The 40,506-nt window shown below is 60.4% G+C and carries 43 protein-coding genes; 14 read left to right on the top strand and 29 right to left on the bottom strand.

Going from position 1 to position 40,506, the window contains the following annotated elements; genetic code table 11:
* The 4 genes from BBJ66_RS35145 to BBJ66_RS13205 form a co-directional block, all read left to right on the top strand.
* On the top strand, positions 1 to 206 hold a 206-nt coding region (locus BBJ66_RS35145; protein WP_210184956.1), incomplete at its 5' end, for a hypothetical protein.
* Between the two features lie 93 nt (positions 207 to 299).
* The gene (locus BBJ66_RS13215; protein WP_049734532.1) at positions 300 to 941 is read left to right on the top strand and encodes a peroxiredoxin-like family protein; all 642 of its coding nucleotides are present in this window, start codon (positions 300 to 302) and stop codon (positions 939 to 941) included.
* Between the two features lie 105 nt (positions 942 to 1,046).
* Complete coding sequence (locus BBJ66_RS13210) at positions 1,047 to 3,338, top strand: PBP1A family penicillin-binding protein (protein ID WP_071087573.1); 2,292 nt, start codon at positions 1,047 to 1,049, stop codon at positions 3,336 to 3,338.
* A 193-nt stretch (positions 3,339 to 3,531) separates the two neighbouring features.
* Positions 3,532 to 4,485, top strand: a complete 954-nt coding sequence (locus tag BBJ66_RS13205; protein WP_071087582.1) for an NmrA/HSCARG family protein — start codon at positions 3,532 to 3,534, stop codon at positions 4,483 to 4,485.
* A gap of 4 nt (positions 4,486 to 4,489) precedes the next feature.
* On the opposite strand, the gene BBJ66_RS13200 is transcribed toward BBJ66_RS13205, so the two are convergent.
* Together BBJ66_RS13200 and BBJ66_RS13195 are read right to left on the bottom strand one after the other, a co-directional pair.
* Positions 4,490 to 5,410 carry a LysR family transcriptional regulator gene (locus tag BBJ66_RS13200; RefSeq protein ID WP_049734535.1) on the bottom strand — a complete coding sequence of 307 codons (921 nt, stop codon included), beginning with the start codon at positions 5,408 to 5,410 and terminating at the stop codon, positions 4,490 to 4,492.
* A gap of 112 nt (positions 5,411 to 5,522) precedes the next feature.
* Complete coding sequence (locus BBJ66_RS13195; RefSeq protein ID WP_071087571.1) at positions 5,523 to 6,560, bottom strand: LacI family DNA-binding transcriptional regulator; 1,038 nt, start codon at positions 6,558 to 6,560, stop codon at positions 5,523 to 5,525.
* 558 nt (positions 6,561 to 7,118) lie between these two features.
* Between BBJ66_RS13195 and BBJ66_RS13190 the strand changes: the two genes are divergently transcribed.
* From BBJ66_RS13190 to BBJ66_RS13185, 3 genes are all read left to right on the top strand, one after another.
* Positions 7,119 to 8,624: a DegQ family serine endoprotease gene (locus BBJ66_RS13190; RefSeq protein ID WP_071087568.1), complete on the top strand. Its 1,506-nt coding sequence runs from the start codon at positions 7,119 to 7,121 to the stop codon at positions 8,622 to 8,624.
* A 43-nt stretch (positions 8,625 to 8,667) separates the two neighbouring features.
* Positions 8,668 to 8,961, top strand: a complete 294-nt coding sequence (locus BBJ66_RS34590) for a hypothetical protein (RefSeq protein ID WP_128146177.1) — start codon at positions 8,668 to 8,670, stop codon at positions 8,959 to 8,961.
* 98 nt (positions 8,962 to 9,059) lie between these two features.
* Entirely contained in the window at positions 9,060 to 9,260 is a 201-nt protein-coding gene (locus BBJ66_RS13185; RefSeq protein ID WP_071087566.1) for a hypothetical protein, read from the top strand.
* 493 nt (positions 9,261 to 9,753) lie between these two features.
* Here BBJ66_RS13185 and BBJ66_RS13180 read toward each other — a convergent pair whose 3' ends face one another.
* The 10 genes from BBJ66_RS13180 to BBJ66_RS13135 form a co-directional block, all read right to left on the bottom strand.
* Positions 9,754 to 9,939, bottom strand: coding sequence for a hypothetical protein (locus tag BBJ66_RS13180; RefSeq protein WP_049734539.1), 186 nt, complete (start codon positions 9,937 to 9,939; stop codon positions 9,754 to 9,756).
* Between the two features lie 347 nt (positions 9,940 to 10,286).
* The gene (locus BBJ66_RS13175) at positions 10,287 to 10,979 is read right to left on the bottom strand and encodes a phosphoribosyltransferase (protein WP_128146176.1); all 693 of its coding nucleotides are present in this window, start codon (positions 10,977 to 10,979) and stop codon (positions 10,287 to 10,289) included.
* A 238-nt stretch (positions 10,980 to 11,217) separates the two neighbouring features.
* Positions 11,218 to 11,787, bottom strand: coding sequence for a hypothetical protein (locus tag BBJ66_RS13170; protein WP_128146175.1), 570 nt, complete (start codon positions 11,785 to 11,787; stop codon positions 11,218 to 11,220).
* Positions 11,754 to 12,194, bottom strand: coding sequence for a hypothetical protein (locus BBJ66_RS13165; RefSeq protein ID WP_128146174.1), 441 nt, complete (start codon positions 12,192 to 12,194; stop codon positions 11,754 to 11,756). The genes BBJ66_RS13170 and BBJ66_RS13165 overlap by 34 nt, the downstream gene beginning before the upstream one ends.
* A gap of 121 nt (positions 12,195 to 12,315) precedes the next feature.
* A complete protein-coding gene (locus tag BBJ66_RS13160; protein ID WP_071087557.1) occupies positions 12,316 to 12,744 on the bottom strand; it encodes a DUF1515 domain-containing protein in 429 nt (142 codons plus the stop codon).
* Positions 12,741 to 14,366 carry a hypothetical protein gene (locus BBJ66_RS13155; RefSeq protein WP_071087554.1) on the bottom strand — a complete coding sequence of 542 codons (1,626 nt, stop codon included), beginning with the start codon at positions 14,364 to 14,366 and terminating at the stop codon, positions 12,741 to 12,743. Before BBJ66_RS13155 ends, BBJ66_RS13160 begins: the two co-directional genes overlap by 4 nt.
* Positions 14,363 to 14,575 (bottom strand): hypothetical protein, encoded by a 213-nt coding sequence (locus tag BBJ66_RS13150; protein ID WP_071087552.1) that lies wholly within the window; start codon positions 14,573 to 14,575, stop codon positions 14,363 to 14,365. Before BBJ66_RS13150 ends, BBJ66_RS13155 begins: the two co-directional genes overlap by 4 nt.
* 19 nt (positions 14,576 to 14,594) lie before the next feature.
* The gene (locus BBJ66_RS13145) at positions 14,595 to 14,957 is read right to left on the bottom strand and encodes a hypothetical protein (RefSeq protein WP_071087551.1); all 363 of its coding nucleotides are present in this window, start codon (positions 14,955 to 14,957) and stop codon (positions 14,595 to 14,597) included.
* Positions 14,957 to 15,421 carry a lysozyme gene (locus BBJ66_RS13140; RefSeq protein WP_071087549.1) on the bottom strand — a complete coding sequence of 155 codons (465 nt, stop codon included), beginning with the start codon at positions 15,419 to 15,421 and terminating at the stop codon, positions 14,957 to 14,959. The genes BBJ66_RS13145 and BBJ66_RS13140 overlap by 1 nt, the downstream gene beginning before the upstream one ends.
* Positions 15,396 to 15,650 carry a DUF7940 domain-containing protein gene (locus BBJ66_RS13135; RefSeq protein ID WP_049734545.1) on the bottom strand — a complete coding sequence of 85 codons (255 nt, stop codon included), beginning with the start codon at positions 15,648 to 15,650 and terminating at the stop codon, positions 15,396 to 15,398. The genes BBJ66_RS13140 and BBJ66_RS13135 overlap by 26 nt, the downstream gene beginning before the upstream one ends.
* Before the next feature lie 122 nt (positions 15,651 to 15,772).
* On the opposite strand from BBJ66_RS13135, the gene BBJ66_RS13130 reads away from it, so the two are divergent.
* Complete coding sequence (locus BBJ66_RS13130; RefSeq protein WP_244511667.1) at positions 15,773 to 16,465, top strand: class I SAM-dependent methyltransferase; 693 nt, start codon at positions 15,773 to 15,775, stop codon at positions 16,463 to 16,465.
* A gap of 375 nt (positions 16,466 to 16,840) precedes the next feature.
* Here BBJ66_RS13130 and BBJ66_RS35280 read toward each other — a convergent pair whose 3' ends face one another.
* Positions 16,841 to 18,172: a hypothetical protein gene (locus tag BBJ66_RS35280; protein ID WP_244511666.1), complete on the bottom strand. Its 1,332-nt coding sequence runs from the start codon at positions 18,170 to 18,172 to the stop codon at positions 16,841 to 16,843.
* A 607-nt stretch (positions 18,173 to 18,779) separates the two neighbouring features.
* Between BBJ66_RS35280 and BBJ66_RS13115 the strand changes: the two genes are divergently transcribed.
* The 5 genes from BBJ66_RS13115 to BBJ66_RS13095 all read left to right on the top strand — a co-directional run bounded on the left by BBJ66_RS13115 (position 18,780) and on the right by BBJ66_RS13095 (position 23,519).
* Positions 18,780 to 19,766: a lysylphosphatidylglycerol synthase transmembrane domain-containing protein gene (locus BBJ66_RS13115; RefSeq protein WP_244511665.1), complete on the top strand. Its 987-nt coding sequence runs from the start codon at positions 18,780 to 18,782 to the stop codon at positions 19,764 to 19,766.
* A 4-nt stretch (positions 19,767 to 19,770) separates the two neighbouring features.
* Positions 19,771 to 21,102 (top strand): glycosyltransferase family 2 protein, encoded by a 1,332-nt coding sequence (locus BBJ66_RS13110; RefSeq protein WP_071087541.1) that lies wholly within the window; start codon positions 19,771 to 19,773, stop codon positions 21,100 to 21,102.
* Between the two features lie 2 nt (positions 21,103 to 21,104).
* Positions 21,105 to 21,887: a class I SAM-dependent methyltransferase gene (locus BBJ66_RS13105; RefSeq protein ID WP_049734552.1), complete on the top strand. Its 783-nt coding sequence runs from the start codon at positions 21,105 to 21,107 to the stop codon at positions 21,885 to 21,887.
* Between the two features lie 110 nt (positions 21,888 to 21,997).
* Positions 21,998 to 22,639 carry an FkbM family methyltransferase gene (locus BBJ66_RS13100; protein ID WP_244471323.1) on the top strand — a complete coding sequence of 214 codons (642 nt, stop codon included), beginning with the start codon at positions 21,998 to 22,000 and terminating at the stop codon, positions 22,637 to 22,639.
* 16 nt (positions 22,640 to 22,655) lie between these two features.
* Complete coding sequence (locus BBJ66_RS13095; protein ID WP_071087540.1) at positions 22,656 to 23,519, top strand: FkbM family methyltransferase; 864 nt, start codon at positions 22,656 to 22,658, stop codon at positions 23,517 to 23,519.
* A gap of 397 nt (positions 23,520 to 23,916) precedes the next feature.
* Here the strand turns inward: BBJ66_RS13095 and BBJ66_RS13090 are convergent, their stop codons facing one another.
* From BBJ66_RS13090 to BBJ66_RS13020, 15 genes are all read right to left on the bottom strand, one after another.
* Complete coding sequence (locus BBJ66_RS13090; RefSeq protein WP_049734556.1) at positions 23,917 to 24,552, bottom strand: hypothetical protein; 636 nt, start codon at positions 24,550 to 24,552, stop codon at positions 23,917 to 23,919.
* Between the two features lie 322 nt (positions 24,553 to 24,874).
* The gene (locus tag BBJ66_RS13085) at positions 24,875 to 25,204 is read right to left on the bottom strand and encodes a hypothetical protein (RefSeq protein ID WP_049734557.1); all 330 of its coding nucleotides are present in this window, start codon (positions 25,202 to 25,204) and stop codon (positions 24,875 to 24,877) included.
* Entirely contained in the window at positions 25,201 to 26,205 is a 1,005-nt protein-coding gene (locus BBJ66_RS13080) for a tail fiber domain-containing protein (RefSeq protein WP_049734558.1), read from the bottom strand. The genes BBJ66_RS13085 and BBJ66_RS13080 overlap by 4 nt, the downstream gene beginning before the upstream one ends.
* Positions 26,171 to 26,587, bottom strand: a complete 417-nt coding sequence (locus tag BBJ66_RS13075; RefSeq protein WP_049734559.1) for a GNAT family N-acetyltransferase — start codon at positions 26,585 to 26,587, stop codon at positions 26,171 to 26,173. The genes BBJ66_RS13080 and BBJ66_RS13075 overlap by 35 nt, the downstream gene beginning before the upstream one ends.
* Positions 26,584 to 28,407, bottom strand: a complete 1,824-nt coding sequence (locus BBJ66_RS13070) for a hypothetical protein (RefSeq protein WP_071087537.1) — start codon at positions 28,405 to 28,407, stop codon at positions 26,584 to 26,586. The genes BBJ66_RS13075 and BBJ66_RS13070 overlap by 4 nt, the downstream gene beginning before the upstream one ends.
* Positions 28,404 to 29,111 (bottom strand): phage adaptor protein, encoded by a 708-nt coding sequence (locus BBJ66_RS13065; protein WP_071087535.1) that lies wholly within the window; start codon positions 29,109 to 29,111, stop codon positions 28,404 to 28,406. The genes BBJ66_RS13070 and BBJ66_RS13065 overlap by 4 nt, the downstream gene beginning before the upstream one ends.
* A gap of 29 nt (positions 29,112 to 29,140) precedes the next feature.
* Positions 29,141 to 29,707 carry a hypothetical protein gene (locus BBJ66_RS13060; protein ID WP_071087533.1) on the bottom strand — a complete coding sequence of 189 codons (567 nt, stop codon included), beginning with the start codon at positions 29,705 to 29,707 and terminating at the stop codon, positions 29,141 to 29,143.
* A 238-nt stretch (positions 29,708 to 29,945) separates the two neighbouring features.
* A complete protein-coding gene (locus BBJ66_RS13055; RefSeq protein WP_071087531.1) occupies positions 29,946 to 30,731 on the bottom strand; it encodes a hypothetical protein in 786 nt (261 codons plus the stop codon).
* Between the two features lie 24 nt (positions 30,732 to 30,755).
* Positions 30,756 to 31,730, bottom strand: a complete 975-nt coding sequence (locus tag BBJ66_RS13050) for a phage major capsid protein (protein WP_003587937.1) — start codon at positions 31,728 to 31,730, stop codon at positions 30,756 to 30,758.
* Between the two features lie 49 nt (positions 31,731 to 31,779).
* A complete protein-coding gene (locus BBJ66_RS13045) occupies positions 31,780 to 32,856 on the bottom strand; it encodes a hypothetical protein (RefSeq protein WP_071087529.1) in 1,077 nt (358 codons plus the stop codon).
* A 93-nt stretch (positions 32,857 to 32,949) separates the two neighbouring features.
* Positions 32,950 to 33,261 (bottom strand): hypothetical protein, encoded by a 312-nt coding sequence (locus BBJ66_RS13040; RefSeq protein WP_071087526.1) that lies wholly within the window; start codon positions 33,259 to 33,261, stop codon positions 32,950 to 32,952.
* A gap of 14 nt (positions 33,262 to 33,275) precedes the next feature.
* Positions 33,276 to 35,417, bottom strand: coding sequence for a hypothetical protein (locus tag BBJ66_RS13035; protein ID WP_071087524.1), 2,142 nt, complete (start codon positions 35,415 to 35,417; stop codon positions 33,276 to 33,278).
* Positions 35,417 to 36,988 (bottom strand): terminase, encoded by a 1,572-nt coding sequence (locus BBJ66_RS13030; RefSeq protein WP_071087521.1) that lies wholly within the window; start codon positions 36,986 to 36,988, stop codon positions 35,417 to 35,419. The genes BBJ66_RS13035 and BBJ66_RS13030 overlap by 1 nt, the downstream gene beginning before the upstream one ends.
* Entirely contained in the window at positions 36,954 to 37,424 is a 471-nt protein-coding gene (locus BBJ66_RS13025) for a terminase small subunit protein (protein ID WP_071087519.1), read from the bottom strand. The genes BBJ66_RS13030 and BBJ66_RS13025 overlap by 35 nt, the downstream gene beginning before the upstream one ends.
* Positions 37,425 to 37,442: 18 nt before the next feature.
* Positions 37,443 to 37,679, bottom strand: a complete 237-nt coding sequence (locus BBJ66_RS13020) for a spike base protein, RCAP_Rcc01079 family (protein ID WP_071087517.1) — start codon at positions 37,677 to 37,679, stop codon at positions 37,443 to 37,445.
* Positions 37,680 to 38,727: 1,048 nt separating this feature from the next.
* Here BBJ66_RS13020 and BBJ66_RS13015 point away from each other — a divergent pair.
* Entirely contained in the window at positions 38,728 to 39,573 is an 846-nt protein-coding gene (locus tag BBJ66_RS13015) for a dienelactone hydrolase family protein (protein WP_071087515.1), read from the top strand.
* Between the two features lie 242 nt (positions 39,574 to 39,815).
* Here BBJ66_RS13015 and BBJ66_RS13010 read toward each other — a convergent pair whose 3' ends face one another.
* Positions 39,816 to 40,253, bottom strand: a complete 438-nt coding sequence (locus BBJ66_RS13010) for a hypothetical protein (protein WP_083335557.1) — start codon at positions 40,251 to 40,253, stop codon at positions 39,816 to 39,818.
* Positions 40,254 to 40,506 lie beyond the last annotated feature (253 nt).

The raw sequence follows: 40,506 nt of genomic DNA, 5'->3' as shown, positions 1-40,506 counted from the left end.
CACGACCCATCGAACAAGCCTCCATCGCTCATTCAATCAAATCTGATTTGCGACAAAAGCGGAATCCCGATTCAACCAAGTCGCAAACCGCTCTAAAGAATCAGAGTTTGCGGAAAACAGGCTTTCTCGGTTCACGATTCGCTGTTTGCCGCTTGCCCGCGGGCCAATATGAGCCCATTTTAGATCGGATCCTGGCGGTGCGGTAAGGACAAGAGGTCAGGCCTGCAACGCTCACTCTCGACCTCGAAGCACTGACGTGGCGCCTTTTCTCGACTGATCCCCGAGCGAGGAGGTTGTCCATGTCCACGCGCTATGTCGACCATCCGCTGCAACCGGGCGACCGGGTGCCGAACGTTGAGTTTGATGCGATCTCGCACGAGGGGAAGATCGCACTTGATGATTTTCGCGGCCGCAGCCCATTGTTGATCGGTTTGTTTCGAGGCCTGCATTGCCCGTTCTGCCGGCGCCATGTGGCGGCCATGGCATATCTCAACCCGATGCTGCGTGAGAAAGGCGTCCAATCGCTGGCTGTTGTGAACACCCCGGTCGAGCGCGCGCGGCTCTATTTCCGTTACCATCCGATACCCGATCTTCTTGCTGCTTCCGACCCGGTACGGGCTTCGCACCAAGCCTTCGGCCTGCGCGAGATCGGGATCGACGCGGTCATGGCGATACGGATCGATCTTCCGGGCGAGTTGCCCGAGCCCTTGAGCGTGATGGCAATGGACGAATTTCTCAACGACAAGGAAGGATATCAAATTACGGAAGCCGATCAGCAGATGATGACTGCCGACCATGGGCAGCTTGTCGGTCAGTTCCTGATAGACCGGGAGGGCATCGTGCGTTGGAGCTTCACCGAAGTTCTGGAGGCTGGGCTCCAGACATTCAAGGCACCCAATTCCCAGGAATTGATGTCGGTCGCTTCGGAAGTCGCCCTTTAAGCTGTCATTGTCACAGGAGCAGTCCGTCGGGGCCTTTTGCGGTAGAACACCCGGCATCCCCCGGTTATAAAGCTCGTGCTGCGTAGGCCTTTTTAACGGTAACCGATGCCCAATTCCTCCGAATCCTCAGGTGAAAACGTTAGCAGCTCGAGCCGCAAGCAGACCCTGGATTCGCCAGCGCCAGCAGCCGCCTCGGATTCGCCAGGCACCACTCAAGGCGAAGACCCGCAGCCGCCCCATGGATCCTTCGACCAGACCAGACGGGCCGCCAGAACTCTATTTCGTGCGATACGCCAGGATGTGCAGGCAAGTTCTGCCTTGGCAAAGGTCAAGACGACCGGATTGTCTTGGAGGACGAAGCTCAGGAGGGCGATGCGGCTTGGGATCACGTCCGCTCCCTACAAAGGGATGACGACTGCTTTGGTCAAAGCCGGGCGCGGTATTCGCGATCGGCGTTCAAAGCCGAGTGAAAGTCGCCGGAGCGCATCGCTCGTTGCCGGCTGGCGGAAATTCGCTCTCGGGTCGATCCTTCTTGTCTGCCTCCTCGTCGGAAGCGTGCTGGTGTGGGCACTCAAAGACGTGCCCTGGAGCGAAATCCGGGATGGAACGTTAAAGCCGGTCGTGGTGCTCGAAACCGCCGATGGCGCGCCGTTGGTAAGACAGGGACCTTATCAAGGGCCCTATGCCCGATACGACCTGTTTCCGCCGCATCTGATCGATGCCGTGCTCTCGATTGAGGATCGCCGGTTCATGGATCATTTCGGCGTCGACCCCAGGGGCATCGCGAGAGCGTTTCTGCGGAACCTGGAGGCTGGCTCGGTGGTGGAGGGTGGCAGCACGATCACCCAGCAACTGATCAAGCTGCAATATCTCGACAGCGACCGAACAATAAAACGAAAGATTCAGGAGGTCGTCATCGCCTTCTGGCTGGAGTGGAAGCTCGGCAAGGCGGAAATCCTGACGCGCTATCTCAACAGCGTCTATCTTGGCGCGGGCGCTACCGGCATGCCTGCCGCCGCGCGCATCTATTTCAACAAGGATGTCGGCGCCCTCAACCTGCCGGAGTCGGCGATGCTGGCGGGATTGCTGCGGGCGCCGAGCCAATGGAATCCCATCGACAATTTCGAAGGCGCGCGGCAGCGCACCCTGGTCGTTCTCGACGCGATGGCGGCCAATGGCAAGATCACCGCGCCAGAGGCGGCGGAGGCCAAGACGAGCTTTGCCAGGCTGCATCCGACGACGCCCACGCCGCGCTCCGGAAGCTGGTTTGCCGACTGGATTTCGCCGCAGGCGAGCGAAATCGCCGGCTCGTCGCCGGGCTCGACGACAGTGCGCACCACACTGGTGCCGCAGTTGCAGCAGAGTGCCGAACGGATCGTGAAAAAAGCCCTGGACGGTGAGGGAAAGACGGTCGGCGCATCGCAAGCCGCCTTGGTTGCAATGACGCCCGACGGCGCGGTCGTCGCGATGGTTGGCGGGCGCGACTACAAGGCCAGCCAGTTCAACCGCGCCGCCACCGCGATGCGCCAGCCGGGTTCCACCTTCAAGCTGTTCGTCTATTACGCAGCCTTGAAGGCTGGGCTCACTCTGTCCGACCAGGTTCTGGACGCGCCAATTGACATTGACGGCTGGTCGCCTGAAAATTCCGGCGGCGACTATCGCGGTTGGGTAACACTTGCCGAGGCCTTCGCGCGATCGCTCAATGCCGCATCCGTGACGCTTGCCCAGGAGGTCGGTCTCGACAATGTGATCGCCGCAGCACGCGAACTCGGCATCGATGCGCCCCTGGCCAATACGCCGTCCTTGGCGCTTGGCACATCCGAAGTCAATCTGCTTAACCTCACCAGCGCCTATGCGTCCGTCAAGCTCGGCAAGGCCCCTGTCAAACCCTGGGGCATCATCGACTTTCAAGCGGCAGGGCAGCCCAAGACGTTTCGCGTCGGCTCACAATCCAAGCCGAATGTCGATCTTTCGCCCTACCAGTCCGATCTCCTCGGCCTCCTGCAATTGGTGGTCGAGCGCGGTACCGGACGCGGAGCAGATCCCGGTGTGTTTGCGGCCGGTAAAACCGGCACGAGCCAGAACAATCGTGATGCCTGGTTCGTCGGCTTCACGGAAGCCCTCGTCGTCGGTGTCTGGGTTGGCAATGATGACGACGCGCCGATGAAGGGGGTGACCGGCGGCGCCCTGCCGGCGCATATCTGGCGGGACTTCATGCGCGAGGCGACGAGCGAACCGACGCTGAACGGAGTGCGATCGTCGGAAGCAGTCGTCGACGGCCAAGGCGCACCGCAGTCCTGCAACATCAGCGCCTGCTCGCGCAGCTACCGCTCCTTCCGGCCGTCCGATTGTACCTATCAGCCATATTCCGGCGGCCGACGGCTTTGCGAAAAGTGATGTAGTCCGGCGGGCGTGGGGCGGCCTGCCGCCACTTATCCATAAAATGGCATTATCTTATGCATTTCGGCCATCTACAGCGATAAACCCTGTTTCGATAGAGTGCCCACCGTCGAGGCAGGGCGATCGGCCCTTCCTTGCCAAGACGCCCGCCGTTCCGGTCGGCGCGAGCGACAGGGAAAGGATGAAAGCCATGTCTACAGACAACAAGCCGTTGATCGCGGTTACCGGTGCAACGAGCAAACAGGGGCGCAGCGTCGTTGCGACACTCCTTGAAAGCCAGCGCTTCCGCGTCCGCGCTTTCACGCGCAGAAAGGATTCGCCGGAAGCGTTACGTCTCGAGAAACTCGGCGCTGAAATCGTCCCCCTACCTCTCGAACTCGGCCGCCAGAGGGAGCTCGTTGCTGCATTCAAGGGCGCGGATGGCGCGTTTCTGATGACGCCGCCGATCGCCCCGCCGGAGACAAGCGAGGCTCCTCTCGGGCGGCAGCTGGCGGACGCGGCGGTGGAGGCCGGCGTCGGGCACATTGTCTTCAGCACGCTCGAGAATGTCGACAAGATCACCGGTGGAACGAAATATGCGCCGCATTTCACCGATAAAGCGCGCGTTGCAGATCACATTCGCGACCTGCCGATCTCGCATTCCTTCATCATGCCGGCATTCTTCTACACCAATCTTCTCGAATATTATGCGCCGCGCATGGAAGGCGACACTCTGCTCTTGCCGATTTATCTGCCGGAAGATTTCGCCGCACCTTTTGTCGATCCGCTGACGGCGACCGGGCCGGTTGTCCTCGAGATCTTCTCAAACCCCGAGCGCTACAACGGCAAAACGCTGCCGATCGTCGGCGATATCATTTCTCCGCGCGAGATGGTCGAAACCTTTCAGCGCGTGACCGGCCGCAAGGCCGAGTATCGGAATGCTTTCACCAGGGGCGGCTTGCTCGCCTATTTTCCGGAGTTTGCCGCCAACGATTTTCTCGTTCGAGAGCTTCTCGGCATGGTCGAATATGCTGTCGAGTACGGCTATTTCGGCAAGGAGCACGATCTCGAATGGAGCCGTCGCCTGGCCCCCGAGACGCTCAATTGGGAGCAGTTTCTGCGAACGACAGGGTGGCGCGGCGACAAGCGCTCTTTCGGAGGTTGAAGGCTTACGATGGCCGGATTCCGGGCAGCTTGGCGATCTCCGCGGCAAGAAAGTCGACGAGGAGGCGAACGCGGGCAATGGCTGCACGCTCCGGCACGATCAGCAAGCTCAGCGGAACCGGCGAAGGCCGATAGTCGCCGAGCACCACCTCGAGCCGGCCATCGTCCAGAAGATCGTGAACCAACCAAAGATGTGTCGGACCAATGCCGCGTCCGGCGGCAAGGGCTGCGCGCGCCGCAAGCCCGTGATCGACGCGCAGCCGGCCGCTGACGGGGACCGTCAGGCTGGTGCCATCGGGCGCGGAAAGAAGGAGCTGATTGCTGCCTGCGACGTTGGACATCACGATGGTTTCGTAGCGTGACAGATCGGCCGGACGCTCCGGCCGTCCCCGAGCGGACAGATAGGCCGGAGCGCCGACCAGCAGCCGCTGGCTCTCTCCGACCGCATGAAGTTTCATTGAGCTGTCGGCGAGCGGTCCAAGACGCAGCGCCACGTCGACGCCCTCGCGAACCAGGTCGATACGCTCGTCGGTCAGGTTGAGGTCGACGCGGATATCAGGATGCCTGTCCTGGAAGTCGAAGATCATTCGCGTGACATGCATGACGCCAAGCGCTGCCGTACAGGAGAGGCGAACCGCGCCAGCCGGCGCCTGACGTGCATCTCTGGCTTCCTCAGCAGCCTGTTCGACCAGGCGCAGTATCTGAAGGCAGTTGGTATAATAGCGACTGCCTTCTTCCGTCAGGGCGACCCGACGCGTGGTGCGGCTGAGGAGGGCCACGCCGACAGCCTCCTCGAGTTCGTTGAGGTGCCGCGTCACGGTGGATTGGCCGATGCCCAGCTCCCTTGCGACCATCGACAGGTTGCCGCGCTCGGCGACGCGAACAAAGGTGTGCATCCTGTCAAAAAACAGCGCCGCCTTATCCATATTTCAGCACAGTAAACGTCATTTCGCCCATATACGGAATAATCCGGACTGTGGCTAGCGCCAGCTTCAGCGGCGCTCGGCTTCGCTTCTATTGTCCCGGTATCCTAGCCGATTACCGCGTCGAACCCCGCGGAATAATGGTAAAGCCGACGTCGCTCTTGTCTTCGCTAGGGGGCTCGTCGCGGACGGCGCGCAGCAGCATGTCGGCGGCGCGGTAACCGATATCGTAGCGCGGAATGTGCACCGTCGTCAGCGACGGCTCGATGAAGGGCGAGAATTCCAGATCGTTGAAGCCGCAGATGCCGAGATCCTCCGGCACGCGGATGCCGCGGGCCTTGCATTCGATGAGGACGCCGAGCGCCATTTCGTCGCTCTGGGCAAAGACGGCATCGACATCGGGCACGCGCTGCAACAGGCGGGAGAACAGCTCCCTGCCGAGGCCGGTGCGGCTTGGCGCATCACCGCCGATGATGAGATCGGGTTCGAAGCGCCCGGCTTCCCGCATCACATCCTCATAGCCTTCTATGCGGCGGCGCGAGCGGACATCGGCGCCGCGGCCCATGAAAGCGATCCTGTTATAGCCGCGCGACAGCAGGAAGCGGGTGGGCCCGGCACCGGCCGTATAATGATCGAGGCCGACGACCAGCGCTTGCGGCTCCTGGCTGAGATCGGCGATATGGGCGATCGGACAGGCAGCGCTGTCGATCAACGGCAGAAGATCACGATAGGATTCAGCGCCGGCGATGATGACGCCGGCCGGCTTCTGCGTCAGGAGAGATCTCAGCAGGCCGGCCTCCCCCTCGGCGTGGCGCAGCGTATTGGAATATTGCACGGTGAACTCGGTGTCGCGGAAGCGATCCTCGATGCCGATCATCAGGTCGGTGAAGCCGTACTGGTGCAAGGCCGGCGTGATGACGCCGACGACGCCGTTGTGGCGGCCGGCGAGCGCGCGGGCGGCAAGATTGGGGATATAGCCCATTTGCTCGACCGTGCGCAGGATCACCTCGCGCAGATCTTCCGAAACGATTTGCGGATTGCGAAGCGCGCGCGAGATGGTGATCGGGCTGACGCCCACCTTCTTCGCAACATCGCTCAACCTCACATGCGGGCCGCCCTTGCCGTTGCGCCCCCGCTCCACTGCCTTGCTCATTGCCCCTCATATGCCACCGCGAGACTCGCCCACCCACGATTCGCGATCTGCACTTTCTGAAGAATAAATAATTTAGAGTCTACTAACATTTTATATTCGCAACAGATTTCGAAATGGAATTTCCGGAAACAGCGGCGTGATCGTCCGTCGGCAAAATTACGGGCGCATGCGGCGGGCGGATCACCGCCTGCGGGAATAAGTCCATTTATTTTCGGAGGAAATCGCCTCGGGGAAGGCGCGGCAAAATGCAAAGGCCGGCCGATTCTTCCGGCACGCGGCAGATGGCTGAAAAGCCTGCGGCACCAAGATTAAATTCCGGTCATATCTTACAAATCGGCAATATAAACATGATCAATATTTAATTTGTAAATCCATCGGCCGCGATCATATGAATCCCGAGCGCGAATTCTTCCATTCGCCCGGTCGCCCCAACGACTGCGCTGCGATGAGAGGCATTGGCGCCAAACGCCATCCGACGCCAGGTCCCACGACATGAACCACGACGCCATGGAACCCCGACGCCATCTGAAGCCAACGCTCTCGCAAGGGACCATCCCCATGTCACACATCCTCCGCAAACATCGCACGGCTGCCCTTTTCGGCGCCGCCATCATCGCCGGCGCGGCATGCCTGCCCTTCGCCATCAACACGTCGAACGCCATTGCAGCGCCTGCCGATGCCGGCGGCATTCTTGCCGCGAGCGGCTCCTTCGCCTCCATCGTCGATGCCGACAAGCCTGCCGTCGTCACCATCACCACCACTGTGAAGGCGACCGATGTCAGCGCCGGCCAGCAGGATTCGCCGATGGACGAGCAGTTCCGCCAGTTCTTCGAGGATCAGGGCATCCCGCTGCCGCGCCAGGCCCCGAAAAACCGGCCTTCGCAGCAGGCGATGGCGCTCGGCTCCGGCTTCATCATCAGCCCGGACGGCGTTGTTGTCACCAACAACCATGTCATCGACAATGCCGTCGACATCAAGGTGACGCTTGATGACGGCACGGAACTGCCGGCCAAACTGATCGGCACCGACCCGAAATCCGATGTCGCCGTCGTGAAGATAGAGGCGGGAAAGCCGCTGCAGACCATTGCCTGGGGCGATTCCGACCGGCTGAAGCTCGGCGACCAGATCCTGGCGATCGGCAATCCCTTCGGCATCGGCACCACGGTGACGGCAGGCATCGTCTCGGCCCGCGGCCGCGACCTGCACAGCGGGCCCTATGACGATTTCATCCAGATCGACGCGCCGATCAACCACGGCAACTCAGGCGGGCCGCTGGTCGACCGCAGCGGCAATGTCGTCGGCATCAACACCGCGATCTATTCGCCGAACGGCGGCAGCGTCGGCGTCGGCTTCGCCATTCCGTCCGACGAGGCCAAGGCGATCGTCGCCAAGCTGCAGAAGGACGGCTCGATCGACCACGGCTATCTCGGCGTGCAGATCCAGCCGGTGACGAAAGACGTCGCCGATGCCGTCGGCCTCGACAAAACCGGCGGCGCGCTGGTGGCCGCCGTCACCGCCGATACGCCGGCTGCCCATGCCGGGGTGAAGCCGGGCGATATCATCACCTCGGTCGGCGGCGAGACCGTCAAGACGCCGAAGGACCTGTCGCGGCTGGTGGCAGACCTTTCGCCGGGCGCCAAAAAATCCTTGGGCCTCTGGCGCGACGGCAAGACGCTCGATCTCAACGTCACCGTCGGCACCAATGAGGACGGACAGAAGCAGGCCGCCGCCGAAAGCCCCGATCCCCAGGGCCAGCCCTCCGGCCAGCCGAGCCTCGGCATCGGCCTTGCCGAGCTGACGCCCGACCTGCGCCAGCAGCTCGACCTGCCGCGCGCCGCCAGCGGCGCGGTGGTCGCCAGCGTCAACCCCGACAAGTCGGCCGCGGCCGCCGGCATCCAGTCGGGCGATGTCATCGTCTCGGTCAACGACAGACCGGTCCACAACACCCGCGATGCAAAAGCGGCGATCGCCGAGGCCGGCAAGGCCGGCCGCAAATCGGTGCTGCTGCTGATCGAACGCGACGGCAACAAGACCTTCGTCGCCGTGCCCTTTGCCGCGGCCTGAAGCCGTCGTGCATGTCGAAACTTGCGTTTACAAGGAGAAGCCCGTGAAAGCGGGCTTTTCCCTTTCGGTGTGCGGTCCCGATACAGATGCCGGCGCTTTGCACGTCAGCGCTGCCGCAGCGCGCGGCGAATATCGGCATTTCCCGGTAAAATTGAAAAAATGCCGCCTTTTTCGTCCCGGAAAGCGACACGCAAACAAAGGGTTGCGCCATAGCCTGACATACCGGTTGAGGATCGATCAACCCTCGGTGGACGAATTAACCCTACTGGCTTACCTTAATATCAGCCTCACCTTGATTACGCCGAGCCCTGTGCCATCGTATTTTCACGATCACTAATTTGGTTCCGGGAAAGCTCGCCGGAACCGTGGCCCGCCTCCTCGAAGAGACCGGCTTCCATGCAGAAGGGCCGAGCTCGATCAGATGGAGGGTATGCCATGAACAACGTCTTGCAGTTTCGTCCCAAATGCCCGCATGTCGAAAGCTTGGCAGACTGCCGGGAAGCGCTCGAACCTCTCGTCATGAAAATCCTCGGCGAGGCCATCGGCAAAGGCTATCCGCCAGCGGAAGCCGCCATGGTGGTCGCCGATATCGCCGACGACTACATCCTCATGCTGTCGCGCCAGCTGACGCATTGATCGGATTTGGAGCCTCGCGTCTGGGGCTGCGCGAGCCGGCACGGGCCAAAGGATCGTTTGCTCCATCCTGGATGGGTCAGTGGACCGCGCAGCGACTGCAGGGGTAGCAGTTGGTACAGGAGACGAGACCTGCTACGCGGTCCGTTTCGCCCCAACGTCGCTATTTGCCGGAAGTTCCGCCAATATCGGCGCCGCAGATCAGCCCTTGCGCTCGCAATGTCGGCCGGCTGGACAAGCGAAAATTGCTTCGGTCCGCTTCAATCGTTAGACTGGTATGCTTCGACGACGGCGAAAATCAAGAGCGCATCACCAGCCCAACAAAAAACCCCGGCGAAGCGGGGCTTTCAGCTGGTTTTCGTGGAGTAACCGTCACAATCGGCCCCACCTGACGAACAGGATTAGCCTCCGAGATCCGAAAACAGGATCATCTCCCCTCGCCTTTCCCGCTTCGCTCAATCTTTGAATCAAGGTGGTAACGGAGCGTGAAACAAGTCTAGCGCCACCGCGGCTGCCGCGGCGGCGCATTGGCCTGAATTTCATGCAGCGGCGCCCGGCACCCGAGCAGTTTTTTCAGCTTCCTCTCCTCGGCCGGGCTGATCCCAAACTTGCGGCAATGTTCCGCGACATCATGCTCCCGGGGACCCGGAATGCGAACTTGGCGATTGTTCATGCTCTTCATGACTGTTTCCTCCTGAGAGGAAAACCAGCCCGGCGCGGATTTGTTCGTTAGCAGAGTCTAAAATTTAGATATCGTTGTTAACCCTTGATGACATCAATATATCAGCGACAGTTCGCTAGAATTGCTCCGAAAAGCTTGGGTAGTGGGATTCCTCATAACGACAATTTGGGCTGTCCCCGCAGGTTTGGGTAAATGCGGCCCCTTATTGCCGAATGGCACCTGGACACATCCAGCTTTGCGTCGGCGTCAATTCGCTCCTCCTGAAATGGAAAAAGCCGCCTCTCTGGTTAAAGAGAGGCGGCTTTTAGCAACTCTAGGGATTCGCCAATTACGAGAATTTCTTCGGTCTATCGCGAAGCTTGTTTCTTGCCTCGCGATGCATTGCCCGCGTTACGGCCTCGCAGGATTTTCTCTCCGAACTGGACATAACCCGAACAACCGAGGACTCGGGCTGCTTCGGGACGCGTGAATCCCCGGTAATGAAAGCCGAGACGCTCGACGCAAAAATCTGCAAGATCGCCGCCATACTGTTTCTCCAGCTTTGTTTGTGTATCAGCGTCAAGTCGGATTTGAACATCACTTCCCTCCCTTGAGGCAATTGTGCTCATTCCAATAACACGCCCACCTTTACCGAGGATGAACGACCGAAGGTCGGCCAATGTTCCACCAAGTGTGATTACATCGTCCACTATGACATATGGGGTCTTCTTGTCAATTTCCCCATAGAACGTACTGCGGTGCGCTATTCTGACCCAGTGGTCCAGCTTGTCTTTTGAGAAGTCTTTCATTTGGAAGACGGATTCATCCACCTCCCAATCAAGTTCGTGACCGAGCCAGTTCGCATAGCCGATCGCCAATGCATTATTGGACTCATCGATTTGAGCTGCCGGCGCGATGATTTTCGGCTTGATTCCGGATTTTTGCTCTAAAGCTCGAAGTTTCTTGACGGTGTCTTCAACTACCAAATCATCAAGGAGTTGTAACGCCGCATCCATATCGCGCTGACCTTTTGCAGCACTGTACAGCGCGTGGCTGCTCAAGCAGACGCTCTCAGGGTCCGTCGACTTCCATTTGCAGTTTACAAACACATCAGGGAAGTCTCCTTCCCATGGGACTCTTTCCATAGACCGAATCGCCGCATTCTAACTTAACCGATATATCACCCAGCAATTGAAATACTCAAGCAGAGGTCGACGGGTAGAAGTAGAAAAGAGTGGATTGCGATAGCTCATCCCCGGTTAAGGAGAGCGGCTTGGCGTTGGGGTCAGAAGATGGAAGTTAAGAAGCGAGTGCGTTAACGCTCTGCATAAACTCTCGCCAGTGCCGCTTTCTGTCAGCGTGGCGCTCTTTCAGACCTGTCAGATGATATATCCACTTCCGGTCGAACCAAAGTCCGCCGATAAGAGTCTGAGCGCTGTCGGGGTTTGCAGGCTGCGTGACGGTCTGTCCGTCTGCCGTTTTGAATTGAATGGCAATAGGACCCATCGGGTTATTCAAAGCAGCCAGTAATTGCTGGACGAACGATGATTTCGCACTCATGACCTCGACGATGAAAGGCGAAATCTCTTTGGGTGTTGCCGATGCGTCATACGCCTTGAACAGTAGCTGGTTGAGAGCAGATGGTCCACCTTCATCAATAGCGCTCGTTATAAGGACGAGATGCCAATCCCCCGAAGGATGATCGCTGAGCTGTTCCGTTACGTCGCCACCGTTGTTGACTTTGACCGTTCGCAACCCATTAACGCGCGACCAAAGCAACCCTTCAGGGTTAAGCCGAAGGCGCCTTAAACTGTCCAAATATTCCTGCCCCGCTTTCAGCAAGGCAGGTGAAAGGTCTTCGCTATCCATTCAACCACTCCATCGCTTGAAAACGCATCCTGATAAATCTGCTCCGCATATTTTTCAGGGATCGGGTCCAGATTATAGCCATGACGTCTCTTCCAGTCCAACACAGTCTTGAGGCGATACCTGACGGGATGCTTCCCCAAACCGTCAAACGTAACCCCAAGAACCCTCAATAGCTCCGCCGTTTCATGGACCCAAAGGTCAGGACGTTCCGACTTAGAAGGCCACCGATTTAGCCCAAGCTTTCGCATTATCGCAGCCTTGAGATAACATTCGATTGCGAAGCCGACCGCATTCCAGGTCGACGTGAAGCGCTTGTCCTTCCTGAGTGCGCGCGCATCGCCGCGGAAGCGTTCTGCCACCACGAGCCATTCTTCCACTGATTGTGGTGAATCTTCTTCCCAGTCCACGCTGCCCCCAATAGTGCACAAAAAACAGCACACCATCGGCGAGTCAATAGATGATGAGGCGGTTGATACTCACGATAGTTGAGTTCCGGGGTATCGAGCGCCGCAGAAGCAATGCAATCGATCAACTGATCTTCAACCAATGCCTCAACGCCGCCACCGCACCATCGCTGGCATAGGCGATCATTCCGCCGATCGTCAGCCCGGCAAAGGCAATCAATCCCGATATGCCGTAACCGATCGATTTCATCCGTTTCCATTCTTCCAGCGCCGGCCCCACCGCCTCCTGATTCTTCTCGACGGTCTCCTTGAGGCTCCTGATCTCCTCGCGGATCCGGGCGTCGACACCGCCGCTGATCGCCACCCTGGTGTCGAGATGTGCGATCTGCCTTGCCTGTTCGTCGAGCCGGGTGTGGATCACGGCGCGGCTGTCGTGAGCATTGGCCTTTTCGTCGCTGACCTCGTTGCGCAGCAGCGCCACGTTTTCCTCGATGCCTGTCAGCCTTCCCTCGACGCGCCCGAGAGCGCGGAGAATATCGTCGTTGGATGTCATGGATAGAACTTCGCCTTGTGCGATTGAGGCAGGCGGCTGACGAAACGCAGGACACCGTAGAGAGCCGGGTGAACAAAATCGGCGGCCGTATAGGCGTGGCCGAGCAGGGCGGCGTTATCCTGCACGTTGGTCGCCAGCACTTCGGCGACGCGGTAGTTCGCCGTGCCGTCTCCCAAATCCGTTCGGTCTACGAGCGTCCGGCTGGTCCAGAGCCCAGGCTGATATTCAAACATGACGCGCGCGCCGAGCTTCGTCGTGCTTGGCAGGCGCATCGTGTCCCATGTCGTCACGCCGTCTTGGTTGCCGGGATGGCCGATGACGTTGCCGAGCGGCGTCAATTCGGCCGCCGCCCCCTTCGTCGGATCACTGTCCGACATGAAGGCCGGCACGATATCGATCGTCTTGGCGAACCGCGACGACGCGATGAGCGACGCGTTCATGCTGGCAAGCGTGCCCGTGCTCGGGTTCCATAGCGCGCTCGTCGCGGAATATCCGGCGACCGTGCGGCCGGCGTCAGACGAGCCTGCCAGCGTCGGCAGAATGGTCATGCCCACCATATGCGCGCCGGGATACCGGGCGATGATCCGATCATCGAGCCCGAACTTGCGCGACTGCCAGAGCGAAAGTGTCGTGTTGTTGTCGTTGCGGCCGCCCTGGTCGAGGCAGAAAGTCCAGATATCCTTGCCGCCGTTGAACGTCGTCTTGATGGCGTCGATCATCACCCATCGCTTGGTCGCGTTGGTGGCAAGCTCGAATTCGTTATGCTCACCAGGCACGCCCATGACGAGCGGGACAGTGTTCCCCCATACCTGGTCGCGCTGGTCGAGCCATCGCCGTATCATGCCCATATTGCCGCGCTCGTCGGCCGACGCGGCGATCTCCTGCCGCTCGATCAGGCTGTCACCGACGACGAGTGGAACCGGCCGGCCGTCCCATCCTTTCGCCAGGACAAGCGCCGGCCCGTAGGCCTGGATCTGCGAATTGGTCGCGTTGCCGATCGTGTTGTAAAGGCTGTCAGGATCGAGCGCCGCCGTCGACGGTCCGTTGGCGGCCGCCAGCGCCTGTACAGACGCCAAGTCGGCCGCGCCCCAATACTTTTCGCCGCGATGGCGCTGGATGCGATAGGAGCCGCAGCGCTGCGCACCCTCTGCGCCGTGATAGACCGTTCGGACGCCAAAGATCGACCATGCCGGCAGAGCAACCGGCAGTATGACCTGCCCGTAAACAATGCCGGTTGCGGCGGTGACCGTCGCCGGCACCAGACCGCCAAACAAGATCGGGTATTCCGTGCCGTTTGGCATCACGAAGAACGCCTCGTCGATCACGGTGTCGGCGTTCGGCGACTGCGTTTCTTGCGGCGCATTGCCGCCTTCGGTCAGCGCGAAGCCGACGAACGGGATAAGAAAGTCGTTCGTCGGATAGTCGGGCGCGCCGAAGAACAGCTTGGAGCATTGGTAATTCAGCCCGGCCGGGAACGTCCATGGCGTGGCGGTCGCGCCGGTCGGCCAGCGCGTGCGCGTCGCCGCCGGCATATAGCGATCAGGATCCGGCACCCAAGGCGGTGGCGCCAGAACAGCTCCACCCCTCGGATTTGTCAGGGCAAGCGAGATGCCGTTCATCATCGGCGGGCTCCATATCTGGTGATGAGGTCGTCGTAGAAGCGGATGGTGCGCCCCTGGCGGGCATTGGCGCGGTCGAGCGCCTGGCGCTCGCGGGCGAGGACGGCGATGACGGACTCGCCTTCCACGACAGGCGCATGCGCTTCCTGCCGGCGGAGATCATCGGGCAAGGGCGGCAGCGCCATGCCGGCCGCCGCCTGCCCCTTCGTCACTGCCGCCCTGTTCAGCCGCTCAGTGGCGGAGCAGCCACTGACGATCAGCAGCAGTGACAGCGCAAGCGCGGTTCTTCTCGGAAAGCTGAAGCTCATAGGATTGGATCTCGGTTTCCAGTGTGTCTCTGGCCGCCTGCTCTGAGGCTTCGGCGGCTGCCAGGCGCTTGCGGTGCTCTTCGATGGCTTGCGACGCCGCATTGCGCTGGCGCTCCATCTCGGCGGCTCGCGCATCGGCTGCGCTTTTTTCGGCCAATATGACATAGCCGGCCCGCGCCTGCCGGGCGGCCGAGGGATAGCCGATCGAAACGGCATAGAGGTGATAGAGCACCAGGCCGGCGGCGATGCCGGCGCCCATCTTGAGCGTGTCGAGCAGGGAGAACATCAGATGCCCTCGAGGCAGAAGGCGCGCTCTTTCTGCCGGCGCCGGGTGAGGCCCGGAAAGGTGATGCCGGCGGCGCGGTTCCACTTCAACAGCGCCTCGCAGCCCTCGGCCGTCCTGCCTTGGTTGATGAGCCTGACCGCGCTCGAGCCGCAGGCCGCCGTAATGCCGACATTATAGGCGAACGAGGTCAACGCCACGAAACGCGCATCCGGCAGCGGCACGCGCACGCAGCTTTCGACGCCGCTCGCATAGGTCTTCAGCTCCAGCGCCAGAAGCGCCTTGCACTGCTCCACCGTCTTGTGATCGCCAGGCTTCACGCCATTGGTGCTGCCGTAGCAGATCGTCCATGGCTGCCCCTTTGTCGCCGGATCGGGATAGGCATTCTGGCGCAATCCCTCGAACGAGCCGACGAGCGCCACAGCCATGGCCGCGGCGGCACTACCCTTCTGCAGGCGGTTTGCCATTCAATTCTCCTGAGACTTTCTGTTGAACAAAGATGCGGGCAACGATCGCCGCGACGGCCAAAAGGCCGGTGATCGCCGACATGGCGAGCTGGATGTAGAGATTGCGCGACACCCAGGTGGCGGCGACGAACGTGTAGATCGGCTCAAGGATGATGAAGAACAGCGCAAGCACCATCAGCCGCACCGACCAGGCGTGCTTGATGATTGCGCGCCAGTTGCTGACGAGCATGGAGGTCTCCAGTGATGTGAGAGAGTTTCAGGCCCGCTTTCGCTGGGGGCAGGAATGGTGTATTCGCCTTAACCGCGAACTAGGGGATTTACCGCATGAGCAGCAGTGCTGAAATCATTGACATGTACGAAGGCTATTACGCGGACGGCTCCGTCTCCGAGAAGCGAGCCATTGCCGCGCGTCAGTCAGTTGGCCACATCCGCAAGATTACAGATGGGCAGTCATTCGGTTCGGTCATCGACATCGGCGCCGGGGATGGTGCCGTGCTTTCCGAATTGAGCAATTCCCATTTCGCAAAGACGCTTGCCGCCGTAGAGATTTCCGGCTCCGGCCTTCAGGCCATCAAGGCAAGGCGCATCGAGGGGTTGACCTCTGCCGAGCAGTTCGACGGCTACAAGATCCCGCACTCAGATAAAGCATTCGACCTTTCCCTCGCGATCCACGTTCTGGAGCATGTCGAGCATGAGCGCATGTTCCTCTATGAGGCCAAGCGCGTCAGCCAAAAGCTCTATATCGAAGTGCCGCTGGAATTGACGCGGAACCTCGACAAGTCGATCCGCGAATCCGGCCCCTATGGGCATATCAACTTCTACACCCCTGGATCTTTCGAAAACCTGCTAAAAACCTGCGGCTTCAAGGTCGAAAGCCTTATGGTGTTCCCGCATGACATCGAATACGAGCAGCACCTTGCCGGAAAGGCGAAGGGCTGGCTGAAGTATCAGATCCGTCAGAATTTCCTGAAATTAGCTCCGAAGACCGCTGCGCGGAACATGGTATATATGGCCGGGGCTCTCTGCTCATCTGAGAATGCGTAGCCGAGAGATATATCCGGCCGCGTAATTCAGCATGCCCACCGTGTGAGGGTGAATTCCGTCGATGTCGCAGTCTGTTGCCGTGTTGTAGAATTCGTTGACCGGCACGACACCGACCGGGAACCCATCGGCTTTCCATTCGTCCACGACACTCGTTATGATATCGTTCGCTTGGTCTGCGAGTGCCTGTGTCGCCACCCCTCCATACTGGCCCCAATTCGATAGATATGGGATATGGCCAACAAGGACCGGGGCGAACCCGGCAATGATCGGAACGGTGAAACAATCCACCGTCACCTGAACCACTAGAAGCGTTCGCGCCGGCGGCGATGCTATTGCCAAATGCCTGTACGCCTGAGCCATATTTTATGTTTACCATTATCGAGAGACCCTTCCCCACGTGGAGCAACGTCTCGCATCAAGGTCGCCTTGCCAGAGTCCAGTTCCTATAGCCACCGCACCAAGCAGAGTTACGTAATGATATCCCTCCGACAGGCCAGTTTTCGATGCGCTTATCGAATAGGGAGCAGTGTCATTAGCTGAGGCGAAAATGTTCACGTTGCCATTCGGCTCCGGAGTAGTGCCATCGAACCCCAAGGTGCTGTTATTTCTACCTACCGAGGTGTTGTTGGTGCAGGGGCCGCTAGAGCTTACGGCAACAGTTTCACCCGACCAGATTAGGAATTCGCAGCGGATTTCCGAGTTAAGTTCAACAAATGCAGTGCTGGCGGTAGATCTGTTTGCAGTGAAATTGCTAAACAGCGACACGCCGGAATCATTATACCAAGAGCGCACAAACCGCTGTTTCGCCGTATCAGCCCAAGCAGGCCCGGTGATAGGCCGAGCAATGCCGACGAGCGTTCTTGTGGCATCACCCGTCTTGATCTGGACTCCGGTCACGACATCCGTCGCATACGCCGTCCCCGAGGCTTCGAGCGTCATCGTGCCCGAGTTCATATAAGCGTAGATGTAGTAGGGCGTCGGGGGTGAAGGCGTCAGTCCGGTTGCCGCGAGGGTGACCCCGGCGGACGGGATGAGTTCGCCAGCCCCGTTGATGGTCAGTCGGCGACCGTTGAAACGCGACAGCAGCAAGTTGCCACCGGACAGCGTCAGACGGCATTCGCCGAATATTTCCGTCGAGGTAACGAAGGCAAAGAACGCCGTCCCGCTGCAGATGATCTGAGCCTGCGAGCCGTCTGGAACACGAAGAGTGGCCGCGCCATTGATCGTCTCGGCACCGTTCGGATCAATCGTCACGTCTCCGCCATCTGCGATGATGACATAATGCCAGTTCGCCCCGAGTGTGGCGGCGGCAGTCAGCGTCAGCGTTGCGACTGCCGTGAAGCGATGGACGGCGTTATCGTCGACCGCAACGGCGGTATAATTGCCCGACTTGGCCGCATAGACCAGATCCTGATCGAACGCGACATCGACGCCGTTCTGGGCAAAGCCGAGCAGGCCGCCGCCTTTCAGATAGACGCCGGTCTGCGGGTTCGAGGCGAAGCCGACGCCCGGCGCGGACACCGTTCCGCCGGCCGCCTTGAGCGGCGCGATCATCGGCGCCGAGCCGTCGCGGGGCAGCGAATTGGTGATCTCGTTGCCGAGATCGGTGGTCAGCGCGTTCCACGGCGCCGGGTCGATGACCTGGCCGACGGAGGGTGTCGTGCCGGCGGGTTTGGAATAGACGCCGGTTGATGGGTTTCTGGGCATTTACCTGCTCCGAAAGAAGGGGTTGATTGTTGCCGCAATGCACTCGGATAAAGTGAGTTGCATTCTTTTTCTTCTCCACTGGATGGAGAATACCTGTGAGAGTCGCGCCTTATGATTGCTGACCGCAGCGCTCCCATTCTGGGCCGTCAAAGGGATCGCCGTTCCTTTTATCGGCGGCCTGCTGGCATGCTGCCTACTGATGGTTGCTGCCTCACCTGAGCGGCGTTCTGCGAAAGAAGAGCTTCAGCAAGCGCGGCCATCCATCCGTGGGTCAGTTAGACACGTGGGCTGAACCAGTAGGTTCGCGAGGTAGGCGCGAACCCCGGGGGCAGATAGATACAAAGCATAAAGCGGCGGGATTTTTGCTCTTGCTTACGACAGTGATTGATTTAGAAAACCGCTTCGCAAAGGCGTGGCTGGCCCAATTGGCCCTGAATTAAAAGGCAGCAGCCCACGGACTGAAAGCAGCTCCGTCGCCACTGCAACTCCTGTGAAAGGAAGAGGTCACGGGGTTGCCCCTGATTGTTGTGATATGTTAGGGGCAGCGATCCGAGTAGACACTTGCGGTTTAAAGTCGGCGCGGCTTCGAAAGAGAACATCAGAAAACGTGACAACTGGCCTCTTCAATCATCAACGCCTGCAGATGCTTATAGCCTCCGCAATAAGCCTTGTCCTCCTGATATTCCTGCTAAGGGCGGTGGATTGGGAAGAAGCCATCCGCATTTTTCGCAGCGGAATATCCGTCACATCGCTCCTGTGGTTTATGCTTGTCACCTTCGGCATCGCTGCAGCTTATGCGGTGCGATGGCGCCTGTTGCTGGATGGCAAGATCGGTTACAGAACGTCCCTCATGGCCTCCCTACTCGGCCTGGGCGCCAACATGTTCCTTCCCGCGAGAGGCGGAGACCTCTTGCGTGTACATTACAGCCGAGTTGTCGCGACTGTCCCCTACGGAGACGCTCTTGGCAGGCTTCTGGTCGAAAAGATGGTTGACCTGGTGACGATCATTTCGGTCGGCATATTTTCTTTGGTTTTACTGAGTCATACATTAAATTCCGAATACCGAAATGTTCTTTTGGTCATCATGCTTGGTGCATTGGTTGGGATATTTCTATCGGCAGTTCTGATAAGGAATTTCGGCGATCGGCTTGTCCCGATATTGCGACCTGTCTTCGGTCTCCTGCGACGTCAGGATTTCTTTGACCGTCACGTTATTTCTTTTATCCGAAATTCCGCACGGAGCTTAACTCTGTCCGTGACTATCGTTCCGGCCTTTCTCACACTAGCTTTGTGGCTTTCGGCATACGCCCTTGCGTATATCTTCGTCGCCCGGTTTGTCGGCATCGCGCTGAGTTATCAAGAATCGTTGTTCATGTTGTTTGCCGGCGGGTTGGGCCTGATGATCCCGGCTGCGCCATCGGGAGTCGGCACCTTCCATGCATCCGTCGTTTCGGCATTCGTATTACTAGGGCGTTCGCCGTCGGAGGGGTTGCTCCTGGCAACGGCCGTTCATTTTCTCTTTTTTGTCGTCTACGTCGTGCCTGCAGCCCTCATCCTGGGACATTGGCGCTTGAACCGCTTGGCGCCGAGGTAACTCTATGAAGAATTATTTCTATTCTCTCTTGAGAAAATACATTGGGCTGTTTGTCTTAGGCCAGAATTCCGTGGTCGAGATCGATCCGACGACGCCGCTTCTGGTTGGCAAATTTCCTCAGGGCAAGGTGGCGTTTCGCTCGAGAACGCAAGCTGCAGAACCTGTGAATGAGTTTGACGAGCACAAGATCGTCAAGATCGAAGACGTCGCTGACACCAAACCTGATTACCTGGTCATTAGCGGCCTCATCCATTACGAACGAGACATACAGAGCATGTTCGCTCAGGCACGTGCATTGTGTTCGCAAGAGACACGGCTTGTCCTTACCTATTACAGCAGTATGTGGCGGCCGCTTGCAACTCTCGCATCCAAGCTCGGCCTGCGCCGGCGGGTTCCTGAATCGAATTGGCTTGCCCATGAAGACATCGAGAATCTTTTGACGCTCGAAGACTTTGAATTGATACGACTGGACCAGAAGATCCTGATCCCGGTTTACATCCCGCTTATCAGTGGCTTTGTTAACCGCTGCCTTGCTCCTCTTCCGCTTCTTCGAACTCTCTGCCTTCTCAACATCGCGATTGCGAGACCGATCGGCGATGCCGCGTCCAAGGCGGAGCCGTCGGTGTCAATTGTAGTTCCAGCGAGAAACGAGGCAGGAAATATCGAGGATATTGTCAAACGGTTGCCGGTCATGGGGCCGGATGATGAACTCATTTTTGTCGAAGGCAATTCAACCGACGCGACGTGGAAGGCGATCCAGGAAGCGCAACAGCGTTATGGCGGCGAACGCACCATCCTGATTGCCCAGCAGGACGGCAAGGGTAAAGGCGATGCCGTCAGGAAGGGTTTTTCGCTGGCCTCAAAGGACGTCTTGATGATTCTTGACGCGGACATGACGGTCCCGCCCGAGGATTTGCCGAAATTCTACAATGCCATCAAGGACGGGAAAGGCGAGTTCATCAACGGCACGCGCTTGGTCTATCCCATGGAAAAGGAGGCTATGCGTTTCTTCAACCTCCTGGGCAACAAGTTTTTCGCATTGGCTTTCTCCTTCGTTCTTGGCCAGAGATACAAAGACACCCTATGCGGAACCAAGGTGATCAGCCGCTCCAATTATCTGAAGCTTCAGGCAAACAGATCCTACTTCGGTGATTTCGATCCCTTTGGTGATTTCGACCTGATCTTCGGTGCGGCGCGGATGGGCCTTAAGATCGTCGAGGTTCCGATCAGCTATCGTGAAAGACTCTACGGTGAAACGAACATCTCGCGTTGGCGCCACGGTGCCATTCTGTTGGCCATGCTGGTTTTTGCGGCAAGACGAATAAAGTTTCTCTGACGATGGAATCCGAAAGCGCTCTCTATGAGGCCGATCTTGCTCAGACGCTGGCAAATCGCACGCGGCTAAGCGCAAATCCGAACCTGATGCACTGGTATGGTGAGCTCTACCAGGAGATGTTTCGGCAGGAACCGGATATTGCCACGAATACCGTTCTGGAAATCGGGAGCGGAACATCGCCTCTCAAGGGCTTCCTACCGAATGTCATCACCTCCGATGTGCTGAAGTTAGACTATCTGGACTTTGTCTTCGATTGCCACGAGATCGCGAGCTTGCCTGACATCGCCGACCACAGCGTCGATGTGATTACCATGACCAATGTTCTGCATCACCTGAAGGATCCCCTTGCTTTCCTCCGCGGAGCAACGCGAAAGCTCACAAAGGGCGGCAGGGTGTATGTGACGGAACCCTATTTGTCCTGGCTATCCTACCCGATGTATAAACTTCTCCATCATGAGCCGGTGGATTTCAGTATCCACCGCCCGGTTCTGGATACCGTTCAGGGTCCTCTTTCGACCTCAAATCAGGCTATGCCACATATGATCTTCTTTCAGCGGCCGGACTGGCTCGCTGAGCTTGCAGATTGCTATAGCCTCGAGAAGACGAGGATCAGCTATTTCACCTCGCTCTCCTATATGGTGACAGGCGGGATATCGAGAAAGTATCCTGTGCCTGGTTGGGCTTATAAGCCTTACTTCAAGCTCGACAGAGCAATAGGCACCGCGCTGCCCAAGGTGTTCGCCTCATTCTTCACGGCCCGCCTCACATCAAAAGAAGAGGTGTAGGGATGGTTTTGCTACGTCTCGCCGATTGGCTCTATCGACACTGTTATCCCCTTTATTACCCTCTCTATTCCGTATGGAAGGCAGTTTCAGAACGACGTGAGCGCGCACTGATGCGCGAGATGCTTTCGCCGGGCATGATCGTCGCAGATATCGGTGCAAATATCGGAATATATACCCGTATGTTCTCCGCTCTGACGGGAGCGACCGGCCATGTGCATGCCTTCGAGCCGGCGCCGGCGAATTTCGAAAAGCTTGAAGCGACGGTAAGCGGCTTGTCGAATGTATCGCTGCGGCACGCCGCGGTCGGAGCGGCCAGCGGCACCACCAGGCTGTATGTTTCGGCCGAGCTGAATGTCGATCACCGAACATTCGATAGCGGCGACGGGCGAGTGAGCATCGACGTCCCATTGGTGAAGCTCGACGATTACTTTTCGCCAGGGCAACGGGTCGATTTTATCAAAATTGATGTTCAGGGATACGAGTTGAGCGTTCTGCAGGGTGCCGAGCGGGTGCTGCGAGAGAACCGCGACATTCGGGTTTTCATGGAGTTCTGGCCTTACGGCCTGTCGAAAGCGTCAGTGAATCCGTCCGAGCTCACCCAATTCCTAAAGATGCTGAATTTCGAGTTCCACAACATTGCGGATCCACCTGGTACTGCTTTCAATGACGAGAGCCTCGATCCAGAAAACGCGGGCCAATATTGCAATCTGATCGTTGCAAGAAGAGCGCCTGCCCATCCCAATATCACTTAAAGGCGACGTGCGGACAATGTTATCCACCAGCAACAAAATCCTGATCGCTCGCTCTCTATCTAAAGCTGTCTTGTTCGTCCGGGGTTGCGTTGGCTTACCCGCCACCGTGATCGCGAAACGGCGGGGAGTAAATTGGTCGCTGGACCTGAGAGACGGCGTTGATTTCGCGATCTACCTGTTGGGCGGGTTCGAGGTCAGAACGCTCGATAGGTATAGAGAGCTGATAGGGGATGGAGACATCGTCCTCGATATCGGTGCCAATGTCGGTTCTCATACGTTGCCCCTGGCGCAATTGGTGGGCGGAGCCGGCAGGGTAATCTCCTTCGAGCCGACGGCTCATGCATTCGCGAAACAGAAAGCCAATATTGCGCTCAACCCGACGCTCGCCCAGCGGATCGACGCTTACCAGATGATGCTTATGGCAAGTGCGTCCGAAGCGATGCCCGAGGCGGTCTATTCAAGCTGGCCGCTCGAAGTTGCCGAAGATTTGCATAGTGAACACCACGGTCGTCTCATGTCGACAAAGGGCGCGCGGCTCGGCACAGTGGACGAAACACTGCGGGATCTTGGGGTCGGCAAGGTCGATTTCATAAAACTTGACGTCGACGGCAATGAGCTGGCAGTTCTACTTGGGGCGACGGTGACTCTCAAAGAGTTCCAGCCGCGGATAATGCTTGAATTGGCCCCCTATGTTTATGCTGACAATCCCGGAGACTTCGACAAGTTGTTGGAGCTTCTCTGGGAGGGCGGTTACGAAATTGGCGAAATGGCATCTGGCAGGAAGCTGCCCGAAGACGCCGACAAAGTACGCGCGATGATTCCGGAAGGTGGCGGTATGAATGTGCTGGTTAGAAGCAAGAGCTCAAAGGAAGCGAGATAACTCAGTTCGAGCGGGCTGCGCTTGGGGCGGATATTATTTCCCGCGGCATTTGAACCTTTACAATTTTGAGCGATTGGCCGAACTCCTGCGCAGAGTGGGGTTGGCTGTCGAAGCTCAACGCAATCTTCCCGCTCCTTTGATCTGGATTTACTCCCTTCAAGGGCGCTGTGCAGGCGCGTTTCGGCTGGAAGAGCTCCTTGACGAAGATATTCGGCGTCAAAAATATACCTTTGGTTGCTGCCTTTGCTTTTCTTGATATCGCCGCCATCGCGATGAAGTTTACAACGTCAAACCAACAGGCAATATCGAAGAAGGTATAGCCGCCGTGGTGTCTGCGCCGGGGCCGAACGAGCTTTCTCGCGTTGCGGCCCCGGAAGCCTGAATTGGCGGGGATAGGTCACCAGCCACCACCACCGCCATTTCGACCGCGTACTCTAAGAAGCGCGCGTGTAAGAGCAGCCTTCGCGCCGGCTCTCCGACCACCTTCGCTGCCGGCTTCGGCCGGCATCATACGACGCCCCGTTAAAGCATCCATAGCGAGTCCTTTCACAGCCTCTTCGCCAGCGCCACGAATGGCCTGCTCAACTCGGTTCCCAAAACCACCTTCCCCGTTCCCGAAACCTTCAAAGGCACCGCGCGCGATGTCGGCTTTCCTCCCTGACGGCAACTTAAAAGCTAGGTCAGAGGCCAAACCTCCGGCGCGCTGCAGCGTTTCGGAGACATAGGGATGCTGTTCGTCGAAGGCTCTGTCCATCCCGCGCTGAATAGCGAGTGCGTTATCATACCGCTCTCCAAGCGTTTCGCCCGGCAGCGGCGGAAACAAAAAATCAGGCAGCAGTGGGTCAACAACGGGCGCCAGGAATGCAGCTGTCCCAGCGTCCATTTCGTCGAGATAGGGACCGGCGACAGTGCCGCGGCTGAAGGCGCGTAAGGCATTGTTGACCGAGAGGTCGCCGGACTGCCCCGCATAAGGGTCATTTCTAAGCTCGGCAACTTTTCTCGGTGGTACAACCGGTGTTCTGTTATCTGGCATTATAATCTCCTGTGGATGGTGATTGGGTTCGACAAGGCGTCTGAGCAGCAGCTTGGAGGTCTGTCTCAGTCTTAGGATGCAGGAGCGAACCTGAGCCGCACGCCGGCTTTCAGCCTTGCAAAGATTGAATCGCCACGGCGTGCGCCTCGGGGGACGTTCGCAATGGCAATGGCCTTCAGAAGGGCCGAACTCGCAGGCTGTTCATCGGAATTTGGTTTGAAGGAATGGCCACTGTCCGTTCGGCAGAAAAGGCCGACAACAGCAGGTGGAGCCTAAATCGCGGGCGCTAGCGACCCTTGACAGCAAAAGGGCTCCGGCATCGTCATGGAATACTGCGCTGTCCACCGAACAGCGACGACAGGAAGCCAGGGGGCTTCGCCGGCGGAGTGGCGGGCACGCCGGGCGGAATGGCAGGCGCGGCCGTCGGCGCCGCGGGAGCCTTGGCCGCAGTAGACTGCCGCTCCTGATCCTGCTGCCTGATCGCCAGCCCACCCATCAGCGCCTGCGCCAGCCGCGCCGCGCCCTGCCACGGCGACTGCACCGGGCTCGCATCCATGCCCTGCTCCAGCATGGCGTAGGCCAGTTGCTTGCGCTTGTCGTCGATGTCGCTCTGGGTCCTGCCGGTATTGCCGGCGAAGATGGTTGGGATCATGCCACTGCCCTTCCGTAGAAGACGCGGTCGAAGCCGTCTTCGTGTTCGAACACCGCGTCCGGATGGATTTTTCGCACATCGTCGGACATCAGGCCGAGCTGCATCGGGCCGCCGTCCTTGTAGCGGTAGGCGTAAACAGGCAGGCCGTTATCCAGCGTGCCGACGCGTTTGATGTCCTCCTTCAGCCGCCGGTCGGATTTCGCCCAGCCGCCAAGGAGTGTTCCGCCGAGCCCGAAAAGGCCGCCCATCGCGGCGTTGGATTGGGCGACCTGGCGGTCGTAGAGGCCCATTTTCTGGTTGAAATTGTCGTTGATCAGCCCCGCCTGGTCGACGTTCGGCAGCTGCGTCGTCGGCGTGTTGACGTAGCTCGGCTGATGCACCTGCGATCCCGACATCAGCGCCGAGATCTCGTTCAGCGGCTGGTTGCGCTCGGTCAGGATGGCGTTCTGCGCGTTCGAATACATATCGCCGAGATACTGGTCAGAGGCGGCCTGCTTGCGGGTGGAAAAATCGCGCATGGCGTTGTCGTAAGCCGCCGAGCCCATCGAGATGCCCTTGTCGGCCAGGCTCTGGTCGAGGCTTGCCTGATCGCGGTCCCATTGGTTGTTGAAGCCGGACTGCCAGTGATTATTGACGTATTTGTCGACATTGCCGGCGCTCAAATCGACATTGGTGCCGAGGATGCCGGAGATCTTGCCGGTCTGGTCGTTGGCGAGCCTGGCGAGGCCGAGCTGGGTCTGCTGCGTCTGGTCGTAGATCGCCTGGTTTTCCGGCGAATAGGTCTGATAGGCCGAATAGGTCGGCAGTTGATAGGTCTTGCCGGTCTGGTCTTTCATCGTCTGGTAGCCGCTGACCTTGTATTCCAGCGAGCCATCCGGCGTGTACTGGTTGGTGTGGCTCAAGCCGGCATTGGCGATGGCGGTGTCGACGTTGGTGGCCGTCTGGGCCGCCGCGGTCTGGGTCGGGTCAGGCGCCTTGGGGGCCTTCGGCGTGGAGACCATAGAGAAAATCCTCCTTCATGATTGCGTAAAGCAGCGCGTCGCAGTCGCCGAAATAGGCCTGCTGGCGGCCTTCCAGCCGGGCGCCGAGCCTTGCGAGCATCGTCTGGGCGTCGAAATTGTCGGCCCGGGTCCTGGCGGTTGCGCGCCGGCAGCCGAGCTGATGCACGACATATTGAAAAACCGATCGCATCAGCGTCCGCGTCAGCCGGTCGGCGGCAAGCGAGACCTCGACGTCATGCGCGGTCCAGACGTTGAAGACGAAGCCGGCAATGATCCGGCCGCGGTCGACATGGGCAAGCGTGGTGTAAGGCGGGTGGAAGCTGACGCCGATCCGGCCGCCGACCCAGGCGGCGATTTCCGCGCGCGGTTCGGAGACGATCAAATCGGCGTGCCCTTTTCGTAAAGCACCGAGCCGCCGACGACGGCGGCTTCCGAGACGGAGCCGGAGGAGCCGGAGATCAGCGCGCGGATCGTCGGCGCCAAGGCCGAACCGGCGCCGCCGGCGGAGGCGAATTTGCGCACCAGCGAAACGCCGGGAAATTTCGACACGCCCCAGACCGCCGTTCCCCATTTAGCCGCCGCGTTGTTTTCGACGGAGGACAAAAGGGCCGTCGGAATCTTGGTCTGGTAATCCACCGAGATCCCGCCATACATCAGCGAGGAAACGCCGATCTGCGCCGTCACCCCGATCAGCTTCGAGAGCTTGGTCGAGAGCCCGTCGCCGTAACGGCTCCACGCGCCGACCATCAGCGCGTCGATCGCCACGCCATTGTCGTTGGCGCCGACCTCGGCCTCATAGACCGTGCCGGTGCCGGCGCCGAAGAACAGCCGGTCCTGCCAGGTCGCCCAGCAGGAGGCGGGCATGCCGACGAAGCGGCACCAGGCGCCGGTCTCGGTGTTCATCACATATTGATAGGGACCGACGGAGGACGGCAGGTTGACGATCGCCATCTGCCTGGCCGGGAAGCTCGAAAGCTGCCACTCCTGCGAGGTCGTGCCGGTTGCCGCCACCGTCTCGCGCCAGGTCGGGCCGATCCTTGAAGTAATCGCCCCGAGGCTGGTGGCGCCGCGGTCGAGCTGCACCGCCTTGGTGATCGGCACGATGCCGTCGGTCGTCATGATCGCCAGATCGGCGCCGACCGAGAGCAGGCATCGGTCGCTGCCGAGCGGCCGGCCGAGCTTGAAGGTGCCGATCAGGCCCCAGTTCGAAACACTCGAGGGATCGGAGCCCTGGAAGACGATCACCTCGCCTTCCGAGGAGATCAGCACCAGGCACTGCTGCAGGCCCGTCGAAACCGGAATCGTCCAGACGTTGATCGCAACCAGCGTGCCGCCATATTTCATGTTGCCGCCGACCGGCAGCACCGTGGCCGCACCGCTGACGGCGTCGGTGGCGAGATACCAGACATTGGTCGAATTCTTCTCGATGAACCACAGGCGCGAACGATAGGCCGTCACCGCGATCAGCAGCGACGAGTCCGATATGCCTGATATCATCGTCGAGGCGACGTAAGGGGTGGCGGCCGCGCCCTTTTCCAGCTGCGCATTGGTGACCGTTCCCGTCACGGTGACGACGAGCGTGCCGGCCGCCGGCGTGAAGGCAAGCGACACCCGGTTGTTGACGCCGGTGCCGTTCAGCGTACCGGAGAAGGCGCCGGAGAGCGTGACCGAGCCGGTGCCGAAAAAGCTCAGCGTATAGGCCGTATTGCGGACGGCGACGTTCTGGGTGGCGAGCACTGCCGTGCCGACCAGAAAATTATTGGTCCAGGAGGTGCCGTTGAAGAGCAGCGGCGTGTCCAGGCCATTGACGAGACGCAGGAATTCCTGGCCGGCCGGGTTGGTGTATTGCTGCACCGACCAATGGGCGCTTGCCATGCCGGAGACGACGGGCGCACCGGCAGCACCGCCCACCGTCACGTCGAAGATCTTGTCGCCGGCGGCGGCAAACAGCCTGTTGCTGACGCCCGAATAGGGAATGACCGTCTGCACGTCGCCGCCGAGGCCGGTTGAGAAGGCGAGAAAACCATAGCGGGCGCGGACGCGGTTGGCCTCGGGAAAGAAGTTGTCGAGCTGAAACGCCGCATCTGCGGGCATATCGGCCATCTCGACATCGGTTCGCCAGCCGCCGATCGGCGCGATCCAATCTTTGCTCGGCGAAACGCGGCCGGTGCGCCCATTCGGAGGGACAGGTCTGCGGGTCATGGATTTGCCCCCGTGATCGTGCCGGGCCAATAATTCTCGGGCGCCTGACCCCGCGCCGGCAGCGACAGGTCGACGGGGCTTGCGGCGCGGTCGGCGCCGATCGCCGCTTCCTTGGAGCGCTCGAAGCTAGCGATCTCCTCGCCGTAATCGAGGCCCTTGGCCCGCTTCCAGCGCCAGATCAGCGAGAGTTCGAGGAGATCTTCGGGAAGACGGGCGGTATCGCTGTCATCAGCCCAATTGCCCGCCGTGGCCGCGCCGCCATTCACCGTCACCCAGAAGCCGGAGATATAGGCATATTCGACCGTCTCGCCTGGGGCATTCGGGTAGATGTCGAGCTTGCCGCCGGCCATGCGCCAGATCTGCGGCACCGGGTTTGAATTGAGGATCGTGTGGCGCTGCCAGGTCTGCGGCTCGACAGGGCCGTTGAGCTGCCAGAGGCGCGCGGCATTCCAGATCGTGGCGTTGGCGGCGAAGCGGTTCCAGTCGGCAGGCGGCTCTGCCGGTTCCGGATTTGCACCGGTCGCCACGAACTGCCGCCGCACCATCAGCGCCGACCAGTCATGCTGGCGCATCAGGTCGCGGCCGGCGCGGGTGGAGAGGATGCGCAGCTGCATGATCTGCGGATCCGCCGAGGACATGACGGCCGCCGGCGGATCGAGGTCGATTTCCGCGCAGACGTTCTGAATGATGGTCAGGAGCGACATGCGGGGGGTCTCCGGTTCAAAGCAGTTGTTCAGGCGGCCGGGCGGCTGCGGGCCTTGCTGCCCTGGCCGTCGTTTTCCAATGCCTCGAAACGCGAGGCCATCTCCTTCATCTGCTCCTGCAGACGGGTCACCTCGTCCTTCAACCGTTCGTTTTCGGCGGCAAAGGCGGAAGCGGCGCTGGAGTTCTCGGCGGTGGCGAGATAGGCTCGGGCAGCGGCAGTCAGCTCGTTGGCGCCCATGCCGATCTTCTGCTTGGCGGTGTCGGAAAGGGCGGCGAGCTGCTCGACGGTATAGATATTGACCGCCTCCATCTCCTTGATCTGGCTGGGCTTGAGATAGGGCCATTGGGCCAGCGGCGTGCCGGTCAGCTGCTCGCGGGCCTCGGCTCCCTCCTTGAACCGCTTATAGGCGTCGGCAAAGCGCTGTTTGTCGTTGTCGGTCACCTCGCGGTAGACCTCGGTGTGTTTGTCGCCGGCGATGAAGATGCGGACGAATTCCTTATCGGCAAAAATCGGCCGGCCTTCCTTCTCGGTCAGAAAGGTCTGTTCGACCGGTTCGAGGCTGAAGGAGGCATAGATTCCGGTGTTGTCGGGCATGTGCTGGTCTCGCTGGTGATGGCGGGGAGATGCGGGCGCCGAAGCGCCGGCTGTGATGTCGTGCCGGTGGCTGCCCCTCACCCTAACCCTCTCCCCGTAAAAACGGGGAGAGGGGACGTGCCCTGCGAGAGGTCTGTGGGGACGGAAAGCTCGCGGCTTGCTCCCTTCTCCCCGCGCGCGGGGAGAAGGTGCCGGCAGGCGGATGAGGGGCACACCGAACATAGAAAGGTCGACGGCTTTAGTTCACCTTCGACAAAAACGGCCGCATCAGCGTCGCCTCGAGCACGCCCGTCGCGGTGACGGTGATACCCGTGCCGTTGGCCGTCGCATTGGCCGAGAGCGTGATGCTCTGCACGACGCCATTCGGGCTGTAGGTGATGCCCGCAATCGTCGTGCCACCAGCAATGCCGGTGCCGGAAACCGCCGCACCGATGAACGGACCGGAACCGGCACTCAGACCGGCGATACCCGCCAGCAGGTTGGAGCCGTTGACGGTGTTGGCCGTAAACGTCTGGTTGGCGGCGGCAAAGTTGACGTTGGCAATCGCCTTGGTGGTGGCGGTGGCCGAAGCCGGGGCGCTCGCCTGGCCTGCGGTAGCGGTGGTTTCGGCAACGACGAGGGCCGCCGTTGCGCTTGCCACCTGCGACGGCGCCTGGCCGTTGCGCTGCAGCCAAATGTAATAGGTGCCGGCTGCGAGCGTAATGGCGCCGACCGGACCGCCGGTCAGCGTCGGCGGCTGGGCGGCACCGGAAAAGACGCCGCAGCGCTGGCCGACGACGGCCGCCGCCGTGGTCAGCAGCGAAGCGACATAGTCCCGGGTCCACTGAAACCACTGGCCGGGCTGAAGGGTCGTCTGCGCGGCCAGCACCAGCTGGCAATAGACCCATTCAGATTCGCGATCGCCGCCGGCAATCGCGCCGAGGGCGAAGTTCGGCCCGGGAATACCGGAGCCGGAAACGATCGGGCCTTCGACGACGAACGGGTTCGCGCCAAGACGATCGGACTGGATTGTTGCGACCGACATTTGCTTTATTCCTTTCGTGGACGATCAGGCGAACAGCACGCCCTGCAGGAAGGCGTTGTTCATGGTGAGGTTGCCGGCAAAGCCCATCAGCTGGACGAAGGCATCCTGGTTGGTGTTCATGCGCTCGTCGCCGATCGGTGCCATGTCGCGGTCGCGGTGCGGGCGGTAGAACAGGTATTTGGTGTTCAGGAAGAACATCTGATTGAGCGGCGCACCGCCGCCGAAGCCGCCGTCGAAGATCACGTCGGCGCCCATATATTGCAGCGACTGGAAGCCGGCCATGCCCTTGTCGGCCGAAGTGATGCGCTGGATCGCCTGCAGCGATTCCCAGTAGAGGCGGAAGAAGTTGTTGTCGGCGACGACGAGATCGGGGGCGTCGGAGCCGCGCACGCAGGACATATAGAGCCGGTTCATATAGCTCTGGATGTTGGCATTGGTGGCGGCCGCACCGCCATCGGCCGAGGCCGAGAATTTCTGGTTGCGCCAGAAACCCCAGGTGGCCCGCGAGATGCCGCCGACGGTGCCTGAGGTCGGCGAGGTCGAGATCAACAGCTGCAGGCCGCCGATCTGCCGCCCGCCATCGGCCGTGCCGTCGGAATAGCAGTCGAGCGCGATGTTGTTCTTCAGCGTCGTTTCGGCGTTCTCGATACGCTGCTCGAGCAGATCGAGGATCGCATCCTCGCCGGAATTCTGCAGCTGTTCGAGGCCGGACATGGAGACGGCGACCGCGGCCTGTTTCAGGTCGTATTCGGCGGCGGTGATGACGTCGGAGGGTTGGACGTTCAGGATATCGTATCCGGAATACCGCTTAAAGGTAGAATTTTCCTGATACTGCAACTCTTGGACGATAGTGCGGCCGCCGGAGATCGGCTTCTTGCGGCCGCGGCTGTTGAGACGGGTGAGAAGACCGTTGTTCTTCGTCACGTCGTCGGCGACCGTGCCGCTGCGGTTGCGCAGCGTCGTGGTGACGATTTCAGAGAGATTGGGCGAGATGGGCATCGATCGTTCCTTTAATCAGACTTGGCCTTTGATCAGAATTGGCCTTTGATCAGACTTGGCCGCGCGAAAAACGCATGGCGTCGCGCAGCGAGTCGCGGATGGAGGTGGGCTGGCCCCTTGCCGCATCGCGGGTCGGGCCCGGGGCGGAAGAACCAGAGATGGATCGCGAGGCGCGGCGGGCTTGATCTGCCGCTGCGGCCCTCTGGGCTTGGAGTGGTGGGACGGAGGCTTGAGCAGTCTGGCTGATCAACTGCCGGCGAATGTCCGGGCGCATCCAGCATGCGGCGTCGTAGGCGTCCTGGAGCGAGAATGCCCGCCCTGCGTTGACGAGGGCGATCATGTCGTCGAGCACATCTTCGGCGTGCGCGTTTGCCGGGTCGGAAAGGAAGGCATCGACTTGAGTTTCGGTGTCCCTTTTCCTGAGAACATGTTCGACCGTCGCCTCGACATTGAAAGATCGAGGCTGCGGTTGTGATAAGGCCTGCTGCGAATTGCGCTGCAGGATCTCTCCCGTCTGACCGTTGACCAGGGCGTGCAGATTGACCCCGGCCATCCTGGCGACGTGAACGACGGTGTTGACGGGATCGTGGATCAGTGCCTTCTCCCAGTCGATCGCCCGGCGCATGACATCGGCATGGGTCATGCCGGCCTGGCGGATGATCGGGGTGAACTCCTCCAACCCCTTGTAATCCTGGAGAACGCGGAAGCCGTTATCGACCTCCTGTTCCCGTTTGGCGATCGCCGCCTGCACTTCGCCGGGAAGGCTGGTGAACTGCGCCTTGGCTTCCGCCGACCAGCCGGGCGGAACCCGGCTGCCGCTGGCTGCCGGCTGTTCCCCGCCCTGCCCGCGGTTCTGCGGCGCCGGCTGCTGGGCGGCATTTGCCGCCGGCGCCTGCCCTGCCCGCTGAGAGACGGAGGCTTGCTCCTGCCCCTTGGCCAGGAAGCGGCCGTTTTCGCCGTCGCGCGGCTGGCCTGATATATCGCCCGGTCCATTGGTCTCGACGGTGTCGATCGCCGCTTTCAAACTGTCGCGGATGCTGACGGGCCTATCGCTCAATGACTTGTCGTCGAACGCACCAAAATCTTCGCTGCCGCTGCCGGCATCGTTCAGGTCTTCCATATCCATGGGGAAATTTCCTATGTCGGGGATTGATGCCCGTTAGAGCTTTTTATGCATGTCGTTATCCCGGAACCGCTGCACACTTCCGGGCGCCATGCATCAGGCGTTGTACTCGGTGTAAACCCGCCGCAATTCGTTGCGGATCTCGTTGCGATCCGTCTTCGGCTGCTCGATCGGCTGCGGCTTTTCATTGCCGATCTCGACCACCCCGGCTGCCCGGTAGGCCGAACGCAGCCTGGCTTTCGAGGTGTAATGCTTGCCGTCGTGCATCGACTGGATGTCGATGCTGTCGCTGACGAAATGCGGCGCCGGCAGATCCGATTGAGCCGGGTTTTGCGCCCGCATGCAGTCGTGCGGCCATCGGTCGAGCTGGTGCCAGCCGCCGCAGACGCGGCAATAGCGTTCTCTCATGCTGTTGCTCCCGTTCACTGATAGGGCGGCTGCGCCTGGAATTGCTGGCCCTGGATCTGCTGCCCCCCGATCTGCTGCAATGCCTGCGCCGCCATCTCACCGCGCGCCTGCTCGACGGTGGCGCGATGCTCGATCTCGGCCTCTGCTACACTGAGTTCGGCCTTGCGCTGTTCGGCGCCGGCCTTCACCTCGGCGGTTTTCAGCTTGAGCATCTCGCCGGGCGATGGCTGCGGCTCCGGTTTCGGCGCGCTTGCTGCCTGGGAGAGCTGGGCGCCCACCTGCTCCAGCGTGCTTTCGAGCTGACGCCCGGCCCGGAAGCCGCGGGCGGCAAAGAGCAGCGTCTCGACCATGACAGGCACCAGCATCGGCGACTGCTGCGCCATGGCGCCGGCCTGCTGCATGAAGCCGCCGACCATCTGGACGAACTCCATCCGGCGCTGCTTTTCGGCGTCCTCGTCGGGCTCGATGGTCGAATCCGTCTCGATCTCGATCTGGAAGCCGCGAATGCTGTCATTGCGCAGGAGCTGCACCACCTCGTCGATCGTCGGCTGCCCCATCATCTGCTGCAGCTGCGGCGGCATTTCGGGCGGCGCCATTCCTGGGGACGACTGGGCGGGTTGCCCCATCTGCTGCGCCCGCATCGCCGCCTGCTGCGCCGCCATCTGCATCTGCTGCATCTGCATCTCGACCTGCTGCTTCTGAGCCATCGTCGGCAGCCGGATGCCGCTGACGAGCATCAGCGTTTCCGGCTGGAACTGGTCGCAGATGATTTCGCCGGCAAGGCGGATGATGTCGCGGGCAAAACGGGCCAGCTCGGCCTGGCGGTCGCGAATGCGGATCGAGCCCCACTGGCTCTTGATGCGCTGGGCTGTGGCCGTCTCCGATGCCTGCGTGTCGCCGCGCACGATGTCGGAGATGCCGGTGATCTGATATACATCCTCGATCAGTTGCTTGCGGGCCGACATGCAGGCGACGATCACCTTCTGCACCTCGTCGATCGGCAGCGTCACGATCGCCTTCGAGCCGCCCTTGTCGGTAAAGGCCGCCCATTCCGGGATCGGCACCATGACCATGTCGTTCTCAGGCCGCATCGCCTTCTCGATCGCCGGCGAGATCGCGCCGTCGCCGGAGGGATAGAACACCTTTAGTCGGAGCTGGTCGGTCAGCTTGTTGATGCGCTTTGTGAGAAGATCGATCTCGTCGCATTGCTGCTGGTAATAGACATAGTCGGGAACCGGGATCAGCGAGCTCGTCGACATCGTGCCGTAGGCCGGGCGCGGGCAAGGCCAGAAGTGCGTCAGGTCGAGCGGCGGCTCGGAAACCTCAAGCGCCACCGGCGAACCGTCGGCAATCCAAACGGTATAATTCTCGCTCTTGCACCAGATCTCCCAGACATGGGTCTTGCCCTCATTCTCCAGGCGCTCGGCCTGGCTGGTGCCCTTATTGCCGGCCGCACCTTCGGCCGCTCGCGATGCCATGGCCTCGGCGCCGAAGCGCTTTTCCATTTCCTCGTCGGTCATCGGCACGCGCCGCGCCACCCAGGTCACGTCCTTCCAGCGCCGCGCCGGCGAATGCAGGAAATCCGACCAGTGGACATAATCGATGCAGACACGCTCGTCGCTGATCGCTTCCGGCTGAGCGCCGCCCATCCGACCTGGCAAACTCTCGGGTAGATTTTGGGCTGCCGCCGGGTTCGAGGGGGCGACGCCCATATCGAGCGGCTCGAAATCGGCCTCGTAACGCAGCCACACCGTGCCCCGGGCGCAAAGCAGAAAATCGTCGCGCACCGCCCGCATGATCGAATCGAGATCGGCCTCATCGCCGGTATAGGCGAGATTGCGTTCGACCAGTTCCGAGGCGATGCGCGCCACCGGCTGGGCATCCTTGAAGCGGCGCTCGACGACCGGCTGCGGCACGCGGGCATAGACGGCCGGCTGCATCACCGAGGTATTGGCCCAGAGCATCGGAAAGCGGCGCTTGGCGGCACTCGTCTGGTCGGACTGCTGGTCGAGATAGATCTTTTCGATCTTGACGCAGCGGTCGTGCCAGGACTTGAAATAGCGCTGGGCGCGCTCGAGTTCCTGCTGCCAATGGGCGCCGACCTTGGCCGGATCCCAGCGCTGCCCGTCCTCTGAAGCCGTTATCTCGTCTTCCATCAAACACGCTCGCTATGTCTAGGGGTGGCATCGGCAAATTCGTTGAATGTCATCGTCTGGAACGTCGGCAGCGACTTACGCTCGGACTTCAGCGGTTCGGGCGCCAATCCGGTGAAGATGATCGCCAGGCCGCCGAAAGCATCCGCACCGTGTGACGCCCAGTTGTGCAGCGGTTCGTCGCGGAAGACGCCGAGATCCTCGTCCCAGTCCTTGCGGTAATTGCGCAGGCACTTGATGCCGTCGGCGCAGCCGGCCTGGTCGAACTCGACCTTGGCCAGGATGCGCCGGGTGGCGTTGATGCGGTCGTGCACATAGGCGCGCTCGACCTTGCGCACCGTGCCGAGACCACGCGCCTTGACCTCTTTCAGCATGACTTCGATGCGGGTCATGCCGCCGCGCGTCCATTCCCTGACCTTGATGTCATGCGGCATGTTGTGGACGCCGTAGATATAACCATTGTCGCGCGCACGCCGCTCCAGCTCGCCGAGCATGCCGTCCATGCCAGTGCCGGTATGCTCGAAATAGCCGATCATCCGCACCCGGCCGGGCAGCACCTGGAACAGCCAGACGCTGTTGGCATCGTCCATGCCGATGTCGGAGATGGTGTGAACCGGATAACCTTCGACATGCGGGAAAACCCCGATGCGCTCTTCGGCGTCGGCGACCGCCATCTGATCGGCGTAATAGGCGCCCTCGACGCTCGCCTCGAAAGCCTCGGCCGGCGTCGAGGGATATTCGCGCTTCATATCGCCGAGCTGGGTTTCGGCCTTCTTGACGTACCAGGCCCTCTGCCCATCGGTCAGCGTGATCCCCTGTTCGCCGAGCTGGCGGAAATATTTGACGAAAGCATCGCTGACGATGACGCCATCGGCCGCGATCGAATAGTGCGGCTCCTTCCACCAGGGGAAGAAATGAAACTTGAAGTCCAGTTCGGTCAGCTTCGCCGCCTGGCGCTGCTTGACCTGGCCGTCCTCGCAGAGCGAATAGAAATGCCCTTCCTGGCCCTCCGCCGTGCTTTCGACGAAGACCAGCTGGCCGGCCTGCACCGTGTTCAAGGCGCCGGTGCGGACCTCCCTCGCCTTCTCGGGATATTTGGCGCAGAGCTTTCCATATTCGGAAATATGCAGATATTGCAGCGTTCCCGAGCGCAGCGAGGTGCCGACACGGATGCTCGAATTGTTGGCGAGCAGCAGTTCGGCCTGGTTGCCCCTGACGACGGGCACGGCGTTGCGAATGCCTTCGGGCAGATTGTCATAGGGATATTTGATCTTGTCCCGAAAGATCGTCTGCACGTCGCCCAGCGTATGGGCGATGGTGCCCGCCCTGATATCCCGGTTGAAGACGCAGGCATCGAGCATGAAGATCTGGATGAAGGTCGTCAGCCCGAGCTGGCGGGCCTTCAAAAGCACGTTCAGATAATGCATCTGCTCGAAGAAGGTCGTCTGCATCACGTTCATCTCGAACCTGACGCGCCGGCCCGCTTTGTCGGTGATCCAGTAAAGATTGTTCAGCCGCCAGCGCCAGTCGGAAAACTGGTCAACCGCCGTTTGGAAGTCCGCGGGTTTTGCCATTGATATCTTCCAGCAATTGCGAGACTTCGCCGGTCACGCCCTGTTCGGGCTCGGCCTTGGCGCCGTATTTCTTCGGCTTGAGCTTCTCGGCAACCCATTGGCGGGTGGCGATGCGCAGCTGCGAGCGCCGGATCGCCTCGCCGTTCTCCTGCCAGCCGGTGGTTTCGCCACTAGCATTCTTCTTTTCGATCCAGTCGTTGCTGCGGTCGTCGGCAATCTCGACCAGCTCGTCGACGAAGCCGTCGGCGAGGATCTCGCGCGCCAGCGCATAGCGCGCCCGAAACGCCGCCTTACCGTCATCGGCGAGCCAGGAGAGCACCGTCGATTTCGCCGGCATATCCTCATCCCGGCAGATCGACCGCAGGCTTTCCCGATCGGCAATGCGCTCGCAGATCTTCTCGGCCAGCGCCTGGGTGAACTTGGTCGGTCTGCCCATGGGTCTGTTTCTGAAAGCTCAGAACAGCGCGATGATGTTGGACGCCGTCGTCCCGGTCAGCGCCACGATGGCCGCATGCACCGGCAGGATCGTCCCGGCCGGCACGCTCCTGAAAATCACCGGATCCATATCCCGCCGCGGCGCAATCGCCACATCGCCCGCCGTGCCGATATAAAGCGCCCGCGCCCCGACGATCGCACTATCATTCGGCGTTACCACTGCGGCGCGGGAGGCCGGCGCAATCGAAGCGTCCATTGCAGTTCTCCTTGTGAGAAATGGGTTTCCATGCCGATGCGGCCACAGAGGGGCACGTTTAGCTCCGGTAGGTTTGGCGAAAACGACCCTCCACCCTCCGTCATCCCAGGCCTCGAGCCTGGGATCCATGCCCACGTCTGGCGGAGGCCAACGTGGATCCTCGGGTCAAGCCCGAGGAGAACGGAGCAAGGGATGAGCACTGTGCCAAACCCGCAGTGGCGTTCGGTAACGCTGGCCGGGGAGCCTCGGCGAATGCATGCGATCGAAGAGCGATACCGACTAGATCATCGACATTGCCTTCGGATTCAATATTCGCAGTTTGGATTTGCGGTAGTGATAAATGATCCGCCGGGGGGTGATCAAGCGCTAATTGGCCCAGTTTTGAATCAAGCCTGCCCGGCCAGCTGGCGGCAGAATGCCCCGCTATCCGACAAGTTTGGCAAAACCGCCACCCCACCCTCCGTCCTCCTCGGCCTTGACCCGAGGATCCATCCCCGCCACTTGATGGAAGCCAGCTTGGATCCTCGGGTCAAGCCCGAGGAGGACGGAGCAAGGGGGAACTCTGGGAAAACCCACGGTTGCGCTCAACGAGCTTGGCCGGCTCGCAACTCTAGTGAATGGCACAGTCGACCGCAGCCGACACCGATTTGATCGTCATTCGGTAAGGATTCAAATCTCGCAGCTTGGATTTACGGTAGGCTTAACCGACTTGCCGGGGGGTGATCAAGGCCTTTCCAGCGTAGTCCCGAGTCAGCCTGAAACTCTGCTCCGCCCGGCCAGCTGGCGGCAGAATGCCCCGCTATCCGACAAGTTTGGCGAAACGCTACCCCACCCTCCGTCCTCCTCGGCCTTGAGCCGAGGATCCATGCCCGCCACTTGATGGAAGCCAGCGTGGATCCTCGAGTCAAGCCCGAGGAGGACGGAGCAAGAGGTCAACTCCGTGAGAAATAGCGGTTGTGAACTCTTCCCCGCCCAACCCCATCCGCTTTGCCAACCTTCAGCTCCGGCGTACAATGAGCATTCTGTCGCTCAAACGATGGAGGCGTCAGTGAAACCCGCGAGACTTATTATTTGCTTTGCCGCCCTTCTCGGCATCACGCTTGCCGAAAACCCAGCCGATGCCGACGAATTGGTGCGGTTCGAAAGCGCTCCCGTCAAACTCAGCGCCTTTCGAATACGCAAGGCCGCGGAACAGGGAGAATTTCTCGCCCAACCGCCAGGCATACCGTTGCTCGGATATTTGTCTCGCCCTGGCGGTGACGGTCCCTTCCCGGCGGTCGTCGTCATGCATGGATGCGAGGGTATGCGTCCGAGCGTCAAGGACCTCTGGCCGAAACGGCTGGTCTCCTGGGGTTACGTCGTGCTTGTCGTCGACAGCTTCACCACCCGCAATATCCAGGACACCTGTCGAAGCGCTCTCCCCGATCGCGTCTTCGACGCCTATGGCGCTTTGAATTTCCTATCGAAATCGAGCTTCGTCGATATCAGGCGCGTCGCGCTGATGGGCTTTTCCACGGGCGGCACTGCGACGCTGGAGGCCACGAAAATCGAAGGGAACGAACAGTTGATGGAGCACAAGTTCAAGGCGGCGGTCGCCTATTATCCGGCCTGTGGGGCAAGTCAGGGCGATGCGACGGTGCCGACCCTGATCTTAAGCGGCGACCGAGACAATTGGAGCCCGGTTGAACCATGCCGGAAGAGGCTTGCTCGTGTTGGTGACGATGCCCCGCCAATCGAACTCAACCTCTACAAGGGTGTTTATCACAATTTTGATGCCCCGGAATTCACGGCGGGGAGAAGGGTGCTGGGTCATATCGAAAAATACAATCCGGACGCCGCAGCAAAGTCCATCCGCAGCGTCTACACGTTTCTTCGGACATCCCTGTCGAAATAAGTCTGCCATCCGCCAACAGCGAGTGTGACACCCAACACACCCCCAATCTCCGTCATTCCAGGCCTTGAGCCTGGAATCCATGCCCGTTGCTGATGGGTGGTCGGCGTGGATCCTCGGGTCAAGCCCGAGGAGGACGGAGCGTGGGGTGAACTCTGCGGCAAATCAGCGACGTATGGCGGAAGGAGAGCGTCGGTGCGCTCCCTGATCCCCTCCTCAGCCATGCCCGCCCGCCAGCGGAGGCACTACCGCGAGAGCATCGCCTTCAGTCGCCGTTGCAAGGCAGGATGTTCGGCAGACATGCGAACCTGGCTAAGCGCGTAACGCATGGCGGGCGTGAAGGGAAGCCAATGCTGCAGATGATCCAGCAGTTCATCCGACATCATGTCTTCAAGCGGGCCGGCGCCCAATTGACCGAGCGCCTCTTCGTGATCGGGCAATTTGGCTTGCTCGACAATGGCGAGAACCCGCTTCAACACCATCTCTTTCGGATCGTGAAGCAGGATCGTCGACCAGTACCATGCGCCGGGATCCGCCAGATAGGCCTGGATATAGGCTTCAGCGGCAATCGATGGCTTTCCAAGGGCAACCATGTCAGGCAGCCAGGCAGGATCGGACGCGATGGCGCTGCGTGTGAAAACATGGGGTGCGGAACTATCGGAGCTGCGATGTCTCTTGTTCACTTCCGGGCGATCCGCGTTGATGGCAACAGGTGATTTAGCGCGCCGCAGAATCCTCATCAAGTCCGACCGCAATCATCACGCGCGTCAGCGGCGAGTGTGGCACCAGGCCTTGAGCCTGGAATCCATGCCCGCCGCTGATGGGGGGCCGACGTGCATCCTCGGGTCAAGCCCGAGGAGGACGGAGCGCGGGGTGAAAGCTGCGGCAAATCAGCGATATATGAGCTGACGCGCGCCGGCTGCCTGCCGGCCGCGC

Origin of the sequence: Rhizobium sp. RSm-3, from assembly GCF_001854685.1 — a bacterium.
In the GTDB taxonomy this organism is placed as follows: Bacteria; Pseudomonadota; Alphaproteobacteria; order Rhizobiales; family Rhizobiaceae; genus Rhizobium; species Rhizobium ecuadorense.
Note: the sequence above shows the minus strand (reverse complement) of the source record. Positions and strands in the feature narration are given on the sequence as shown.

Excerpts from the sequence above, each read along its gene's own strand:
- BBJ66_RS13215 (WP_049734532.1), top strand. The coding sequence starts at position 300 with ATGTCCACGCGCTATGTCGACCATCCGCTGCAACCGGGCGACCGGGTG.
- BBJ66_RS13210 (WP_071087573.1), top strand. The coding sequence starts at position 1,047 with ATGCCCAATTCCTCCGAATCCTCAGGTGAAAACGTTAGCAGCTCGAGC.
- BBJ66_RS13205 (WP_071087582.1), top strand. The coding sequence starts at position 3,532 with ATGTCTACAGACAACAAGCCGTTGATCGCGGTTACCGGTGCAACGAGC.
- BBJ66_RS13200 (WP_049734535.1), bottom strand. The coding sequence starts at position 5,410 with ATGGATAAGGCGGCGCTGTTTTTTGACAGGATGCACACCTTTGTTCGC.
- BBJ66_RS13195 (WP_071087571.1), bottom strand. The coding sequence starts at position 6,560 with ATGAGCAAGGCAGTGGAGCGGGGGCGCAACGGCAAGGGCGGCCCGCAT.
- BBJ66_RS13190 (WP_071087568.1), top strand. The coding sequence starts at position 7,119 with ATGTCACACATCCTCCGCAAACATCGCACGGCTGCCCTTTTCGGCGCC.
- BBJ66_RS13185 (WP_071087566.1), top strand. The coding sequence starts at position 9,060 with ATGAACAACGTCTTGCAGTTTCGTCCCAAATGCCCGCATGTCGAAAGC.
- BBJ66_RS13180 (WP_049734539.1), bottom strand. The coding sequence starts at position 9,939 with ATGAAGAGCATGAACAATCGCCAAGTTCGCATTCCGGGTCCCCGGGAG.
- BBJ66_RS13170 (WP_128146175.1), bottom strand. The coding sequence starts at position 11,787 with ATGGATAGCGAAGACCTTTCACCTGCCTTGCTGAAAGCGGGGCAGGAA.
- BBJ66_RS13160 (WP_071087557.1), bottom strand. The coding sequence starts at position 12,744 with ATGACATCCAACGACGATATTCTCCGCGCTCTCGGGCGCGTCGAGGGA.
- BBJ66_RS13155 (WP_071087554.1), bottom strand. The coding sequence starts at position 14,366 with ATGATGAACGGCATCTCGCTTGCCCTGACAAATCCGAGGGGTGGAGCT.
- BBJ66_RS13145 (WP_071087551.1), bottom strand. The coding sequence starts at position 14,957 with ATGTTCTCCCTGCTCGACACGCTCAAGATGGGCGCCGGCATCGCCGCC.
- BBJ66_RS13140 (WP_071087549.1), bottom strand. The coding sequence starts at position 15,421 with ATGGCAAACCGCCTGCAGAAGGGTAGTGCCGCCGCGGCCATGGCTGTG.
- BBJ66_RS13135 (WP_049734545.1), bottom strand. The coding sequence starts at position 15,650 with ATGCTCGTCAGCAACTGGCGCGCAATCATCAAGCACGCCTGGTCGGTG.
- BBJ66_RS13130 (WP_244511667.1), top strand. The coding sequence starts at position 15,773 with ATGTACGAAGGCTATTACGCGGACGGCTCCGTCTCCGAGAAGCGAGCC.
- BBJ66_RS35280 (WP_244511666.1), bottom strand. The coding sequence starts at position 18,172 with ATGCCCAGAAACCCATCAACCGGCGTCTATTCCAAACCCGCCGGCACG.
- BBJ66_RS13110 (WP_071087541.1), top strand. The coding sequence starts at position 19,771 with ATGAAGAATTATTTCTATTCTCTCTTGAGAAAATACATTGGGCTGTTT.
- BBJ66_RS13105 (WP_049734552.1), top strand. The coding sequence starts at position 21,105 with ATGGAATCCGAAAGCGCTCTCTATGAGGCCGATCTTGCTCAGACGCTG.
- BBJ66_RS13100 (WP_244471323.1), top strand. The coding sequence starts at position 21,998 with ATGCGCGAGATGCTTTCGCCGGGCATGATCGTCGCAGATATCGGTGCA.
- BBJ66_RS13095 (WP_071087540.1), top strand. The coding sequence starts at position 22,656 with ATGTTATCCACCAGCAACAAAATCCTGATCGCTCGCTCTCTATCTAAA.
- BBJ66_RS13090 (WP_049734556.1), bottom strand. The coding sequence starts at position 24,552 with ATGCCAGATAACAGAACACCGGTTGTACCACCGAGAAAAGTTGCCGAG.
- BBJ66_RS13085 (WP_049734557.1), bottom strand. The coding sequence starts at position 25,204 with ATGATCCCAACCATCTTCGCCGGCAATACCGGCAGGACCCAGAGCGAC.
- BBJ66_RS13080 (WP_049734558.1), bottom strand. The coding sequence starts at position 26,205 with ATGGTCTCCACGCCGAAGGCCCCCAAGGCGCCTGACCCGACCCAGACC.
- BBJ66_RS13070 (WP_071087537.1), bottom strand. The coding sequence starts at position 28,407 with ATGACCCGCAGACCTGTCCCTCCGAATGGGCGCACCGGCCGCGTTTCG.
- BBJ66_RS13065 (WP_071087535.1), bottom strand. The coding sequence starts at position 29,111 with ATGTCGCTCCTGACCATCATTCAGAACGTCTGCGCGGAAATCGACCTC.
- BBJ66_RS13060 (WP_071087533.1), bottom strand. The coding sequence starts at position 29,707 with ATGCCCGACAACACCGGAATCTATGCCTCCTTCAGCCTCGAACCGGTC.
- BBJ66_RS13055 (WP_071087531.1), bottom strand. The coding sequence starts at position 30,731 with ATGTCGGTCGCAACAATCCAGTCCGATCGTCTTGGCGCGAACCCGTTC.
- BBJ66_RS13050 (WP_003587937.1), bottom strand. The coding sequence starts at position 31,730 with ATGCCCATCTCGCCCAATCTCTCTGAAATCGTCACCACGACGCTGCGC.
- BBJ66_RS13045 (WP_071087529.1), bottom strand. The coding sequence starts at position 32,856 with ATGGATATGGAAGACCTGAACGATGCCGGCAGCGGCAGCGAAGATTTT.
- BBJ66_RS13040 (WP_071087526.1), bottom strand. The coding sequence starts at position 33,261 with ATGAGAGAACGCTATTGCCGCGTCTGCGGCGGCTGGCACCAGCTCGAC.
- BBJ66_RS13035 (WP_071087524.1), bottom strand. The coding sequence starts at position 35,417 with ATGGAAGACGAGATAACGGCTTCAGAGGACGGGCAGCGCTGGGATCCG.
- BBJ66_RS13030 (WP_071087521.1), bottom strand. The coding sequence starts at position 36,988 with ATGGCAAAACCCGCGGACTTCCAAACGGCGGTTGACCAGTTTTCCGAC.
- BBJ66_RS13025 (WP_071087519.1), bottom strand. The coding sequence starts at position 37,424 with ATGGGCAGACCGACCAAGTTCACCCAGGCGCTGGCCGAGAAGATCTGC.
- BBJ66_RS13020 (WP_071087517.1), bottom strand. The coding sequence starts at position 37,679 with ATGGACGCTTCGATTGCGCCGGCCTCCCGCGCCGCAGTGGTAACGCCG.